Annotated in this window: 24 protein-coding genes; 12 read left to right on the forward strand and 12 right to left on the reverse strand. The window is 65.7% G+C overall.

Annotated elements, in window-relative coordinates:
* Window positions 1-344: 344 nt before the first annotated feature.
* From Q0982_RS23415 to Q0982_RS23445, 7 genes are all read right to left on the reverse strand, one after another.
* Entirely contained in the window at window positions 345-764 is a 420-nt protein-coding gene (locus Q0982_RS23415) for a DUF1489 family protein (protein WP_299400375.1), read from the reverse strand.
* Window positions 765-803: 39 nt separating this feature from the next.
* The gene (locus tag Q0982_RS23420; protein WP_299400378.1) at window positions 804-1,709 is read right to left on the reverse strand and encodes a hydroxymethylglutaryl-CoA lyase; all 906 of its coding nucleotides are present in this window, start codon (window positions 1,707-1,709) and stop codon (window positions 804-806) included.
* A 105-nt stretch (window positions 1,710-1,814) separates the two neighbouring features.
* Window positions 1,815-3,818, reverse strand: a complete 2,004-nt coding sequence (locus Q0982_RS23425; protein WP_299400380.1) for an acetyl/propionyl/methylcrotonyl-CoA carboxylase subunit alpha — start codon at window positions 3,816-3,818, stop codon at window positions 1,815-1,817.
* 14 nt (window positions 3,819-3,832) lie between these two features.
* Entirely contained in the window at window positions 3,833-5,557 is a 1,725-nt protein-coding gene (locus Q0982_RS23430; RefSeq protein WP_299400382.1) for a monovalent cation:proton antiporter-2 (CPA2) family protein, read from the reverse strand.
* A gap of 27 nt (window positions 5,558-5,584) precedes the next feature.
* Window positions 5,585-6,505 (reverse strand): ion channel, encoded by a 921-nt coding sequence (locus tag Q0982_RS23435; protein WP_299400384.1) that lies wholly within the window; start codon window positions 6,503-6,505, stop codon window positions 5,585-5,587.
* Between the two features lie 8 nt (window positions 6,506-6,513).
* Entirely contained in the window at window positions 6,514-7,302 is a 789-nt protein-coding gene (locus Q0982_RS23440; protein WP_299400386.1) for an enoyl-CoA hydratase/isomerase family protein, read from the reverse strand.
* Window positions 7,303-7,306: 4 nt separating this feature from the next.
* The gene (locus Q0982_RS23445; RefSeq protein WP_299400388.1) at window positions 7,307-8,914 is read right to left on the reverse strand and encodes a carboxyl transferase domain-containing protein; all 1,608 of its coding nucleotides are present in this window, start codon (window positions 8,912-8,914) and stop codon (window positions 7,307-7,309) included.
* A 169-nt stretch (window positions 8,915-9,083) separates the two neighbouring features.
* Between Q0982_RS23445 and Q0982_RS23450 the strand changes: the two genes are divergently transcribed.
* Window positions 9,084-9,428 carry a hypothetical protein gene (locus Q0982_RS23450; protein ID WP_299400390.1) on the forward strand — a complete coding sequence of 115 codons (345 nt, stop codon included), beginning with the start codon at window positions 9,084-9,086 and terminating at the stop codon, window positions 9,426-9,428.
* A 177-nt stretch (window positions 9,429-9,605) separates the two neighbouring features.
* Window positions 9,606-10,274: a ribbon-helix-helix domain-containing protein gene (locus Q0982_RS23455; protein WP_299400392.1), complete on the forward strand. Its 669-nt coding sequence runs from the start codon at window positions 9,606-9,608 to the stop codon at window positions 10,272-10,274.
* 75 nt (window positions 10,275-10,349) lie between these two features.
* On the opposite strand, the gene Q0982_RS23460 is transcribed toward Q0982_RS23455, so the two are convergent.
* Entirely contained in the window at window positions 10,350-10,733 is a 384-nt protein-coding gene (locus Q0982_RS23460; RefSeq protein ID WP_299400394.1) for a hypothetical protein, read from the reverse strand.
* Window positions 10,734-11,034: 301 nt separating this feature from the next.
* Window positions 11,035-12,351, reverse strand: a complete 1,317-nt coding sequence (locus tag Q0982_RS23465) for a TolC family outer membrane protein (protein ID WP_299400396.1) — start codon at window positions 12,349-12,351, stop codon at window positions 11,035-11,037.
* 1,010 nt (window positions 12,352-13,361) lie between these two features.
* Between Q0982_RS23465 and Q0982_RS23470 the strand changes: the two genes are divergently transcribed.
* The 10 genes from Q0982_RS23470 to Q0982_RS23515 all read left to right on the forward strand — a co-directional run bounded on the left by Q0982_RS23470 (window position 13,362) and on the right by Q0982_RS23515 (window position 28,055).
* Complete coding sequence (locus Q0982_RS23470) at window positions 13,362-16,019, forward strand: type I secretion system permease/ATPase (RefSeq protein WP_299400398.1); 2,658 nt, start codon at window positions 13,362-13,364, stop codon at window positions 16,017-16,019.
* A 183-nt stretch (window positions 16,020-16,202) separates the two neighbouring features.
* The gene (locus tag Q0982_RS23475; protein WP_299400401.1) at window positions 16,203-17,537 is read left to right on the forward strand and encodes an HlyD family type I secretion periplasmic adaptor subunit; all 1,335 of its coding nucleotides are present in this window, start codon (window positions 16,203-16,205) and stop codon (window positions 17,535-17,537) included.
* 295 nt (window positions 17,538-17,832) lie between these two features.
* Complete coding sequence (locus Q0982_RS23480; protein ID WP_299400402.1) at window positions 17,833-18,561, forward strand: transglutaminase-like cysteine peptidase; 729 nt, start codon at window positions 17,833-17,835, stop codon at window positions 18,559-18,561.
* 34 nt (window positions 18,562-18,595) lie between these two features.
* Window positions 18,596-20,692, forward strand: coding sequence for an HD domain-containing phosphohydrolase (locus tag Q0982_RS23485; protein ID WP_299400405.1), 2,097 nt, complete (start codon window positions 18,596-18,598; stop codon window positions 20,690-20,692).
* 6 nt (window positions 20,693-20,698) lie between these two features.
* Window positions 20,699-21,745: a trypsin-like serine protease gene (locus tag Q0982_RS23490; protein WP_299400407.1), complete on the forward strand. Its 1,047-nt coding sequence runs from the start codon at window positions 20,699-20,701 to the stop codon at window positions 21,743-21,745.
* 180 nt (window positions 21,746-21,925) lie between these two features.
* Window positions 21,926-22,198, forward strand: coding sequence for a hypothetical protein (locus Q0982_RS23495; RefSeq protein ID WP_299400410.1), 273 nt, complete (start codon window positions 21,926-21,928; stop codon window positions 22,196-22,198).
* Between the two features lie 323 nt (window positions 22,199-22,521).
* Window positions 22,522-23,976 (forward strand): glycosyltransferase family 4 protein, encoded by a 1,455-nt coding sequence (locus Q0982_RS23500; RefSeq protein ID WP_299400412.1) that lies wholly within the window; start codon window positions 22,522-22,524, stop codon window positions 23,974-23,976.
* Between the two features lie 258 nt (window positions 23,977-24,234).
* Window positions 24,235-25,233: a glycosyltransferase gene (locus Q0982_RS23505; protein WP_299400414.1), complete on the forward strand. Its 999-nt coding sequence runs from the start codon at window positions 24,235-24,237 to the stop codon at window positions 25,231-25,233.
* Window positions 25,234-25,639: 406 nt separating this feature from the next.
* The gene (locus Q0982_RS23510; RefSeq protein ID WP_299400416.1) at window positions 25,640-26,818 is read left to right on the forward strand and encodes a hypothetical protein; all 1,179 of its coding nucleotides are present in this window, start codon (window positions 25,640-25,642) and stop codon (window positions 26,816-26,818) included.
* A 43-nt stretch (window positions 26,819-26,861) separates the two neighbouring features.
* Window positions 26,862-28,055 carry a glycosyltransferase gene (locus Q0982_RS23515; RefSeq protein ID WP_299400418.1) on the forward strand — a complete coding sequence of 398 codons (1,194 nt, stop codon included), beginning with the start codon at window positions 26,862-26,864 and terminating at the stop codon, window positions 28,053-28,055.
* Between the two features lie 66 nt (window positions 28,056-28,121).
* On the opposite strand, the gene Q0982_RS23520 is transcribed toward Q0982_RS23515, so the two are convergent.
* From Q0982_RS23520 to Q0982_RS23530, 3 genes are all read right to left on the reverse strand, one after another.
* On the reverse strand, window positions 28,122-28,811 hold the full coding sequence (locus tag Q0982_RS23520; protein ID WP_299400420.1) for a hypothetical protein: 690 nt from the start codon (window positions 28,809-28,811) through the stop codon (window positions 28,122-28,124).
* A gap of 370 nt (window positions 28,812-29,181) precedes the next feature.
* Window positions 29,182-33,657 carry a calcium-binding protein gene (locus tag Q0982_RS23525; protein ID WP_299400422.1) on the reverse strand — a complete coding sequence of 1,492 codons (4,476 nt, stop codon included), beginning with the start codon at window positions 33,655-33,657 and terminating at the stop codon, window positions 29,182-29,184.
* 421 nt (window positions 33,658-34,078) lie between these two features.
* Window positions 34,079-42,841: a type I secretion C-terminal target domain-containing protein gene (locus Q0982_RS23530; RefSeq protein WP_299400424.1), complete on the reverse strand. Its 8,763-nt coding sequence runs from the start codon at window positions 42,839-42,841 to the stop codon at window positions 34,079-34,081.
* Window positions 42,842-42,911: the final 70 nt, after the last annotated feature.

The raw sequence follows: 42,911 nt of genomic DNA on the forward strand, positions 1-42,911 counted from the left end.
AAGGCCCCAGTGCCTAAACACCAAAACCCAAACAGCAGACCCAAAAACACAGACCCGCCGCCCGCGTATCCCTTCCATCAAACAACAATGTCAAACAGCCGGCCCGAACCGGAAACGCGCAAAGGCGATCCGCCGAGCAATCGCCCGCTTCATGACTTTCGTAGAAGCAGAAAACAGGGCGAACACTATACTGATAAGACGCAGGGCTTTCAACGCCCATCGGCTGTGGAAAACCTGCGCTTTGGGAGCCGCCGTGGAACCCTGAGGTTCCCCCGTCGGCGGAGAGGTATATAGGGTTTCGCCGCGGGCCTGTCCAGAACGAAAAGCGCCCTTCGGAAACTTTTTTACAGGATTCCCAGCGCCCTTAACTCAGCCTGCATATCCGGCGGCAAATCCTCGTTTTCGGCGCCCGCAGAAACCAGATCCTGCGGTGCCTTGGCAGCCTCCAGATAACGCCAGCCCTGAAACGGGCGCTGGCCACGCGGCAGCACCCGCACCAGGGTTCCGTCCAGGTGCAGGCGCGCAAAGCTGCGGCCTTCCGAGTCGGTTTCCTGGGAAATCTCCGTAATGGCCTGGCGGACCTGAAACCGCCCGCGGATGACCCAATAAAGCGAGCCGCCGTCAGCCACCTCTTCGGCGCGCTTGGGCATCATCCGGGTATCGTGAAACAGACGCGCGCCGCGGCGCAGGCGGCGTGCCTGACTGCGCTCGAGTTGCTCTACCGTATCCACCCCGACACAGAGCTTCATCAGATGAAGCGCCATAAACCGTCCGTCCTTCTCCGCCCGCCAGGCCCCATGCACCTAGGCCGCCTGGCCGGCCAAGGCAAGCGCCACCTTGGAGGACGACGGCCGGCCCAGCGCCTCGCAGATGAACGCGCCCGCGGCCGCCAGCCTGTCGAGGTCGATTCCGGATTCGATCCCCAGCCCGTTCAGCATGTAGACGACGTCCTCGCTGGCCACGTTGCCCGACGCCCCCTTGGCATAGGGGCAGCCGCCGAGCCCGGCAACGGCCGAGTCGACTGTGGCGACGCCCAGTTCCAGGCAGGCCAGGATATTGGCCAGGGCCTGGCCATAGGTGTCGTGAAAGTGCACCGCAAGGCGCTCCATCGGCACCGCGGCGGCGACCTGCGTCAGCATGTCCTGCGCGCGCTGCGGCGTTCCGACCCCGATGGTGTCGCCCAGGGAGATCTCGTCGCAGCCGAGATCCGTCAGGCCCCCGGCGACCTCGGCGACCTTCGCCGTGGGCACCTCCCCTTCGTAAGGACAGCCGAGGACGCAGGAGACATAGCCGCGCAGCCGCAAGCCCTGCGCCTTCGCCGCCGCGGCAACGGGACGGAAGCGTTCCAGGCTCTCGGCGATCGAGCAGTTGATGTTGCGCTGGGAGAAGCTTTCCGATGCGGCGGCAAAAACGGCGATCTCCTCGACACCGGCGGCCAGCGCCCGCTCCAACCCCTTTTCGTTCGGCACCAGGACCGGGTAGCGCACCCCGGGCTTCTTCTTCAGGGCCGCCAGGACCTCTGCCGTATCTGCCATCTGCGGCACCCACTTCGGGGAGACGAAGGCACCCGCCTCCACCACCGGACAGCCGGCCTCGGCGAGGCGTTCGATCAACGCCACCTTCACCGCAGTCGGCAGCGCTACAGCCTCGTTCTGCAGGCCGTCGCGCGGCCCGACCTCAACCACTTCCACGGACTTCGGAAACGCCATTCGGGTCCATTCCCGTCATTGCCTCTCGCGGCCAAGGCTAAAACCTAGATGCCCCTCACGCCAGCCCTGCGGCGTGGTTTGCCCATGCCGATGATCCGAGGCGCCTCATGTCTCAGCCAGGATGGCCAGCTCGCTGCCTTCCTCCACCAGTTCGCCGACAGCGCAGGCCAGGCTCTCGACCTCTCCGTCGTGCGGCGCGGTCAGGGTGTGTTCCATCTTCATCGCTTCCAGGCGCAGCAGGGGCTGGCCCTGCCCCACCCGGTCCCCCTGCCGAACCAGCACCGCCATCACCTTGCCCGGCATGGGCGCGACAATGCGTCCGCTGCCGACAGCATCGTCCGGCACACCCAGCAGCAGATCCTGCAAGCCGAGCCCCCAGACCGCGCCGTCGATCACCACCCAGCGCTGCTTGCCGTCACGCACCACCCGGGCCCGGAAGGTTTCCTCCCCCAGGCGGACCGCAAGGCGCCCGTCGGCGGTCTCGTCAAAGCGCACCGGACGCTCCCCCACCGGCAGGGAAAGGCTCAAGCCGGCCGGGCCGAAGTGGATCGAAACCTGGATCTCCTGCGCGCCGTGGATAAAGGTCAGGTCGCTGTGGGTCTCCGAGTTCAGGCGCCAGCCGTTGGTCAGCCGCCAGGGCGAATAGGGATCGCCCGAGGCCGCCGCCGCGCGGCGCGCCTCCCGGCTGCGCCAGCGCATCTCGGCCAGGGCGACGGCGGCAAGGACGGGCTCCGGCACCGCGTCGCCCCGTGCCAGCAGGCTGTCGCGGTGCTGATCCAGGAAGGCCGTGTCGATCCCGCCCTCGGCGAAGGCCGGGTGGGCCAGCGTCCGGCGCAGAAAGGCCACGTTGCTGGCGACGCCCACAACCTCTGTTTCGGCCAGCGCCCGGTTCAGCCGGCGCAGCGCGGCGGGGCGGTCCTCGCCATGGGCGATCACCTTGGCGATCATGGGATCGTAGAAAACCGAGATCTCGTCGCCGCTGCGCACCCCGCTGTCGACCCTCACGCCCGCGCCAGCCTCCGGGCCCTCCGGCAGGCTGAGATGGAGCAGGCGGCCGGTCGACGGCAGGAATCCGCTTTCCGGGTCCTCCGCATAGAGCCGGGCCTCGACGGCATGGCCGGAGATCGAGAGATCCTCCTGAGCCAACGGCAGCGGCTCGCCGGCTGCCACCCGAAGCTGCCACTCGACGAGGTCGAGGCCGGTGATCGCCTCCGTAACCGGGTGTTCGACCTGCAGGCGGGTGTTCATCTCCATAAAGTAGAAGGCGCCGTCGTCGTAGAGGAACTCGACGGTCCCGGCACCGCGGTAGTCGATCGCCCGGGCCGCCGCGACGGCGGCGGCGCCCATGGCTTCCCGCTGCTCCGCCGAGAGGCCCGGCGCCGGCGCCTCCTCGATCACCTTCTGGTGGCGGCGCTGCGCCGAGCAATCGCGCTCGAAGAGGTGCACCGCATTGCCATGGCCGTCGCAGAAAATCTGGATCTCGATATGCCGCGGCGCGGCCAGATAGCGTTCCAGAAGCACCCGGTCGTCGCCGAAGGCCGCCTTGGCTTCGCGCCGCGCGGCGTCGAGGCCGGCCGCAAAGTCCTGCGCCTGCGCCACGATGCGCATGCCCTTGCCGCCGCCGCCGGCCGAGGCCTTGATCATCAGGGGAAAGCCGAGGGCCTCGGCCTCGCGCTGCAGCCTGTCGTCGGCTTGCGCGTCGCCGTGGTAACCCGGCACCAGCGGGACGCCGGCTGCCCCCATGAGGGCCTTGGCCTCGCTCTTGGAGCCCATGGCGCGAATGGCCGAGGGCGGCGGCCCGATGAAGGCGATCCCGGCTTCCTGGCAGGCCTCGGCAAAGGCCGCATTCTCCGACAGGAACCCGTAGCCCGGGTGAATGGCTGCGGCGCCGATCGCCCTCGCCGCCTCCAGGATGGCCTCCGCCCGCAGATAGCTTTCCGCCGCCGGGGCCGGCCCGATGCAGCAGGCCGCATCGGCCAAGTCAACGTGGGCCGCGGCGGAATCGGCTTCCGAGTAGACCGCAATGCAGCGCAGGCCGAGCCGCCGGGCCGTGCGTATGACGCGGCAGGCAATCTCACCGCGGTTGGCGATCAGAACAGACTCGAACACGTCCCAGGCCTCTCCTATTCCTTCGCGGCCCCCGCCGCATTCTTGGCGTCGAGATCCTCCAGCCGGGCGTAGTTGTCGGCCCGAAAGTCGCTCATGACGCGGGTGACATCGTCGGCGCCGATGCCGACCGAAGACAAGAGAATTCCGCCCAGTTGCAGGCTGGCCTCGACGGTCTCCGGCACCACGGCGACGGCCCCGACCTGCTCCAGCGCCTGGGCGTGCCGCAGATCGTGGGAACGCACGAAAATCGGCAGTTGGGGCATGCGGCTGTGCAGGGCCTCGACAGCGCGGCTGGCCTCGGCCGAGCGGTCGACGGTGATGACCGCGGCGCGGGCGTGCTCCACTCCGGCCGCTTCCAGAACGTCGACCCGCGTTGCATCGCCGTAGTAAAGCGGCAGTCCGCGGCTGCGGTAGTGGGTGACCCGGCCATGATCCAGGTCCAGGGCCACGTAGGGAACGCCGCAGGCGGAGAGCACGCGCGCCACCGTCTGGCCGACCCGGCCGAAGCCGGCGATGATGACGTGATCGCTGATCCCTTCGGTTTCCGGCTTCAGGTTCTCCTGCCCGCCGCTCGGCTCAGGCACCACCCAGCGCGACAGCCGGCCCCCGGCCCAGCCCATGGCAGGGGTGACGGCCATCGACAGCGCGATGACCGCCAGCAGGAGCTGCCCGGTCTCGCGGTCCAACAGCCCCTGGATCATGGCGCCGCCAAACAGCACGAAGCCGAACTCGCCGGCCTGCGAAAGCAAGGTGCCGGACCGCACGGACACGTCGGCGGGCAGCTTCCAGAGCAGGCAAAGCAAGGTCGTGATAACGCTCTTCACCAGCAGCAGAGCCACAAGGCAGAGGATAACCAGCGGCCAGTCCTGCAGAAGCAACTGGATGTCGATCGCCATGCCGACAGCCATGAAGAAGAGCCCCAGCAGCAGCCCCTTGAAGGGCCGGATATCGGCATCGACCTGATGGCGGTATTCGGTTTCCGCCAGCAGCAGGCCCGCGAGAAAAGCGCCGAGCGCCATGGAGATTCCGCCCAGCGCCATCAGCCAGCCGGAGCCCAGCACCACCAGCAGCGTGGCGGCAACGAAAAGCTCCTGCAGTTTGCTGGCGGCAATGACCCGGTAGATCGGCCGCAGGATACGCCGGCCGATGACGATCGCCGCGATGACCACGCCGACCGCTTTCAGCGCCGCAAGACCCACCGCCTCCAGGATGTTGGCGTCGGGCCCGCTGAGCAGCGGCAACAGGGCCAGCAGGGGAATGATGGCCAGGTCCTGGAACAGCAGGACGGCGAAGGAGGTCCGCCCGAAGCGCGATGCCAGTTCGCCGCGCTCGATCAGCATCTGGATGACGAAGGCGGTAGAAGAAAGCGCCAGCCCGAAGCCGATGACCAGTGCCGCTTCGACCGACTGTCCGGCCCAGAGCGCGACGGCGCCGATCAGCACGGCGGTCAGGGTAACCTGGCTGGCACCGAGGCCGAAAACGAGACGGCGCATCACCTTGAGACGTTCGACCGAGAGCTCCAGGCCAATCGCGAAAAGCAGGAAGATGACCCCGAATTCACCCAGGAGCTGGACGCTGTCCGGGTCTTCCACCAGGGCGAGCGCGGAGGGACCGACCAGGACCCCCGCCGCAAGGTACCCGAGCACCGAACTCGACCGCGCCCAGCGGAACAGAGGCACGACGCAGACCGCCGCGATCAGGAAGATCAGGACCTCGTTCAGGTGAGTGGTAGCATGCATCGTGCCGGCCTGTTCCTGGACCCTGGTCTAGCTCCGGCGGCCGTGCACCGGGTGCTCCCGTGTGAACCGCAGCACTTCCGAGAAGCCGAAGATGATCAGCCAGACGCCGATGACGATCTGCAAGGAGGCAATGGCCCGGATGAGTAGGCTTGCGGGCACGAGGTCGCCGTAGCCGACGGTGCTCAGCGTGATGATCGAAAAGTAGAGGCTTTCCATGAAACTGATCGCCCTCGGCTCTCCGGCCACCACGAAGTGATCACCGGGGATGATACGCCCGATGAGCCGATAGACTCCCGCAAAAACGATGACGACAAAGGAATAGTAGGTGAAGAAAGCGAGGGTCGGCGCCATCAGTGCGCTGGCACGGGCGAAGAAGTCCTCGAACAACAGCCCGGTTTCGAGCAGAAAGGCGGTGACGTCGCGGCAGACGGCCAAGACCGTGACCGCGATCAGCCCCATGCTGGCAAGCAGCAGCAGACCGACGGTCTCAGGACTGAAGCCCTGGTGCGGCACCAAGAAGGTCGCCAGCCCCACGGCCATGACCGGCAGGAGCCACAGGAAGACGCGTGGCGCGTAGTGGATGCGAGTGTCACTTTCATGGTGCACCAGACGGTGAATCGCGCCGCGCCGCAACCACACGCCAGCCATGTAGGCAAGGATCGGCAGGGCAAAGGACAGCCGCACGATCCAGTCTGCTGCGACCCCGAAGTTCGACTCGAGAAAGAAGATGAAGAGGCAGGCATAGACCGAGAGGAAGTTCGCCAACGCGATGGTCGTAAAGTAACTCCCGGGAAAGAGGCGATAGAACAGGGTCACGCAGAACACCAGGGTTCCGAGCATGACCACGAAAAAGAAGTCGATCGACTCCGAGACCGAAAGCGAGACCAGAACGTAGAGGCCGAGTGTCAGAACCAAGCCCGGCAACCAATAGCGGTCAGGCTTTTTCATCGCAGGCTTCAGTCCCTTCGCCAGTGAGGCTTCCGCTTCTCCAGGAACGCGGCGACGCCCTCGCGCCCTTCCTCCGAGGCGCGCACCGTGGCGATCCGCTCCGCCGTATCCTCGATCAGCCTGTCGTCGCTGGCCTCGGTTACGGCAAAGATCAGGTCCTTGGCCGCGGCCTGGGCCAGGGGGCCGCCATCCAGCAGCTTGGCGGCGAGTTGCCGCCCCATCTGGTCCAGGGCGCCGGCCTCGACCACTTCGTGGACCAGGCCCAGGCGCTGGGCCTCCCAAGCCGAAAAGACCTCGGCGGTGAGGAAGTAGCGCCGGGCAGCCGCCTCGCCGATGGCCGCTATCACGTAGGGACTGATGACCGCAGGGATCAGGCCCAGCTTCACCTCCGAGAGGCAGAACGTGGCGGCCTCGGCGGCAACCACGATATCACAACAGGCCACCAGGCCAACGCCGCCGCCGTAGGCGGGCCCCTGAACCAGGGCCAGCGTCGGCTTGGAAAGCCCGTTCAGGGTCTGCATCAGCTTTGCCAGGCGCAAGGCGTCTTCACGGTTCTCCGCTTCGGAGTAACCGGCCATCGCCTTCATCCAGTTGAGATCGGCGCCGGCAGAGAAGCTGCGGCCCTGTGCGGCCAGCACCACCAGACGCACACGCTCGTCCTCTTCGAGGCCTGTCAAAGCCGTCGTCAGCTCGCTGATGAGCACATCGTTGAACACGTTGTGCGCCTCGGCACGGGTCAGCGTGATCCGCGCCACGCCACGGCTGTCGATCTCTTCGACGAAAAAGGGTGCCGTCACTGTCCTACATCCTGAATACGCCAAAGCGTGTCGGTTCGAGGGGCGCATTCAGCGCAGCCGAGATACCGAGCCCGAGCGCCATGCGCGTGTCCAGCGGGTCGATGATGCCGTCGTCCCACAGGCGGGCCGTCGCATAATATGGGTGGCCCTGCAGCTCGTACTGTTCGCGGATCGGGGCCTTGAAGGCCTCCTCCTCCGCCTCGCCCCAGCTCTGCCCCTTTGCCTCTGCCGCATCGCGGCGCAGCGTCGCCATCACCGTTGCCGCCTGCTCGCCGCCCATGACGGAGATCCGTGCGTTCGGCCACATCCACAGGAAACGGGGGCCGTAGGCGCGCCCGCACATGCCATAGTTGCCGGCGCCGAAGCTGCCGCCCAGGATTACCGTGAACTTCGGCACCTTGGCGCAGGCTACGGCCGTCACCAGCTTGGCCCCGTCCTTGGCGATGCCGCCGGCCTCGTACTTCTTGCCGACCATGAAGCCTGTGATGTTCTGCAGGAAGACCAGCGGGATGCCGCGCTGGGCGCAGAGCTCGATGAAGTGCGCGCCCTTCAGGGCCGACTCCGAAAACAGGATGCCGTTGTTGGCGAGGATACCGACGGGATAGCCGCAGAGGCGGGCAAAACCGCAGACCAGGCTCTGGCCGTAAAGGGCCTTGAACTCGTCCAGCTCACTGGCATCGACGAGGCGGGCGATCACCTCGCGCACATCGTAGGGCTGGCGCAGGTCACGCGGGACGAGGCCGTAGAGTTCCGCGGGGTCGTAGTGTGGCGCACGCGCCTCGGAAACCTCCAAGGACTGCGACTTCGGCCGGTTCAGGTTGGCGACGATCCGGCGCACGATGGCAAGAGCATGGCTGTCGTTCTCGGCGTAGTGGTCGGCCACACCGGAGGTTCGGGTGTGCACCTCCGCCCCGCCGAGCTCCTCCGCAGAGACGATCTCCCCGGTCGCCGCCTTCACCAGCGGTGGCCCGCCGAGAAAGATGGTGCCCTGACCTTTCACGATGATGCTTTCGTCCGCCATCGCCGGGACATAGGCGCCCCCCGCGGTGCAGGAGCCCATGACGGCCGCGATCTGGGGAATTCCCTTGGCTGACATGTTGGCCTGATTGAAGAAGATACGGCCGAAGTGATCGCGGTCCGGAAACACCTGGTCCTGGTTGGGCAGGTTGGCGCCGCCGGAGTCGACCAGATAGATGCAGGGCAGATGGTTCTGCTCGGCGATCTCCTGGGCACGCAGGTGCTTCTTGACGGTCAGGGGATAGTACGTGCCGCCCTTCACCGTGGCGTCGTTTGCCACGATCAGGCACTCACGGCCGGAGACACGCCCGATACCGGTAATCAGGCCGGCAGCCGGCACCTCGCCCTCATAGAGGCCGTGAGCGGCCAACTGGGACAGCTCCAGAAAGGGCGAGCCGCTGTCCAGCAGGCAACGAACCCGCTCACGGGGCAGCAGCTTGCCGCGCTCCAGGTGCTTGGCGCGGGCGCGCTCGCCGCCGCCGCCCTTTACCGTTTCGACCTGCGCGCGCAGATCGGCAACGAGTTCCTGATTGATCCGCCGGTTCTCCGCGAATTCAGGGTCCCTGGTATTGGCTTTGCTGACGATGAGCGGCATGGCTCGGGCGAATCGGCCTGTGGCAGGATCGTTCTAGTTTCGCCAATGTGCGGACCTCGGCAAGCAAAAAGCAAGGAATCTTAGGCCTTTCGCTCTGCCTCCGGCGCACTGCTTACCCAATGTTAACCACTGGCTGAATAGCCTAGCGCGCAGACGAAGGAGCGCATCCATGCCCTACGTGGCGCGAGACGATCACGGACAGATCACCGAAGTCCAGGAACGCGAGACCGAGGCGGCCTACGAACAGGTCGCCCTGGACGATCCGGAACTGGTGTCCTTTCTGAACGAAGGCCTCGGCCAATCTCGGATCCGCGAAGAGCTGGAAGCCTCTGACCTGGAGTTCATCCGCGTCATCGAGGACGTTATCGCCGTCCTGATCGACAAGAGGGTGTTCATGCTGACCGACCTGCCGGCCGCAGCCCAGGATAAGCTGGCACGCCGCTACAATCTGCGCAGCAAGCTCTCCGACCTGGGCGGCATCGTGGCCGACCACGAGGACATCATGCTGCCCTGACGGGCGCCCACTTGGCCCCGCCCTTCCGGCTTTCTCCTCTCCAATCTTCCAGCCGCCGCGGGCTTCCCGTGCGGGAATGCCTGCAGGCACCGAACTGCCACCCCGCGCGCTTGCGGATCTGCCCATATTTATGTATGAGTGCTCAGCCTTATCCCGAGACCAGCCAGAACAGCGACGTTGCAGAGTCCAGCGCCCAAAGCCTTTGGAAATCAGGCCCCCAAGCCGCGCATTGTCCAGTACCGCAACAAGCGGTACTCGGTGCGGCTGGAGCCGATCTACTGGCAAACCCTCGAAGTGCTGGCGGAGCGGAACCGCCTGCGCCTCGGCCGGTTCGTGGCGGAACTGGCGGAGGGCTACGAAGGTCCCAACTTTTCTTCTTACCTGCGGGTTTTCTGCATGCTCGAGGGCGAACAGGCATTGGCCCGGGAAACCCTGGGGCCGACCCACCACGGCCTGCTGGACGTCGTGACCAACTGCCCCAACCCAGGCGTCATCCTCTCCCGCTACAGGACGGTGATCGCATACAACAGCGCCTTCGGGGAGTGGCTGGGCCCGATGGATGTGGCCGTTATCGGTGCCGAGCTGACCAGCCTGGTGCAGGTGCGCACGCGCCGTTCCCTCACCGAGGTCTGGCAGGACATGATCAGCGGCCGCGAGGCCAAGAGCGATGCCAAGCTGCTCTACGTGGCACCGGGGCGGGTCAACGCCGCGCAGGCGACGATCCTGGCCCTGCGGTCCCAGACCTATCAGGAGTTCTATGCGGTGATGTGGCTGTCCCCCCAAGCCAGGCGTCCCGGGGTTCCAGGGGCGGCACCGATGCCGCCAACCCGTGCGCCTCAGGACTGAGAACGCCACACAGGGATCAGGCGAGCCTCGCCGGTCTCCGGGCACGGCAATCCTGGCAGAGACTCTGCGAACCGGTCAGGCGATGTTGGGGTCGTTGATGATCAGAACGTCGCTGGCGCTGTAGACCGTCAGGCCGCCCTCGAAACTATAGAAGTTGAGGCCGGTGACATCGACGCCGGTCGCGGTGACGTGCTCCTCGGCGACGCCGAACTCGGTGATGGTCTCGGTCGTCAGGATGTTCACGGACACGTCTTCGCCCGTGAACAGCACCACCTCACCGTCCGGATCCGGCAACAGGTCGTCGAGCTCCAGCAGGACGGAATCGGCACTCAGATCGTCGGCCGGCGAAGGCGCGCCCGGTTCCACAATGACCAGTGGAAGGCGATCCTGGTCGACGTCCAGCACCAAGCTCTGCTCAGGCGCTTCCTCAGCGCTGACCGGAGCCTGTGGCAGATCCACAGCTGATTTGTTGTCGTCCATACCGCAAAGGCCACCTTTTGGGCCTAGTTTCCACAGCTCTAGACCACCAAAATAGATCTTTCACCAGCAAAGAACAACCATTCCGCACCGCAGGGGCGCTGAATCAAGGAATTTTGTCCTTTTTTGTGTCCGGATTGGCCCCGGCGCGCTTCGTCGCCCAAGCAGAGGGCAGACCCTGCGGGTTCCCGGACGGGGCTGCAAGACGGAAACGGCCCCTCCGCGCCGGAGGGGCCGTCTTTATCCGAAAGCTGTCTGCCGCCACGCGGCAGACGTCGGAGCGTCAGTCAACCAGACCCTCGGCCCAGGACTTCTGCTCGACCACCGCCTGGTCAGGCGCGGAAACACCCAGTGTATCCAGCAGGATGCCGCCGACGCCCAGGACGCGGTAAGACGCGAGCTGCTCGTTGGTCTGAGCGGTGACCAGCTGGCCTTCCGAAACGAACAGTTCGTTCTCCGCGTCCAGCACGTCCAGCAGGGTCCGCTGAGCGACCTCGAACTGCTGCTCGTAGGCATCCAGGGTGGAGCGGTTGAAGTCACGGGCCGTTTCCAGCGCTTCGATGCTGTCGCGGGCCGCCTCAAGAGCGAACCAGGAGGTGCGCATTTCCTGCTGCGATTCCAGCACCGACTGGAAACGGCGGTTCTTGCTCTCCGTCAGGCGGAACAGAGCCTCTTGACGGGCCGCCCGGTCGATGCCGCCGCGGAAGAGGTTCCACCGCACCCGCACCATGACCTGGTTGTTGAACTCGTAGGTGTCCAGCGCCGAGGTTCCGTCGTTGTACTCGGACTGCGCCTCCAGCGTGATGGCCGGATAGAACGGCACTTCGGACAGCTCGACCTCGGCTTCTGCCGTGCGCACATCCGCCTCGAAGATCTTGGTGGTGTTGTTGTTGCGCACGGCCAGCTGGACCGCATCATCCAGATCAGCGGGCAAGGAGCCGGCCGGGAATTCCGGATAGGTGAGATCGTTGCCCGGGAAAGACCCGATGATGCGGGTGAAGATCGCCTCGGAATCCCGCAGGTCGTTCAGGGTTTCGATCAGGGTGTTGTCCGCCCGGGCGGTACGCGCCTCGGTTTGGGCAACGTCTGCCTCGCTGCCGCCACCGCCGCGCAACCGCTCCTGCTGAGCGGCCAGCACCTGCTGGTGATAGGCAACGTTGTCTTCGGCCAGCTTTACCAGGTCGCGCTGGCGCAGCACTTCGAGGTATGCGCCGATCGCGTCAAGGGCCAGAACTGCGGAGTTTTCGTAAACCCGATTGGCCGCGGACTCGACTCGCGCCTGCTCGCGCTCGACCGTCGCGCCGGCCTCGAAGCCGTCGAACAGCCGCTGCTGCAGCGTAAGCGACGTCTCCTGACGACGCGTCGTCTCGGTGCCGCCGTTGTTGTTGGCGCGAGACGTAGAGTCGTCGAAATTCTCAATACCGATGCCGGCGGCAAGATCGATCTGCGGCAAATACAGGCCACGGGCCTGACGCAGTTCCTGATCGACTGCCTCACGGTTGCTGGCGACAACGCCGATATCCGGATTGGTGGCGATCGCCTGCTCTACGGCTTCCGTGAGCGACATGGCATGTGCCGACATCGCCAACGGGAATGCCATGGCGCCACCCAAGAGTGCCGCCTTAAAACTTGTCAAACTCACACTGCGAGACCAGCGCATGCTAGCTTCCCCCGACTTAAAACCTTGCATCTAATACCTCTCCCCCGTGTCGGACCTCACCGTCCGGAGATGGACGAAAGGCAAACAATTCTCGAAATATTCGCGACTTGTAACCTGTTTCCAGTTTGACTGTCAACGAGCGCACTCAAGCCGAAACAGGGTTAATCAGCGATTGATCGTCTGATCTGCCACACTGTGACAAATTAACCACAACCGAGCTCTCGTGTCACTACCGTAAGTTCTCAGGATTAAAACCCAAGCAACTGGCATCAGGTACAAATCTGGCCGCGAGGATGGGAAACACCGCCGCAGCCAATCTTCTGGCTAGCGCATAAGACCCTCCGGCGGATTCTGTCAATCGCCACGGTCACCCCGGACCGCGTCTCAGAAGAGGTAGCCGGCTGGTGAAGACCCTCTCAAACCGCCGTGCGGCCTCCCGTTTGTGGCGCGCGCGACCGTATCTTTGAACCGAAGGTTTAATAAATGCGACAAGTCTTGCGTAACGAGACCGAAATACTGCCTGCAAAGCGGCCTGCACGGAGCGCATTACTGGTGAATACTGTGGCATTTCGCACAGTCGGGCGCGCAGACGGGACCATAGGGTTTCCAGGCGTCCCGGCCCGCAGAAGCGGGGGAACAACGGAACCCCGGACACAGGGCCGAGCAGAGTGTCACAAATACGCTCGAGTCAAACCGCTGGCCCTCCGGGCAAAGTATGCTATTAACCCTTTGCGAATGAAGCGAAGATAGATTTTCCGGCAGTTTCCAGGCGTCCTGAACCCAAACTCTTTGCGAATTCGTAACAACTATAGTGAAGCCTTGGCATTGATCGTTCTTGCACTGGGAACAGTGGGCTGGCGTGCCGTTCTGTCCAATTGCGCACCGCCCCAACGTCAGTATGCCAAAGTGCCGGATCGGACATGAGTTGACGGGGGAACAGTAGGCACAACATGGCCGCCCGCGATGACACGATGGCGAAGCGAACGCCTCCCGTCACCGGACTGAAGTCCGGCAAGGGCAAAGATACCAAGGCCGCGGATGTTCACCGGCCGGATCCGGACCTGACCTTCGGGCGCGGCAAGCCGGCCCCAGAGCCGGACCTGAAAACCGGTGTCGGGCCCAGCGAGGGCGCAAACGCGGCCAGCGAGCCGGACCTGAAGCTGCCGCCGGCGCGGTTTGAGGATGAGCCGGCGACGTCAGCGCAGGAATCCGCCGTCCCGTCCCGGTCCGACGGTGACGGTGACGGCGACGGCAAGAGTTCAGATAAGGGTGTGCGATCCGACCATGGATCTGCCAAGAGCAAGGATACAGCCGACGTGAGTGAGGCATTTGATACCGAACGCAAGGGACCCGAGGGCGAGAGTCTCGCCGAGTCCGAAGCGGCGGCAAGCGAGGATTCCAAGGGTGCCGGCCTCGGCGTGACCTTGCGCGCGAAGGATGTGATCGAAGACGCATCCGACAAGGACTGGACGATTGCAGCGTCCTCGGTCGATTTTGAGGACCCTCTGGTCCGCTCGCTCTCTCTTCTGGCAGGGCTGCTTCAGCGCCCGATCTCCGTCGAAGCGCTGAAGGCCGGCCTGCCCCATGCCCAAGAGGCCTTCACGCCTGAGCTGGCGGTCCGCGCAGCCGAACGGGCGGGCCTCTCCGCCAGGGTGGTGCGGCGCCCTCAGCTATCGAAGATCCTGCCGGTCACCCTGCCCTGCATTCTCCTGCTGAAGGGCGGCAACTGCTGTGTGCTGAACGAGCTGGCCAACGGCCAGGCTGATGTCCTGCTGCCGGAAGCCGGCGGCACCTCCAAATCGCTGGACGTGCAGGCACTGCAGGAGCAGTTCACCGGCTATGCCATCTTCGCCCGCACCGAGGCGCGTTTCGACGATCGTGCGCCCGAGCGCAAGCTTGCGGAGCCGCGGGCCTGGTTCTGGGGCACCCTGGCCCAGTTCTGGCCAATCTACAGCCACGTCGTTCTGGCCTCGCTGCTGATCAACTGCTTCGCCATCGCCAGCCCGCTCTTCATTATGAATGTCTACGACCGCGTGGTGCCCAACCAGGCGATCGAGACGCTCTGGGTCCTGGCCATCGGTGTGCTGACGGTCTTCGGCTTCGAGTTCGTGATGCGCAACCTGCGCACCTATTTCGTCGACATCGCCGGCAAGAACGCGGATGTGATCATCGCCAGCCGGCTGCTCGAGCAGCTCATGTCCACCCGTCTCGATGCCAAGCCCGCCTCGACCGGGGCCATGGCCAACAACCTGCGGGAATTCGAGTCGCTGCGCGAGTTCTTCACTTCGGGCACCCTCGTGGCCCTCGTCGACCTGCCCTTCATCTTCCTGTTCATTGGCGTTATCTACATCGTCGCCGGCCCGGTCGCTTTCGTGCCGCTGGCCATGGTGCCGCTGGTGATCTGCGTCGGCTGGTTCCTGCAGTATCCCCTGCGCAGCCTGATGGAAAAGGGACAGCGCGAGGCGAGCCAGAAGCACGCTCTTCTGGTGGAGACCATCGACGGTCTGGAGACCATCAAGGCCACCGCCGCCGAAGGCCGGGTCCAGCGCTCCTGGGAACGTTTCGTCGGCCTCTCGGCCGAGTCCTCGGGCAAGGCCCGGTTCATCTCCGGGTTTGCAACCACCTTCGCACAGATCGCCATTCAGATGTCCACGGTGATCGTCATCGTCTTCGGCGTCTACCAGATCGCCGAGGGCAACATCACCATGGGCGCCCTGATTGCCGCCACGATCCTGACCGGCCGCGCATTGGCGCCGCTGGGGGCGGTGGCGGCCATGCTGACCCGCCTGCAGCAGTCCCGCGTCGCGCTGAAGTCGCTGGACGAGCTGATGAAGGCGCCGGTGGAGCGGTCCCAGAACAAGCGCTTCCTGCACCGGCCGCGCCTCAGCGGCCAGGTCGAGTTCAAGCAGGTCACCTTCAGCTATCCGGGCCAGGAGACCAAGGCGCTCGACAACCTCACCTTCAAGATCAAGCCCGGCGAAAGAGTGGGCATGCTGGGGCGCATCGGTTCGGGCAAGAGCACGGTGTCGCGCATGATGGTGGGCCTCTACGAGCCGATGGAGGGCGCCGTCCTGATGGACGGTACCGACATCCGGCAGGTCGACCCGGCCGACCTGCGCCGCAACATCGGCTACGTTTCGCAGGATAACTATCTGTTCTTCGGCTCGGTGCGCGACAACATCTGCTTCGGCGCGCCCCACGTGGACGACGAGACCATTCTGCGCGCTGCCGAAGTGGCCGGGGTCAGCGATTTCCTGCGGACCCACCCGCTGGGCTTCGACCTGCCGGTTGGCGAGCGCGGCATGGCCCTCTCAGGCGGCCAGCGCCAGTCTGTCGCCATCGCCCGCTCCATGCTTCTGGACCCGCCGATCATCCTGCTGGATGAGCCGACCAGCCATATGGACAACTCCTCCGAGGCCGCTTTCAAACGGCGCCTCGAAAGCATGCTGCCTGGTAAGACTCTTTTCCTGGTGACACACCGCAGTTCCCTGCTAACGCTGGTCGACCGCTTGCTGATCATCGACAACGGCAAGATCGTGGCCGACGGCCCGAAGGACGAGGTTCTGAAGGCGCTGCGCCAGGGCCAGATCCGGGCCAGCAGCACCTGAGCGGGAGCATTGCTCAGGCGGGCCGGCCCAGATACCGGCCCAGATCCCGGCCCAGATCCCGGCCCAGATCCCGGCCCAGATCAATGACAAGGCAGCGGAACTGGGCCAAGCTGTAGAATTCCACCGCCCCCGCTCGCACAGTCGACGGCGCGGCAGGAGCGGGAAACGAAGGACTGAGTGGATATGAGCTCACAAGGCGTTTTCGATCGTGACGATCTCGACTTTATGCCGGAGGTCCATGCTGCTACGCGGCACCGTGGGCGGCGCTTCGCCTACATCCTGACGATCATCTCGGTCATCTTCTTTATCGTCATGGGAGTTTGGGCCCACTACGCGGTCCTGGACGAAGTGACCCGCGGCGAAGGCACCATCATCCCCTCCTCCAAGACCCAGGTCATTCAGAACCTGGAAGGCGGCATCCTCTCCGAGATCCTGGTCCGCGAAGGCGACATTGTCGAGGCCGGCGACGTCCTGGTGCGGATCGAGAACACCATCGCCACGGCAAATCTGGAAGACGCCCGCTCCCAATACCTCAGCCTGCAGGCCACCGAGGCCCGCCTGATCGCGGAACTGGAAGAGAAAGAGGCCGTCGACTTCCCGCCGTCGGTGAACGAAGAGGCCCCCATCGTGGTCGCTGACCAGCAGCGCCTCTTCAACGCCCGCAAGCGCCAACTCGCCGCCCAGGTTTCGGTGCTTGAATCCCAGGCCAGCCAGCGCAAGCAGGAAGTCGCGGAAATGGGCAGCCGCCGCCGCCAGCTGGAGCAAAGCCTGCGTCTGGCACGCGAAGAACAGGCGATCACGGCACCGCTCGTGCAGAAAGGCATTATGCCCCGCATCGAGCTGATCCGCATCGACCGCCAGGTCGCGGACCTGGAGGGCGAGATCCGCACCATCCGCACCGCCATCCCCCGCCTGCAGTCGGCCCAGAAAGAGGCCGAGCAGCGCATCGACGAGATGGTCCTGACAACGCGGACCGAAACCTCTGACGAGCTGAATCGGATCCGCGCCGAGTTGAAGTCGATCTCCCAGTCGCTCTTCGCCGGCCAGGACCGGGTCACGCGCACCGCGGTGCGCTCGCGGGTGCGCGGGACAGTGAAGAACCTGAAGCGCACGACCGTCGGCGGCGTCATCCAGCCGGGCGAAGACATCATGGAGATCGTGCCTCTGGACGATACGCTTCTGGTGGAAGCCCAGGTGCGGCCGGCCGACATTGCGTTTCTGCGCCCCGGCCAGGAATCCATCATCAAGGTCTCGGCCTACGACTTTTCCGTCTACGGCGGACTGACGGCCAACCTGGAACGCATCTCCGCCGACACCATCAAGGACGAGCAGGGCGAGAGCTTCTACCGCGTCTACCTGCGCACCCAGGAGAGCCATCTGGAACGCAACGGTGAAACCTTGCCGATCATTCCCGGCATGACCGTGACGGCGGAGATCCTGACCGGCGAGAAGTCGGTCCTGGATTACCTGCTGAAGCCCATCCTCAAGGCGCAGGGCTCGGCGCTGCGCGAGCGCTAAAACAGCCCGCACCGCGGTGCGGATACCGGCGCAGCGCCGTCACCAACCCGGTGGCGGCGCTTTTTGCTGCATTTACCATCCCGCCCGGCCGGATAGCGTGCATTTGAGGCAAAAACGCCGGAAATGCGCCTCACCCGGCCGTGAGCCGCGTAAACCATCTTTCGAAAACTTCCCTTAAGTCAAAGCAGCGATCCTCACAGGGCAAGGCTTTGAAGCGGCTTCAAAGCCCACGAGATCCGTGTCTCTGCGCGACCCGTGCATCTGCACCGCTCAGAGATCCTGAGGGAGCCTGCAGTTGGATCGCCGTGCCTTTCTTCGCTCGTCCGCGCTCATGCTCGGCACCGCCCTTGGCGGCGCCGTGATCGAGGCTGTGGCGAAGCCGGCGGCGGCTCAGTCCCTGGGCGACTTTCTCAAGTCCAGCCGCAACGTCGGCAAAGGCCTTTTCGGCTCCACGGAGATCTCCTCGGCCAGCCTCAAGGCTCTGCCGCAATGGGCCCGGGTGCTCTCGAAAATGGAGCAGGAACGCGGCAGCTTTCATGCCTGCCTGAACGACCCCGCCGCCTGCAGCACCGCCGGTCTGAAATCCTGGCGCGAGGTCGCCACGGCCGCCAAGGGCCAGCCGCGCCTGGAGATGCTCAAAACGGTCAATCAGTACTTCAACCGCTGGCCCTACAAGATCGACCAGGAGCTCTATGGCGTCAGCGAGTTCTGGGCCAGCCCCAAGGAGTTCATGAAGCGATCCGGGGATTGCGAGGACTACTCCATCGCCAAGTTCTTCGTTCTGAGGGATCTCGGCCTTGCCAACGAGGAGATGCGGGTGGTCATCCTGATGGACCGGATCCGGCGCATCGGCCACGCGGTCCTGGCGGTCTACGAGCCCAACGGGGACATCCTGGTCCTGGACAGCCTCAGCGACCTGATCTTCTCCCACAAGAAGTACCGGCACTACCTGCCCCAATACTCCATGAACGAGACCACACGCTGGGCGCACTTTTACGACAAGAAGCGCACCGCCTCTTTGTAAATATTCGTTAATTCCTCTATGAGATAAGCCGTTTATGACGAATTCAGCGCTCGAAACGGCTGACCCGCTGGACTTCCCGGCGCCCGATGCCAGACCGGCACCCCCGGGGCGCTGGCGCATGCTGCTCTGGGGCGGGATCGTGCTGGCGGTTTTCGTGCTGGCGGCCGTCCTGGTGCCCCGGCTGACCATCGAGTCCAAGCGCGAGCAGCTCATCGAACAGGTGACGGAGCGCCTGCAGCTGACCGCCAGCGGCCAAGCCGAGGTGGTTTCCACCTGGCTGCAGGGAACCCGGCGCCTCGCCCAGCCGGTGGTCGAAAGCGAGCTCATCCGGCTCTTCGCGGCAGAGATGGATCTGGCCGACGGGGATATGTCGCGCATGGTTGCCCCGCAGAGCGGCGACGACGGCGGGCTTGGTGTTCCGCTGGTCGAGCAGCTCCCCTTCATCGAGCGGGTCATCAGCGACTTTGCGGCAAACGCCGACTTCCTCGCCGCCTATCTGGTCGGCCGCAACGGCGATGCCTTTGTCGCCTCCAGCGGCGCCGCCAGCTTCGCAGCCGACCAGCGCGCACTGGCTCTGCAGAGCTTCGAGCGCGGCCAGACGGTCTTCGGACCGGCCAGGAGCCTGCCTGCCGGCCTCGTTCTCGACATGGTCATGCCGGTCTTCGCGGCACAGGTGGAGCCGGGCGAAGCGACCCCCGTCGCGGCCCTGGTGCTGGTCGTGCCGCTGACCAACGGCCTGTCGGAGATCCTGGCGGTCGACCCCCTGGCCAGCCCGGGCACCCGGCGGGTGCTCATCCAGTTGAACGACGGTGCTTTGGCGCGGATTGCCCCCGGCGCCGCCGAAGCGGTGAAAGCGGTTTCCCTTGACGGTTTCGACCTGGCCGCCGGCGAGGTGCCCTTTGCGCAGCGCCCTTCCCTCACCAAGCCGATCCAGGTCTATTCGGCGGGCGCCATGGTCTCCGGCCCCACCTGGTGGATCGTCGAAGAACTGGAAGTCACGGTCGCCGAGCGCCCGCTCGCGACCTTCTCCATCGCCGCGGTCCTGGTTGCCGGGCTGGTCGTTCTGGTGGCCGCGGTTGCCTTCGGTGCCTTCTGGTGGCGCCTGTCCAGCCACCACAACGAGGCCCTGGCCCAGCAGTACCGCGCGCTCGCCGGCCGGATCCAGGCGCAGAAGCAGCTCATGGAGAGCATCAACGGGGCAATCTCCGAGCACATCGCCCTGAAAGCGCAGGACGGCACCTATCGCTATGTGAACCCGGCCTTCGCCGCGGCGGTGGGCCGCAGCCAGCAAAGCATGATCGGACTGGACGATGCCGCGGTCTTCGGACGTGGCACCGCCAAGCGCCTGGCTCTGACCGACCAGCGGACCCTCAAAGAGGGCGAGGCGATCACGACGAACGAAGAAATCTACTTCGATTCCGCAAAGCGCTACCTGCAGATCTCAAAGGTTCCGTTCCGCGATGCCGAGGGCACGGCCCAGGGTCTCGTATCGGTGACCCGCGACGTCACGGAACTGGTCGAGCAGCAGCAAAAGAAAGAGCGCGCCATCCAGCAGATGGTGGCCGCGCTGGTGCGTGCGATCGAGCTGCGCGACCCCTATCTCGCCGGACACTCGCGCCGCGTCGCCGACTTCTCGGTGGCGGTCGGCAAGCATCTGGGCTGCGACGAGGACGAACTGACAACGCTGGAGTTGGCGGCCAATCTCTCGCAGATCGGCAAGCTCGCCATCCCGGAAACCCTGCTGACCAAGCCGGCCCGCCTGACGGAAGAGGAGATCCGTCAGATGGAGACGCATGTTCAGCATGCCGTGCAACTGCTTGGCGGGATCGATTTCGAGCTGCCGGTCGTTGAAACCATCGCCCAGATGCACGAGCGCCTCGACGGCAAGGGCTACCCAAAAGGGTTAGCTAGCGAGGCGATCGTTCGAACCGCCCGGATTCTGGGGACTTGCGACGTCTTTTGCGCACGTGTCGAGCCCCGCTCATACCGCGCGGGCCTTGCGCCGGACGCAGTGCTGGATATTCTGCAGGAGAATTCCAGCCGCTACGACCCCACAGTGATTGAGGCGCTGAGACAGGTGACATCGACGATCTCCGGTGAGAAGCTGATCGCCAGCATTGCGGCTGGCTGACCCTTCATGACGAAACCTTTCGCGGACCTGCGGGCCGCCCTCAAGACCCTCGGGTTTGCCATGCTGCTCTGCCTGGCAGCAGGCCAGGGATTCGCGCTCGACGGCAGCATTGCAACCGCCGGACGGGTCGAAATCAACGCCATGGAGTATCCCTGGAGCGCCGTCGGCCGCGTCAACACGGGCGGGCGGGGACACTGTACAGGGTTCCTGGTGAGCGAGCGGCACGTCATCACGGCAGCCCACTGCCTCTTCGATCCCACGGTGGGGCGCTGGCGCGCACCCATCGAGCTGCATTTCATCGCCGGGTACCAGCGCGACCGCTTTATCCTGCATTCCAAGGTCGCCAGCTATCGGCGCGCGGAAACCTTCAACTATGCAGACGGCGCCACCATTCAATCAGCACTGCGCGACTGGGCTATTCTCACCCTGGAGAAGCCGATCGGGCTCAAGGCCGGCTGGCTCGGATTGAAAAAACTGGACAGCCTCATGATGTCGCGGGTCAAGGCCGGCGATGCCTTGCTGGTGCAAGCGGGGTATCGCCGCGACCGCGCCCATGTCATGACCGCGGGCTGGGGCTGCGCCTTCGGCGGCTTCAGCCGCGGCGGACGCCTGATCACGCATGACTGCAATGTCATAAAGGGCGACTCGGGCTCACCGCTCATTCTCTTTGCCGATGGCGGCTTCTACGCCATCGGCCTGCATGTCATCGACCTGCGCTCCGCCCAGGAAGAGCCGCTGGCCGGCGTGCTGTCCTTCAGCCTCTTTCATCCCGACGGCGGGCGGCGCGATGCCGCTTCCGCTCTTTCAAGCACCTCCGCCCGTTGGGCCATGGGCAAGCCGCCCGGCCAGGGCAGCGAGGCCGCAATCGTCCCGCTGCGGACCATCGACAGCCTCTTGGTGAGCCTGGGCTATCTCCCGGTAAGAGAGGCGCAACAGAGCCAGGAGGCACGGGTTCAGGCCCTGAAGCGCTTCCAGAAAGACCGCGGCCTGCCCCGAGACGGACGCGCCTCTTTGGAGGTTCTGGGCAAGCTTCTGCTTGCGGCCGCCCGCTAGGCAGGCTGCCACAAGGGCCCTGGGGTGATGGATCGGAGGGCGCTGGATCGGAGGCCGCAAGCCTGCTATCCACATCATCAGGCGGAAAGCCGTGCCCACCGGGCCGGCGTTCAGGCCGCCGTTCTCTTCGTGCGATTTCACGGCGCGACTTAGTGCGATTGACAGAAGGAAAGCATATTCATGACCGAATTATTCGCTGATGGAACGGGCTCCATCGTCGTTTCCAATGGCGTGGTTCGAATTGAGCTGGTGCAGCTCCGCAGAAAGGACGACAAGGCGGAGCTTGAGTCGCACACCAGTGGTCACCTGCTGATGCCGGTCGGGTCGCTCAAGCAGTTGACCTTGCAGCTTGCGAAGGCACTGGAGCAGATCCAGGCCCGCGTCGCGGAGAAGGACCGGCTCGAGAACCCGCCGAAGGGCGACGATCTGGACGACGCCCTCTCAAACCTCTGACTGTGCTCGCGGACCCCGGTCACAGGGTACGGGCGCCGGGATTTTGCTCCGACGTCCCAGCGAATGGCTCGCCAGAAGAACCCAGCCGGTGTCTGTGAGCCGGCGCAGCCGGCGGCACCCCTGCCCTGCCCGATCTTCTTGTGCAGATCCTGGTGGGGCAGATCCTGGTGGGGCAGATCCTGGTGGGGCAGATCCTGGTGGGACAGACTCGGGCCGTCGCGGCGCCTTTACTCAAAATTGAGCATATTGGCCGAATCTGGCGGGGATCCGTATAGAGAGACCATGCCGCCCCCCAAGACCGGGCAATGGGAAGGCCCAAGACCATGAAATACCTCTTCGTCCATCAGAACATGCCTGGGCAGTACAAGCACATCTGCCAACGGCTCGCTGCCGACAAAGACAACACCGTGGTGTTCATCACGAAGCGTGAAGGCCTGGAGATTCCGAACATCCACAAGGTGCTCTACAAGCCGAACCGCGAGCCCGCTGCCTCCACACATCGCTACATCCAGGAGGCCGAGCGCGGCATTCTCCATGGGCAGGAGGTCGCCCGCAAGGCACTGGAGCTGAAGAGCAAGGGTTTCACACCGGACATCATCATCGGACATCCGGGCTGGGGCGAGACGCTCTATCTGAAGGACGTGTTCCCCAATACGCCGCTCCTCGGGTTCTTCGAGTTCTACTATCATGCCGTTGGCGCCGACGTCGGCTTCGATCCCGAGAACCCGGCAAGCCTGGATACGCACTGCCGCATCCGCACTAAGAACATCATCCAGTTTATGGGCCTCGAGTCCGCCGATGCGGGTATGGCTCCGACCCAGTGGCAGTTCCAGCAGTACCCCAGCGAATTCCAGCACAAGATCTCGGTCATCCACGATGGCATCGACACCGCCGTCTGCAAGCCCAACCCGGACGCCTCGATCGAGATCAAGAATACCGACGGCGAGGTCACGACACTGCGGCAGGGCGAAGAGATCGTCACCTACGTGGTGCGCAACCTGGAACCCTATCGCGGCTTTCCCCAGTTCATGCGCGCCGCCGAGCTGATTCTGAAACGGCGGCCGAAAGCGCGCATCATCATCATCGGCGGTGACGAGGTCAGCTATGGACGGGCGCTGCCCAACGGCGAGACCTATCGGAAGAAGGCACTGGAGGAGGTCGACCTTGACCTCAGTCGGGTGTTCTTCCTGGGCCGGGTCCCCTACTCCACCTACCTGAACGTCATCCAGGTCTCCGGGGTCCACGTCTACCTGACCTTCCCCTTCGTGCTCTCCTGGTCGGTGCTCGAGAGCATGGCCGCCGAGTGCTGTCTGGTGGCCTCGGCGACGCCGCCGGTTCAGGAGGTCATCACCGATGGCAGCAACGGCCTGCTGTTCGATTTCTTCGATCACGAGGCCATCGCCAACCGCGTGGATGAGGTTCTGGATCACAAGGACCGCATGGCGGCGATCCGCAAGAAGGCGCGGGCCACCGTTGTGCAGAACTACGACCTCGAGAAATGCCTGAAGGACCAGCTGAAGCTGATCGAAAACCTGGTGGCGGGCAAGCGCCCTCATCCCGGTGGCAAACCCGGCAAGCCCAGCTTTCGCCTGCCCCCGAAGAGCGGCGGGACAAAGCCAGGAGCCAAGAAGGCTTCGGCCGGCAAGGCGAACGGCAAGTCCAAGACGGCCGCGAAGCCCGGCGGCGCCCGCTCGACAGCCCGCAAGGCAAAGTCCAAAAAGACGCCGGCTGCCAAGACCGCCAAGCCAAAGTCGAGAACGACGAAGTCCGCGCGCTGAAAGGCGCTGTATGACTTGGTGGGCGCGCAAGGGTGAACAGAGCGCGCAATAGTTGAGGTTGCCGGCACAGGCCTCCCGCAGGGAGCTCTTCCGTTGCCTCTTCCCCTTCTTGCATCCGAAATCGCGATGCGATACGCAGATTATGGGCCTGTGAGGCTGTCAAAGCCGCATGGTGCCTTTTGGGCGCGCCTTCGCGATCCGACGGGGACCTGCTGACGGCTTCGACCAACTGACCTTTCGCCGCGAGGTACAGGAACTATGGCCCGTAGAGTGCTCTACTTTCTGGAACGCTATTCCCAGATCTCGGAGACCTATATCGAAAACGAGCTGCGCGCCCTCTCGCCGCAGAACGAGGTCCGTATCGTCTCCACCAAGGTTCCGGACCTGCCCTGCGAGCAGCACTTTCCCTATCAGGTGATCCGCAGCCGTGCCGAGTTGGAGGTCGTCATCGACGAGTTTCAACCGGATATCATTCACGGCCACTACATGACCATGGCGCAGAACATCATGCTTGCTGCGAAGCTTGCCGATGCGCCCTACACAATCCGCGCCCACTCCTTCGACATCCTGGGGCCGATGATCGAGCGTCTTCCTGGCCTCAAGCAGACCGTCAACAACGAGCAGTGCCTGGGTGTCCTGACCTTCCCCTTCACGGTCCCGCTGTTCGAGCGGGCGGGCTACAACCCCTACAAGGTTCACGGCTGTTATCCGGTCGTCAACGTGGAACGCTTCGAAGACCGCGGGGAGAACGGCAAGGCCGTCATGAACGTTGGCGCCTGTCTTCCGAAAAAGGCCATGAGCGGGTACCTCGCCATTGGCGCCAAGGTACCGGACCGGCAATTCAATCTCTATGCCCTCGGGTACAACGTGGGCAACATGCATCAGCACAACGCAGAGCTCGGCAACCCCGTGACCATCGTCGATCCGGTCCAGCCGGAAGCGATGCTGCCCGAGTACAAGAAACACGAATGGCTGCTCTACACCGCTTCGCCGAAACTGAAGACCGTCGGTTGGCCACTGGCGGTGGCAGAAGCCCAAGCTGCCGGTGTCGGGGTCTGCGTGCAGAACATCCGTCCGGACATCAAGGACTACGTGGGCGACTGCGGCTTCGTCTTTGACACTGTCGAAGAGGCAGCAAAGATCGTCTCGCAGCCCTATCCTCAGGAGTTGAGGGAGAAGGGCTTCGAGTTGGCGAAGCGCTCCGACATCAAACGCCACATCCACCTGCTCGAAGACCTCTGGGACCAGGCGGCCTGATCGGGCGTCCCCCGATTGTCGTCGCAGCAGAGGCCAATCAGCTCGCCGGCGCTGGTGATCAGCGCCCCTGACAGTCGTCTGTACGGCCGGATATGCGCGTGCAGGCTGTCCTCTCTTAGCAGCGCGGCCACGGGACGACGGGCCAGGGACCCATCAGGGACGTGGAGCCGGCCCGCACCGCCGTCAGCACACAAAAGCGCTTGTCCATTGCCCCTCTTTAACCCTTGACCCGGTCGCCGCCATCCTGTCCGCATGGCGCGCCGCCGAGGCTTTAACCGGGGCGACCGCGGGCAACGATTGTCACGTCGTTAACCAAAGCTTACTTTTGCCCCGCTAGTCCAAGAGTGGCCGCCCGATTCGGCTGCCGGTCCCAGGATCCTCCCACAGCACCGCGAGAGAGCACAGCGTGGCAAGAGTACTCATCGGTTACGAGCGCGGCGACAATCTCGGCCATTACCGCAGGCTGGTGCCGGTTGCTGAAGCGCTGGCCGCCAAGGGCCATCAGGTGACCCTCTTCTTGCGCAATCCCTACGATTGCAAGGCGCAGATTACCAGGAACCCGCTGCCTTACATCCCGACGCCGGATCTGGTCGCGCCAAACCCGGCAGAGCGAGAGCCCAAACGCATGGGGACCTACAGCGACATCATGGTGTACAGCGGCTTCGGCAAACTGGAGACGCTGTTCGCGGCCACGCTGTCCTGGCGCACGCTTTTCGACCATCTGCGCCCCGACCTTGTCATCTGCGATCACAGCCCGGTCACCTGCTTTGCCGCTTACGGCCGCGTCCCCGTGGTCCAGGTCGGTTCCGGCTTCACGGTACCACCCGCGCAGGACGAGACCTTTCCGCCTTTCCGGGAAAAGAAAAAGGCGATCGTCGACACCGACCATATTGTCTCGGTGATGAACGACGTACAGTCACGCCTCGGCGGGCCAAGGGTGCCCAGCGTGACAGCCCCGCTGCGGACCGCCGGCAGGTTGGTCTGTACCCTGGTTGGGCTGGACCCCTACAAGGACTATCGCGAGGACCCGGTGATCGGCCCGACCGAGGGCCTGCAGTCCCCTCTGCCAATGCCAAAGGCCCCCGCGCTGTTTGTCTATCTGGGGATAGAACACCGGGTTACCCCGAAGTTCCTCGAGGTGCTGAAAGCCTCGAAGCTGCCCGCTGAAGCCTATATCCGCGGCATGACAGAAGAGACCGCCAAGAAGTACATGCGCCCGGGCCTCACCTTCTACAAGACGCCTCAGCCGATCGACAAGATGCTGCGCAAGGCGACGATGACTGTTCATCACGGCGGCAGCGGTATGTGCCTGGCTTCCTGCAGCGCCGGGCGTATTCAATTGGCGCTGCCCATCCACGAGGAAACGCTTCTGAACACAAGGGCCCTGGGTCGCATCGGGGTGGGCCGCATGGCCACCGGGAAAGAGCTCGAAGAGAAGGGCCAGGAAATCCTGAACGAAACCATCGCCGATCCGAAAAAGGCCGAGCGAGCAAAGGCCATTGCCAAAGAGATCAAAGACGTGGGGCCTTTCCGCCCGATGGACCACATCCTTGAGACCTGCCAAAAAGCCTTGGGCGAGAACTAGGCACCGGATGCGGTTTTCCCCTTCCGAAGAGCAGTAGGACAAGATGGCGAAGATCCTCGTCGGATACGAACTGGGGGCAGGGCACGGTCATGTACAACGGCTGATGCCGCTGGTGCGTGCGCTGGAAGCGCGCGGTCACGAAGTCGTCTTCTTCCTGCGCAATATCAAGGAAAACGCCGTTCTGCTGGCGCGTGAGAAGCGTCTGATTCTGCCGGTGCCGGACATGGTCGAGCGCATTGCAGGAGCCCCCAAGCCCGCACGCCTGGGAAGCTATCTCGACATCATGTGTCACTCCGGCTTCTTTCGGCGCCAGAGCCTTCACGCCGGCATGCTTGCCTGGCGCGGCCTGCTGGAGCAGGTGCAGCCGGACCTGGTGATTTGCGACCACAGCCCGATCTGCGTTCTGGCCTGCTTCCAGGAACGGCCCGTCGTCCAGGTGGCCGACGGCTTCACCCTGCCACCGGCACAAGACGACCTCTTTCCGCCCTTTCGCGCGAACCGCAAGCCCTTGGTCGATCCGCGGCACGTGCTGAACGTCATGCGCTACGTCCAGGAGCATAACCGCAGGCCGGTACCGCGGAGCGTGACCGAACCGTTCCGGACCGCCGGGCGAATGGTCTGCACGCTGCCGGAACTTGACCCCTACGCCGCGGAGCGCCAGGACCCGGTGATCGGCCCGGTGGAGGGTTTGCAGCAGCCGCAGCCGATGCCCGACGGATCGCGCTTTTTTGCCTACGTGAGTCTGGAACACAAGAAGACCAAGCCCTTCCTGCGCGGACTGCGTGCCAGCAAGCTGCCGGGGGAGATCTTCGCCCGCGGCATGACCGACGAGGTCGCAGTGTCCCTCGAACGGGAGGGCCTCACGGTGCATCGTGAACCCCAGCCCATGACCGAAGTGATGAAGCGCGCCAGCGTCATCATTCATCACGGCGGCAACGGCACCTGCTGTGCGGCTCTGAGCGCGGGCCGGCCCCAGGTTCTGCTGCCGACCCATATGGAAGCCCGGCTGAGCAGCGACGCTCTGGTCGATCTCGGCGTCGGGCGCCTGCTGCAGGCCAAGGAACTGGACAAGGCCCTGCCGGCCGTGCTCGAAGAGGTGATCGCCGAAAGGCAGATGGCCGAACGCGCCCAGGCCCTGGCCGCCGACATCAAGGCGCGAGGCGCTTACCGGCCGGTGGATCGCGTACTGGAGACCAGCCTCAAGATTCTCGAAGACGCCGCACCAGACCCCGCTTGAACAGAGATCGGGCGCTGCCCGGCAGCGCGCCGCGGCAGCGCTGGTCCGGGATGGCCGTCCGGGAGGTCACGCACCACCGACCGGCTGGCCAGCAGTGCCTCTGGAAAAAACGTTTGGCGCAGGACTGCGGTCGTCATGCAGGACATCAAAGCCCACCGGCAGGACGAGGCCCGCACGCCGCTTGCACGTCACTTGGCGCGGGCTCTTCAGGACGCGCAGGCGGGCAGGTGAGAAATTGGCGGCGAAGGTGTCGATTCCGGTCTCGCTCGGGGTTCCCGCGAGGAATACCAGATTGACGGCGAGTTTCGCCGAGACGTCCGAACCAAGCTCCCAGGGCACCGCACCCGGAAATCGAAACTGGCTCTGAAGCGCACCCTCTGCATCCAAAAATGCGCCGGTCACGATCGCGACCAGTGCACTGCCGACCGCAATCGATTGCTCATAGAGCATCAGAACGCCGCGCGGCGGGATCTCATGGTCGCCGGGGATTGCAAGTGAAATGACCTTTCCGCCCGGGTTCAGAATCTCGACAGTAAGACCCGCGGTGCCAATCGCGGCATCCGATCGATTCTGGAACTGAAGGACGTTCAGGCGCGGCTGATCGGCCAACCCATTGTAGTCTGGGCCGACAAGCACTCCGGGCAGCGTTGGGATCGAGACGCCAAGCCCGATTTCACTGATCATCAGCGCGGTGGGATTGGGCGTGGAACTGTGTTGAGTGGTCGTCCTGACCGAAGGCGGCCGTGCTGCCTGCATCCGGGTACGCTCCAGGGTCCGGCGAGCACCCGAACTCGGCGCCCGCGCCGCGTCTCCCAACGCGTCGTTGAATTGCCCCTGGATCTATGGGTCAGTCGGCTCACCGCCGGCCATGGTTCAACCAAAAAGGAAAGATCTCTGCACCGAGGGCCACACAGAACAGCAGCCTCTGTCCAGCCCCTTCCGTCCGGATTTCACGGATGATCTTTTTCTCTATGAAATCAGATAGTTAAATGCGCCAAACATCGCCTGTGTGGCGGGAACCGGCCCCGGCAAGCGAGGAACTGCAATCTATGCGCGATTGCAGTGCTAGGTAACCTGGTTGCCGGCGAAACGGTCAACGGCCCGAAAGCGCGCTGCTCTGCTGCGCTCAGGTAACCACGATGATCTGGGACGCAGGGTCGTTCACAAGATCCTCGATGGAGGCGACCGCCCCCGTCCCGGCGCCGAGGAAGGTGACCGACGATCCGTTGGTCAGCGAGACCGTCACGTCGTTGCCGGCGCCCGCATCGACAACCGAAGCGATGGAACTCAGCAGATCATCGAGATCGACGTCCGTGTCGCTGTCCTGGTCCGTCACGCCGGAGAAGATCAGTCGGTCGTCGGAACTCGAGAAGTCGGTGACAATGTCGTCCCCTTCGCCTGTCGGATCTTCGGCGCCGCCGAACAGGAAACTGTCGGTGCCTGCGCCGCCGGTCAGCGTATCGTCGCCGAACCCGCCAGCAAGGGTGTCGTCGTCGTCGCCCCCGAGCAGCAGGTCGTCGCCGGAATCGCCGATCAGGACATCGTCGCCCCCATCGCCGTAGATCGTGTCGTCTCCACCCAGAGTATCGTCGCCGGAGGAATCGCCGAACACCGTGTCGCTGCCCCCGCCGCCCCGGATGAGATCGTCGCCGCCTTCCGAAACTTCGGCGACGCCGCCGCCCAAGGCCAGGGCATCGCCGGCGATGAGGTCGTCGCCCGCACCGCCGTCTATGGTGTCGTCGCCACCCCTGGTGACCGACGCGCTACCGCCGTCGCTCAATGCATCTCCGGCGATGCTGTCGCGGGAGCCGCCGCTGCTGATGCTGTCGTTGCCTGCTGCCGGACCGTCGTTCACCACCTCGGCGCTGCCCCCGTCCAGCGCGAGCGCGTCCCCGGAGATGACGTCCTGGCCCTGGGCGCTGACAATGATGTCGCTGCCGGCGAGGGCCGCGACGGCAACCGAGGTGTTCGCGACCCGTGCCGCGGCGCCGCCGCGCGCCAAGGCATCCCCTGCAATGGTGTCGCGCCCGTCACCGGAGACAAGCCGGTCGCTGCCGGCCGCCCCGTCGGCCTGGGCCGTGTTCTCCGCCTCTGCCGAACCGCCCAGGCCGCCCTCGACAAGGGCATCGCCGGCGATCAGGTTGTTGCCGCCCCGGCCGGAGACCAGATCGCTGCCCGCCGTACCGCCGTCCGCTGCATTCACCGCGTTGGCCGTTGTTGTGCCGGCAGGCGCAAGAGCCATGGCATCGCCCGAAAGAACGTCCGCCGCGCCGTCACCGGTGATGGTGTCATCGCCCGCCGAACCGCCGTCGGAGGCGTCGGAGGTCGCCGTGGCGCTGGCCGTCTCGCCGCCGCGCGCAAGCGCGTCGCCCGCAATGCTGTCGAATCCGTCCAGGCCGCGGATGCTGTCGTCTCCAGCCGCCGAGCCGTCGCCTTCGGCGCGGTTGGCGCCGTAAGCCGTCGCTTCCGCTGAAGAGAACGCCAGGGATCCGCCGGATACCAGATCGGCACCCGACCCGACGAGGATCGTATTGCCGCCCGCAACGCCACCAAGCGCTGTGTTTTCACCCTCCGCCGAAGCAGTGCCCTGGGCTGTGACTGCCAAGACGTCGCCGGCTACCGTATCGGCGCCGGCCCCTCCGCTGATGGTGTCGGCTCCGGCGCTGCCGCCCTCTTCGCCCGTGTTGGCCACAGTGCCGGAAGCCCCTTCCGATCCACTCGCAAGGACGTCGCCGGCCGTGCGGTCTCCCCCGCCACCGTCGGAGATACGATCGTTACCGGCACGCGCCTCAGCGCCGACTGCTGCATTGACAGCATCTGCAACGCCGAAGGGCGCCATCCCGAGCGAGTCGCCCGCAATGACGTCCCGCCCGGCCCCGCTGCTGATGGTGTCGCTGCCGGCGCTTCCCTCGCTGGCCTGATTCGACGCCAGGCGGCTGCCAACGAAGCGGGTCGCGTCCATTCCCGCGAAGTCACCGGAGATCTTGTTGTTGCCGTCACCACCTCGGATCAGGTCGCTGCCGGCTGTTCCGCCGTCTTCCGACAGATTTTCCGTCACGCTATCGAAGCTGGGGCCGCGAAAGGACAGCAGCTCGCCAACAAGCGTGTCGTTGCCTTCGGTCGCGGTGATGGTGTCGTTACCGGCCGCTGCTGTCGCTCCCACCGCCTCGTTGGTGGTCGCCGCACCAGTGATGCGGCCACCGCTTTGAATGCCCTCGCCGGCGATGACGTTGTAACCGCTGTTGCCTTCCAGGCTGTCATTCCCTGCAGCACCGTCAGTTGCCCGGTTCACCACTGTCAAGGAGTTCGAATCACCACCCGCCGACGAGAAGGCTTCGCCGGCAATCACGTCGCGGGCGCCCAGGCCGCGGATCGTATCGCTGCCGACCTGACCAGCCTGGTCGGCTGAGTTCTCGACGATGGCCGTTGCATTGCCGCTGCGGACATCGGCGAGTGCCTCGCCGGCAATGGTATCGAAGCCATCAAAGCCAACGATGACGTCGTTGCCGGTGGGCGTTCCCGGTCCCTCGTCATCACTATTGAGGACCGATGCGCCAATCAGCCCAACCTCCGCCGCAGCCAGGGCTTCACCGGCAATCCGGTCGTCGCCAAGACCGCCGTCTATAGTGTCGTCTCCCCCTCCGTTGCGCTGCGTGGCCGACACTGACACTCCATCGTCCGGATCCGGGCGCCCCAGCGCATCGCCGGCAATAAAGTCAGCCTCCGTGTCGCGCCCAATGCCGGGGTCGAAGTCGTCGTCGACGCCGCCGATTGGCGCAACATAGCCGAACAGCCGGTCGTTGCCCGTGCCGCCGTCGAGTGAATCCTGCCCGGCACCGCCGATCAGATAGTCTCCGCCGGAGCCGCCGAACAGCGCGTCTGCGCCGGCGTCGCCGCTGAGGAAGTCGTTGTGGTCTTGCGCATCCAAAGCGCTGCCAACCTCAGCCGCCGCCTTCTGCTGGTCCGTCAGATCCTGAGTGCCGCCATAGAGGGTGTCGTCGCCGGCGGCACCGAACAGAAAATCGGGCCCAGCACCGCCCTCCAGCAAGGCGCCACCGGCCGCGGCGGCCAGGACCGTCTGTCCGGCCAAGGGGTTCGGATTGGCTTGGCCGGGGTTGAGGTCGTCGCGCAGTGGGTCGGCCGGATTGGGGTCCCGGGTGGCGCCTTCGCTGCCGTCCAGGGTATTCAGCGCGCCGTCGGTCGGGATCGTGTTTGTGGTCCAGTCGGCCTCGCTGTCGCTGTCGATGGGCGCTCCCGAAGCCGGGTCCCGCTCGTCGAAAACCCTCGAGAAGACCTGGTGGTCGCCGGTGAAGCGGCCGCTAAAGGTGTCGAGAGAAAGGTCCAGATTGTCCGGAACCAGCGTGTTCGGCGTCCAGACCGGAGCCGTCAACACGCCGAGTTCGGCGGTCGTGAGGTTCGCCGCGAAGGTGTCCAGTGCATCGCCATCGCCGGAGACGAGATTCACCGCGATGGGTGCAGCGGTATCGTCGCCGAGCAGCCAGGACGCCGCATCGGCAATCTCGAACCCGTCCACCACGACACCGGAGGCATCGAAGACGCGGCCGATCACGGTGGCGTCACCGCCCTCGCCCGCCGCAGCGTCCTGATAGAGCCCCAGGAAACCACCGGCGGGAATGGTCACGCCATCGGGCAGATCCAACGTCACGACCGCGCCGGCAGGATTGAGGATCTCCAGCGTCGTCTCGAATGTCTGAGTATCCGCCTCCGTATTGTTGAAGAGCTCCACGAAGTCGTAGAGCATCGCGACATCGGCGAGGATCACCGGCGCGGGCCCGCCCCCGGTGCTGTCGTCATCGGGCAGCGCCGGAATGTCGAGCGCGGCAGAGACGCCCACCTCGTTGATCAGGAGGGTTGGCGGTACCCCGATGACGTCCGGACCGACCTCTGCGCCGGCAAGCAGCAGAGTCTCTTCGTCGACAATGTCGACCTCGGGGATTACCGGGACATCGGGCTCCGCTGCGGTGGCGCCGATCACGCCCTGGCCCAGCAGGAGGTCGATGATGGTTCCGAGGTTGTCATCATAGGCCGAGGCGCCGGACCCCTGTGCGCCCGGACCGGCCGCCACCACCAGATCCAGGTCCGGATCGTTGAGGGCGAGCGCCTGTCCGTAAATCAACTGGCCGGCCAGGGTCTGACCGCCGATCTGAAAGCTCGGCCCGCCCCCCTGGCCGATTGCATCGGCAAAGTCGCTGAAAACGATGCGCCCGCCGCCATCCTGGCCGAAATCGAGGATCAGGTCGCGGCCCTGGGTGCTGACCCGTGCGGCCGTCGGGTCGAACTCGACGATGTAACTGGCGCCGGGACGGGCCGGTATGGAGATCACCTGGCCAGCGCCGGGTTCGGTCAGAACCTCGGCGGCCCCCGCCTGGCCGAGAACGATAACGGACCCCTGCCCGCCCAGGCTTTCCACAGCAGCCGCCGGCTCTGCGGAAAGCGCCACTTCAGCCGGCAGAGACATCGGCTCTGTAGACAGAACAATCGGCGGCACGCTGTCGGTCCCCGGCGTGGTGCCCCCTTTGCTGCCCCCTTCGGCGGCCAGACCGTCGCCCAGGCCCTCGGGTCGCGGCTCCTGTACATCCATGGTCCCATCTCCCATCGCCAAGACCTCGTCTGCGGCGGGTCGGGACAGGTTCAATGGCGCCGCGCCGCGCCCTCCCCAAGAGCGCTTCGCACCGAAGCTGACCGCACCGCTGACGCGAAAATCTCGGGCCGGCTGGGCGAAAAATCGAGAGACCTATCTGGGGCAATTAAAGGGATATGTGTGTGTTCGCCCGAGTATTCGCCCATGGCTTGCATGGCAGCATCAGCCTTCCGCTTCAAAGGCGATGGCACCGAAGCAGAGCGATACCAGAAGGCGAACGCCTCGGGCTTGCGGGCAATCGCCTGAGGGGACCCTGCCCGAATCGGACGCGCGGCACCGTCTCGGAGGGCGGGAGCCAGCAAAGAAAAGGGCCCGGCGGTTTCCCGCCGGGCCCTGTAAAGGCTGTTTGGAGCTTGGTTTCTTACTCGACCACGAGGTTCCCGCTGCCGAGCAGACTGTCGATGATGTCGGCGTCGGATCCGCCCAGCGCCGTCAGGTCGACACCCTGGACCACAATCTCTGTGGTCTCCGTGCCTGCTCCACTGCCGTCAATATCAACCGTGATGGTCGTATCGCCGCCCGCGAAAGCGAAGCTCAGGTAGTCGTCCAGGTCGTTCCCATCCGGACCCGCAGGCAGGCCGGTCAGGAGATCCGAGAGATCCATCACGTCACCCTCGCCGAGGTCGAAGTCGGTGATGGTGTCGACATCGCCATTAACATCGGCTGCCGCTCCGTCGAAGACGAAGGTGTCGGCACCGCTGCCGCCGGTCATGGTGTCGTCACCGAGACCGCCGTTGATGACGTCGTCGCCGCCGTTGCCGGTGACCTCGCTCGAGTCGCCGAAGATGACGTCGTTGCCGGCACCGCCGAGCAGCGTGTCGTCGCCGCCGATCAGATCGATCTCCTCGTCCGATCCCTCGCCGAGCGCCAGCACGTCACCGGAGATGGTGTCGTCACCGTCCTCGCCGTCGATGTAGTCGTCGCCGCCGAACTTGACCGCAGCCAGGCCGCCGATCGACAGAGCGTCACCAGCGATGATGTCGTCGCCGCCGCCGGCCATGATGGTGTCATCACTGGCCTTGCTGTCGGCGAAGAGCGCCGTGTCGACGTCCCGCTGGGCGGTGGCGTCGCCGCCGCCGGTGGCCATCGCGTCACCCGAGATCAGGTCGTTGCCGTCACCCGAGATGATGAGATCGCTGCCGACGATGGCCACGGCTGCCGCGGCTGCCGCGTTGTTGTTGACCACCGCGTTGGCATCCTTGCCCGTCGCCAGGGCATCACCGGCAATGACATGGCCATAGTCGCCCGCCGTGATGGTGTCGTTGCCGGCCCGCTGGGTTCCGAAGTCGTCACTCAGCTCCTCGGCATCGTTCACCGCCAGGGCATCGGCGTTGTCGCCGGTGGTCAGAGCGTCACCGGAGATCAGGGAGCCGAAGAACTCCAGGCTCTCGCCCAGGCCGCCTTCGCCGCCGTCACCGCCTTCGCCTCCGTCACCACCATCTCCGCCTTCGCCACCGTCACCACCGTGACCGCCTTCGCCGCCATCGGCGGTGGCGCCCACCGGCGGCACGACAGGCTGCGGAATGTCGATCACGAAGGGATCGCCGTTCGGGTTGCCGTCACCGACCGTGATCTTGTCGTTGCCGGCGCTGGCGCCGTCGCCGCGGGCGGTGTTCAGCGCCTGGGCCACGAAAGCCACCGGCGCATCCACCGTCACATCGGCAATCGACATGGCATCACCGGAGACCACATGCTGGCCGTCGCCAGCGTAGATGGTGTCGTCGCCCGCCTTCGCCGTGGCCGTCGGGCCAAGCTCCGGATTGAGCGGCGCCTCCACGACCGCATCGTTGCGGGCGATCGCAAAGTCGTTCTCCGCCGCCGTCAGGGCGTCACCGGCAATGGTGTCGTTGCTCGGGGCTTCGACCGGGATGCAGGGGGCACAGGGCCCACAGATCGCGAACTGGTTGCCGCCGAAGATCAGATCGTTGCCGGCCCGGGCCTCCGCATCCGGGTTTGAGTCGGAGGTCACGGTCGCGAGGTTCTCGTTGATCGCATCCTCGCCCGCCACGTTGGTGGTCATGGTGCCGCCGGAGATCAGATCGTTGCCGTCACCGCCGGCAATGGTGTCGTCACCCGCAGTGGCCTTACCGCTCTTGGAGGCGGTTGCCGTGTTGAAGGTGTTGGCACCATCGTCCACGTCCTCGCCGACCCCGGTCGCCAGGGCGTCACCGGCGATGACATCGTCCACCGGATCTGGACCGGCGATCTTATCGATCGGCGCATTCCCCGTGGTTTCGGTACCGAAGCCGGCATCCGGGCCGCCCTGGTTCTCGAAGACCTTGAAGACCACGCCGTCCGGCACCTGGCCGATGTTGATTACAGCCGTCGAGTTGGCCGGAATGGTTACCTCGAACTCGTAGACCCCCGCCGGCGATGTCGACGTCAGCCACCAGGTCACCTCGCCGCCCGTGTCATTGGAGATCCGCATGAAGCCGTCGCCGTCCATGGAACGACCGGACCAGGTGTGATCGCTCTTGCCGAGGTCGCCCGGCACGATCACGTACTCGCCCGGATCATCCAGGTTCTCATCGACCGGGACGTGGATCGGCGGCTGGCCGGAGAAGCTGACGTAGACAGCCTCGATCAGCTCAGGCTCCGGTGCATCACCGTCGTCGACGATGAGGTCGTTGCCGGCCCGCGCGGTGGCGGTGTCGGTGGCCTCGGCGGTGTTCTCCGCCAGGGCCTCGCCGTAGTCGCCCGAGGCCAGAGCGTCACCGGAGAGGGTGTCGCTGCCGTCGCCCGCGTCGATGGTGTCGTCACCGGCAACGGCCGTGCCGTTGCCCGTCGCCGTCGCGATGTTGACCGTATGGGCCAGGGCATCCTCGCCGGTCGCCAGGGTTCCGCCGGAGGCCAGGTCGGCCCCGTCGGAGTCGGTGACGATGTAGTCGCTGCCGGCTTCGGCGAAACCGCCCTCGCTGGCCGTGGCCGTGTTGTTGGCCAGTGCCGTCGAGCCATCGCCAGCCGCCAGGGCGTCACCGGCCACGCTGTCATCGCCGTCGGAGGCGTAGATGTCATCACTACCGGCTGAAGCGTAGGCATCATTGCCCTCGCCGCCATCGGCCTTGGCCTCGTTGTTGGCCGTGGCGTCGCCGCCGTCGACCGCCGAGGTCATGGCATCACCCGCAATGAGGTCGTTGCCTTCGGCCCCGTCGATGTAGTCGTTGCCGGCCTCGCCGTAGGCCGAAGCCCCGAAGCCCAGGCCCAGCGCCATGGCCATCGCCATCGCCGTGTTGTTGGCGGTCGCCACACCGTTGCGGTTGGTGGCCAGGGCATCGCCCGCGATCACATCGTCGCCCCAGAAGAACTGGGCATCGTCAGCGAGGATGGTGTCGTTGCCGGCCGTGGCTTCCACGAAGGAGAAGCCGTACTCACCCGGCGTCGCGGTCGCCTTGGCGACGTTGTTGTTCTCCGCCGTGGCACCCTCGCCGGCCGCAAGCGCGCCGCCGGAGATGGTGTCGTCGCCGGCCCCGGTGACGATGAAGTCGTTGCCGGCCCCGGCGCCGCTGAAGGCGAAGCCGAAGTCGATGCCCTCACCGCCGTCGCTGGGCACACCCGAAGCCGTACCGCTGGCCTCGGCGGTGTTGTTCACCGTGGCGTCTCCGCCGGCCTCGTCGGAGGTCATGGCGTCACCGGCGATGAGGTTGCCGTTGACGAACACAGGCCCGCCTTCGCCGCCGTCACCACCGCCTTCGCCACCGTCGGCGGCCAGCACAATCGGGAAGCCCGACTCGCTGACGATGACGTCGTTGCCGGCCGTCGCCATGGCGCTGCCTTCGCCACCCTCGACCGCGACATCGGCCGTGGCCTTGTTGTTGGCCTCGGCCACACCGGCCACGCCGGAGGCCAGGGCGTCACCGGAGATGGTGTCGTTGCCCTCACCGCCTTCGATACCGGCGATCTCGTCGAGGAACTCGCCCAGGATGTTGCCGTACTCGCCGTAGCCGCCGACCCCAAAGAGCCCGCCGGCCGGCGCGCCGATGCCGTCGTCGCCGGCCGAAGCCGCCGCGAAGCCACCGGTGATGGAGACCTCGGCCGTGTTGTTGGCCGTGGCCTTGGCCGCGACGTCGTCGCCGCCTTCCACCGTCTCGGCATCGCCGGTCGCCAGCGCATCGCCGGCCACGAGGTTGTTGCCGTCGAAGAAGCCTTCGCCGCCTTCGTAACCGCCCTCGTAGTCGATGACATCGCCACCGGCCACCGCGACGTTGATGCCGTACTCGGCCCCACCCATCACAGAGGCGTGGTTGTTGTTGGTGGCCGTCTCGCCGTCGCCCGTGGTGAGCGTGCCGCCGGAGATGGTGTCGTTGCCGTCGCCGGCAAAGATCAGGTCGCTGCCTGCGATCGCCACCGTGGCAAAGGCCGGTGCCGTCGGATCGATGACCGCCGTATTGGTGGTCTCCGCCGTGCCGTCCTCGCCCAGCGCCATCGCGTCACCGGCGATCAGATCGCCCGCAGCGCCGCCTTCACCGCCATCACCGTGGCCCTCACCGCCATCAGCGAATGCCTGCGCACCCTCACCGCCGTCGGCACCAGCGTTTCCGCTGATGATGACGTCGTTGCCGGCCGCGGCCAGGCTGCCGAAGGAGCCCTCGCCGCCGTCGGAGCCGATCACCTCGGCGGTGTTGTTGGTGGTGGCATCCGCATCGGCACCCGCCGCCAGCGAGCCGCCGGAGATGGTGTCGCTGGCATCGCCGGTGACGATGATGTCGTTGCCCGCCAGGGCGATACCGACACCGCCATCGATCATGTTGATGGTTGCCCTGTTGTCGACGTTGGCGTTGCCGCCCGCGCCGTTGGACGAGAGGGCATCGCCGGCCACCAGGTCGCCACCGTCGCCGTCGGCCTCGTAGCCGCCGCCGTAGATGACGTCGTTGCCGGCCAGCGCGACCGCCGGATTGAGCTCGTCGACCAGGCCTTCGATGAAGCCGCCGAAGCCCTCTCCGCCGTCACCGAGATCCAGGAAGTCGATGTCGCCGTCGCCGGTGCCGTTGACCGTGGCCGTATTCTTGGCCTCGGCGGTGCCGCCGACACCGGTGGCCAGCGCGTCACCGGAGAGGGTGTCGTCGCCGTCCTCGCGGTTGTACATCAGGTCGTTGCCGGCCAGGGCTGCGCCGACCGCGCCTTCCACGCCGCCTTCACCGCCGTCCGTACCGACCGTGGCATCGCTGTGGGCGATGGCCGAACCGTTCTCACCGGTCGCCAGGGCTTCACCGGCCATGGTGTTGGAGCCCTCGTCGCCGCGCATCAGGTCGTTGCCGGCAAGGGCCAGACCGGCCCCTTCGCCGCCTTCGGAGTCCACCAGGGCGGTGTTCGTCGCCTTGGCTTCACCGTCCGTGCCTTGCGCCAGCGCTTCACCGGCCGCCACATCGTCGCCGTAACCGAGGACCATGTAGTCGTTGCCGGAGAGGGCCATCGCCAGGCCGAAGTCGCCCTGGGTCGCCGTGGCGTCGTTCTCGGCCACCGCGTCGTTGCCTTCGCCGCCATCGCCCATCAGCGCGTCGCCGGACACCGTGTCGCCTACGTCCTCGCCACCCAGGTCGTCATTGCCGCTGACGATGTAGTCGTTGCCGGCAGAGGCGATGCCGAGACCGTAGTCGCCGGCGGTCGCCATGGCGTCGTTGTCCGCCTTGGCCACCAGGCCGTCACCCGTCGGTGCGACAACCAGGGCCTCACCGGCGATCACGTCGGCGTCGACACCCGTGCGGATCTCGTCGTCACCGGCATAGGCCTCGCCGCCGTCGGCCGTTGCATCGGCCGTGTTGGTCAGCGTGGCGTTGCCGTCAGTGCTGTAGGCACCGCCGGAGACCGTGTTCTCACCGTCGCGCGCAAAGATCTCGTCGTTGCCGGCGTAGGAAGCCCCCAGCCCGCCGGTCGTGGTGGCGGTGTTGCTGGCCGTGGTGTCGCCGTCGGCCAGGGCCTCGCCCGCGATCCGGTCGTCGTCGTCACCGGTGTCAATGACGTCGTCACCGGAATGGGCCTCGCCCAAGCCCGCCGTGGCATCGTTGGACAGGGTCACCGTGCCGCCGGCACCCGTCGCCGCCGCGTCGCCGGCCACGGTGTTCTTGCCGCCGGCATCGAGATTGGTACCGGCATTGATGGTATCGCTGCCCGCCGAAGCGAAGGAGCTGGCCGAGGAGGTGTTCACTGCAACCACGGTGCCGTAGTCGCCGGTCGACAGCGCATCACCGGAGATGGTGTCGTCGCCGTCCTCCGCCGAGATTTCGTCGTCGCCCGCCGTGGCCGTGGCCCCGCCGGTCGCCGTGGCATTGTTGTTGGAGTCGGCGATGCCGTAAGCGCCGGTGGCCAGGGATTCGCCCGCCACCGTGTTGGCACCGTCGCCGGCCTCGATGGTGTCGTCACCGGACTCCGCCTTGGAACCAGCGTCAGCGGCGGTCGCCGTGTTGGTGGTGGCCGCCGTTACGGCCCCCGCCATCGCCAGCGCCACACCAGCCGCCAATGCACCGCCCGAGATGGTGTCCTTGCCTTCGCCCGCCTCGATCCGATCGCTGCCGGCTTCGGCATCGCCATAGTCGGTGGCATTCGACTTGTTGAGGACCGTCGCGTTGCCACCGGCGGTGTTGGTGCTGCCGGCGTCGCCGGCCACCATGTTGTCCCCGCCACCGACGGTCACGCGATCGGCGCCCGCATCGGCATCGGCCTCGAAGTCCTCGAGCCCGCCGGCCGCCGTGGCGTCGTTGGTAACGGAAGCGGTGCTGCCGCCGCCACCACTGGCCAGAGCATCACCGGCCACTGTGTCGTTGCCGTCGCCGGCCTCGATCGTGTCCTTGCCCGCATCGGTTCCGGTCGAGTTGCCGAAGTCGTCAAGGTCACTGGCGGTGTTCAGCACCGTCGCCGTGGCGGCCGAACCAAGCGCAGCCGAGTCGCCCGCGAGCAGATTGTCGCCTCCGCCCGCCTCGATCCTGTCATCCCCGACGTCGGCGTTGTTGCTGACCCCCGCCTTGGTCGCCGTGGTGTTTGCCGTGTTTGTGGTGGAGGCCGTGGCTCCATCGCCGGCCGTCAATGCATCGCCGGCGATAGTGTCCTTGCCGTCACCAGCCTCGATGGTGTCAAAGCCAGCATCGACATCGTCGGCGTCCGTACCCGTCCCCGTGTTGACGACCGTGGCATTGCCGCCGCCAACGTTCGACACCAGCGCATCACCGGCTACCAGGTTGTCGCCCCCGGCGGCTACGATCGAGTCATTGCCGACATTCACGTCGCCGTCGTCACCGGCGATTGCCGTGTTGGTTGTCGTCGCCGTCGCGCCGGCCGCCGTGGTGGCTGCACCACCGGAGATGGTGTCGCTGCCGTCCGAGCTTCTGATGGTGTCGTTACCCGCATCAGCATCAGACCCGGAGCCAACGGCGTCGCCGTAGTTCAGCACCGTGGCGTTGCCGCCCAGGCTGCCAGCGTCGCCAGCGATGAGGTCGCCGGTGGAGCCCGCCGTGGCGTCGATATCGTCCCTGCCGGCATCGGCATCGCTGCCTGTCGAGAACGCCTTGTTGTTGGCAACAGCATTGCCGCCGGCGCCGGTTGCCAGGGCGTCACCCGCAACGCTGTCGGCACCGTCACCGATGTCGATATCGTCGTTGCCCGCGCCGGCCGTACCGGTCGAGCCCACCGTCGCCGTGTTGTCGGCCTGGGCCGTGGCCCCGGCACCGGCCGCCAGCGCACCGCCGGAGATGGTGTCGTTGCCGTCGCCCGCGGTGATGCTGTCATTACCGGCCGTTGCCGTGCCCGTGTTGCCATCGGCAACCTCTGCGGTGTTGGTCACCGTCGCGTTGCCGCCGGCCACATCCGTGGTTGCGGCATCGCCGGCCACCACGTCGCCCAGGGCATCGGCGTCGGTCACGATCTTGTCGTTGCCCGCCTGAGCCTCGCCGTCGCTTTCGACCTTCGCCTTGTTCTCCGCGCTCGCCGTGCTGTTCGCGCCGGTTGCCAGAGCGTCGCCGGCAACCACATCCGCGCCAGTGCCGCTGTTGATGTCGTCATTGCCGGCCTGGGCCTTGCCGCTGAAGGCATTGCCGAAGCGCGCCAGGGCGTCGTTGACGATCCCGGCCACCGCCGCGACGCCGGCCGCCAGCGCACCGCCGGAGACAACGTCGTTGCTGTTGCCGCTGCGGATCCGGTCGTTGCCGGCCTTGGACTGGCCACCGCCGATGATCGCGGTGTTGTTCACCGTGGCCATGGCACCGTCGCCGAAAGCGGCTGCGTCGCCGCCGACCTCGTCGGCACCCGACTGGGTGATGAGGTTGTCACCACCCGCCGTGCCGCCGGCCTGAGCCATATTGTTGGCCGTGGCCACCGCGCCGGTCGGCGCAGCCGCCAGCGCATCGCCGGCCACCTTGTCGGCGCCGCCGCCGGAGCGGATCTCGTCGCCACCGGCGACCGAACCGCCGCCAAGGGCGTCGTTGGTGGTGGTGGCGTTTGCGCCGGTCACACCGCTGGCAAGAGCACCACCCGAAAGCGTATCGCTGCCGGAGCCTGTGGTGATCTTGTCGTTGCCCGCGGCACCGCCGTCATCCGCATCGTTCTTCACCACCGCGTCGGCCACGCCGCCGGAACTCTCGCCCGCGTCGCCGGCGAAGAGATTGCCGCCGTCACCCGCGGTGATGGTGTCGTCGCCCGCCTTGGAGCCGCCACCGGCCGCGGTGTTGTTCGCGGTGGCGGTGGAGCCGCCGACGGTTTCCACCGTCCAGGCGTTGCCGCCGCCCTCGTTGGCGCCGCCGCCGGCGTTGATCACGTTGTTGCCGACAACACCGCCGGCTGCGGCGTTGTTGTTTGCGGTTGCAGAAACGTTGTCGCCGATGGCCAGCGCATCACCTGCGGTGGTGTCGTTGCCGTCGCCCACGTTGATGTCGTCGTTGCCGGCCGAGGTGCCTGCACCGGTGGCATCGTTGTTGGCAATCGCCGTCGCCGTGCCGCCGGCACCCGTGGCCTGCGCCAAGGAGTCGCCGGAAACCCAGTTGTCGCCTGCGCCGCCATCGATGTCGTCGTTGCCGGCCGAACCGGAGTCGCCGGCATCGTTGTCGGTGAAGGCCAGGGCAGACTCCACGCCCTTGGCCAGCGAGCCGCCGGCCACGGTGTCGTTGTCGTCGCCGGTGGTGATGTCGTCGTCACCGGCCACCGCACCGTCGCCGTAGGCATCGTTGTAGGTGAAGGCCTCGGCGCCATCGGCCTGTGCCAGCGAATCGCCG

This window comes from Pelagibius sp., assembly GCF_028281305.1.
In the GTDB taxonomy this organism is placed as follows: domain Bacteria; phylum Pseudomonadota; class Alphaproteobacteria; order Kiloniellales; family Kiloniellaceae; genus Pelagibius.

Coding starts and splice junctions, on each gene's coding strand:
- Q0982_RS23435 (WP_299400384.1), bottom strand. CDS start 6,505: ATGAAAAAGCCTGACCGCTATTGGTTGCCGGGCTTGGTTCTGACACTC.
- Q0982_RS23445 (WP_299400388.1), bottom strand. CDS start 8,914: ATGCCGCTCATCGTCAGCAAAGCCAATACCAGGGACCCTGAATTCGCG.
- Q0982_RS23490 (WP_299400407.1), top strand. CDS start 20,699: ATGACGAAACCTTTCGCGGACCTGCGGGCCGCCCTCAAGACCCTCGGG.
- Q0982_RS23525 (WP_299400422.1), bottom strand. CDS start 33,657: ATGGATGTACAGGAGCCGCGACCCGAGGGCCTGGGCGACGGTCTGGCC.
- Q0982_RS23500 (WP_299400412.1), top strand. CDS start 22,522: ATGAAATACCTCTTCGTCCATCAGAACATGCCTGGGCAGTACAAGCAC.
- Q0982_RS23450 (WP_299400390.1), top strand. CDS start 9,084: ATGCCCTACGTGGCGCGAGACGATCACGGACAGATCACCGAAGTCCAG.
- Q0982_RS23475 (WP_299400401.1), top strand. CDS start 16,203: ATGAGCTCACAAGGCGTTTTCGATCGTGACGATCTCGACTTTATGCCG.
- Q0982_RS23520 (WP_299400420.1), bottom strand. CDS start 28,811: ATGCAGGCAGCACGGCCGCCTTCGGTCAGGACGACCACTCAACACAGT.
- Q0982_RS23470 (WP_299400398.1), top strand. CDS start 13,362: ATGGCCGCCCGCGATGACACGATGGCGAAGCGAACGCCTCCCGTCACC.
- Q0982_RS23420 (WP_299400378.1), bottom strand. CDS start 1,709: ATGGCGTTTCCGAAGTCCGTGGAAGTGGTTGAGGTCGGGCCGCGCGAC.
- Q0982_RS23465 (WP_299400396.1), bottom strand. CDS start 12,351: ATGGCATTCCCGTTGGCGATGTCGGCACATGCCATGTCGCTCACGGAA.
- Q0982_RS23485 (WP_299400405.1), top strand. CDS start 18,596: ATGACGAATTCAGCGCTCGAAACGGCTGACCCGCTGGACTTCCCGGCG.
- Q0982_RS23495 (WP_299400410.1), top strand. CDS start 21,926: ATGACCGAATTATTCGCTGATGGAACGGGCTCCATCGTCGTTTCCAAT.
- Q0982_RS23430 (WP_299400382.1), bottom strand. CDS start 5,557: ATGCATGCTACCACTCACCTGAACGAGGTCCTGATCTTCCTGATCGCG.
- Q0982_RS23505 (WP_299400414.1), top strand. CDS start 24,235: ATGGCCCGTAGAGTGCTCTACTTTCTGGAACGCTATTCCCAGATCTCG.
- Q0982_RS23515 (WP_299400418.1), top strand. CDS start 26,862: ATGGCGAAGATCCTCGTCGGATACGAACTGGGGGCAGGGCACGGTCAT.
- Q0982_RS23415 (WP_299400375.1), bottom strand. CDS start 764: ATGGCGCTTCATCTGATGAAGCTCTGTGTCGGGGTGGATACGGTAGAG.